We start from the raw sequence: 51,290 nt of genomic DNA on the forward strand, positions 1-51,290 counted from the left end.
CTTTTGCGGCCTTTACCAACCCGTGAAATACTGGGGCTGGCCTCATGGGTCTCGACTTAAACTCTGGGTGGAACTGGGTTGCTATGAAGTATCTCTTGTCCGGCAACTCGAGTATCTCCATCCTCCTCTCATCATCCCCTGCTATTCCGCTGAACACTAATCCAGCCTTCTCAAAGGCCTCGATGTAGTCCGGATTAACCTCCCAGCGGTGCCTGTGCCTTTCGTAAACAAGCTCCTTCCTGTACAGGCTGTACGCTAGGGTTCCCTTCTTTATCTTCACAGGATAAGCCCCCAGCCTCATGGTTCCTCCAAGCTTATCTAGGTTTCTCTGTTCGGGCATTAGATCTACCACAGGATAGGGCGTTTGTGGATCTATCTCGGTTGAGTGTGCACCTTTCATCCCCAGGACGTTCCTTGCGAATTCAACAACGGTAAGCTGGAACCCAAAGCATATTCCCAGGAAGGGAATATCGTTCTCTCTTGCATACCTAATGGTCATTATCTTGCCCTCTGAGCCCCTCGCCCCAAATCCTCCTGGGACTATTATTCCATCAACACCTTCCAACAGCTTTGTTCCATGCTCCTCTATATCTTCAGCCTCAACCCACCTTATCTTTACCTTAACCTCATTGCTCACGCTTGCATGCTTTAGGGCTTCCTTTATGCTCAGGTAAGAATCGGTAAGCTTTACGTATTTGCCTACAACCGCTATTTCAACGGTGTCTTGAAGGGCCTTGTACTTAGCTACCATCTTTTCCCATTCCTTCAAATTGGGCTCCCTATCTTCGAGGCCGAGCCTTTTCGTTAAGTATTTCCCTAGTCCTTCCCTCTCGAGGAGCAGGGGAACTTCATAAGTATCTTCAACGTCGTAAGCACTTATCACGGCTTCCTCGGGAACGTTCGTGAATAGGCTTATCTTCTTCCTTGCAGATTCCTCGAGGGGATCTTCGCTCCTTGCCACTATTGCGTCTGGCTGGATTCCTAGGCTCCTGAGCTCTTTCACGCTGTGCTGAGTTGGCTTAGTCTTCTGCTCCCCAACCACCTTCAGCTTTGGAACGTACGTAACGTGAACAAATGCAACGTTTTCTCTTCCCTCTTCAAGTTGCATCTGTCTCGCTGCTTCGAGAAACGGCATGCTCTCTATATCCCCAACTGTTCCTCCAATTTCAACTACAACAATGTCGTAATCCTTGGCTATTTCCCTTATTCTCCTCTTAATTTCGTCCGTTATGTGGGGAATAACTTGAACCGTAGCTCCTAGATACTCCCCTTTCCTTTCCTTCTCTATGACCGTTGAATAGACCTTTCCAGTTGTTATGTTGTGGTCGAACGTTAAATTAGTGTCAAGAAACCTCTCATAATTCCCTAAGTCTAAGTCAACTTCTCCTCCATCGTCAAGAACAAAAACTTCCCCATGCTGATAGGGGTTCATTGTACCGGCGTCATAGTTGAGATAGGGATCTATCTTGATGTTCGTCGTTGTGTACCCTCTCGCTTTCATTAGAAGTCCTATTGAAGCGCTAGTAATTCCTTTCCCAAGACCGCTCACTACTCCACCCGTTACGAAGATGAACTTCGTCATAGTTGAGGGCTGGTAGGGTTGATTTAAAATCTTTCGTTCCTTTGATAATTTTATCTTCATAAAACTTTTAAGTGAAAATCACCAAATATTAGCGGGAATTCCAAGAGAAAAGCGATTTTAAGGGTGATAATGATGAATGAAGGGGATATTAGGGAGCAGTTAAGACCATTTTTTGAGCCGAGAGCTGTTGCAATAATTGGAGCAACTAACAAGAGGGGAAAGGTCGGAAATGTCATCTTCGAGAACTTTAAGAGGAACAAAGAGAAGGGGATCTTCAAGGGTAATATCTATCCCGTTAATCCAAAACTTGACGAGATTGAGGGTTACAAAGTTTATCATGACGTTTCTGAGTTGCCCGATGATACCGATCTAGCTGTAATTGCAATCCCGGCTCCTGCCGTCCCAGAGACTATGAAGAAGATAGCTGAAAAGGGAATTAAGGCAGTGATTATCATTACTGGGGGATTTGGTGAGCTTGGCGAGGAAGGAAAGAGGATGGAGAGGGAAATACTTGAGATAGCTAGGGCCCATGGAATAAGGATCATCGGGCCTAACTGCGTTGGAGTTTACGCCCCGGATACCGGCGTTGATACAGTATTCCTCCCAGAGGAGAAGATGGATAGACCGCAGAGTGGGCCGATAGCATTCATAAGCCAGAGTGGAGCTTTTGCCGCCGCAATGCTCGACTGGGCCGCAATGGCTGGAATTGGTATTGGTAAGATGGTTAGTTATGGAAACAAGATAGATGTTGATGACGCTGATTTGATGGAGTATTTCGCCCACGATGATCAGATCAAGGTAATGACGTTCTACATTGAGGGCGTTAAGGATGGAAGGAAGTTCATGGAAGTCGCCAAGAAAGTTACAAAGATAAAGCCGATAATAGCCCTGAAGAGCGGAAGGACTGAGTATGGGGCTAAAGCCGCATCCTCTCATACGGGCTCGCTTGCAGGTCAGGACGTAATTTATGATGCAGTGTTCAAGCAGACTGGAATCATTAGGGCTGAGGACTTTGAGCACATGTTCGACTTAGCTAAGGCCTTCGCAAAGTGCAAGCTTCCCAAGGGCGACAGGATAGGGATAATAACTGATGGTGGTGGGGCTGGAGTCATGGCGAGTGATGCCGTAGCTAAGTTCGGTCTTAAGCTTGCCGAACTAAGCGAAGAGACTATAAAGTTCCTGAGGGAAAGGTTCCCGCCCCATGCAGTCGTTGGCAATCCAACGGACGTTGTGGGGGATACAGACGCAGAGAGGTACAGGCTTGCCCTTGAAGCTTTCACCAAGGATCCAAACGTTGATGCAATCCTTGTAATTGTTCTATTCCAAGTTCCACTGTTAGATGAAGAGGAAGTCATAAATATTATAGCTGATTACGCAAAGAAGAGTGAGAAGCCGATAGTTGCCGTCGCAATGGGGGGTTATAAGACGGACAAATATGCTAGAATGTTAGAGGAGAAAGGTGTTCCGGTTTATCCGACCCCTGAGAGGGGTGTTAGGGCTTTAGCTGGCTTGGTTAGATATGCCAAATATCTTAGGGGGAATGAGAAATGAAGGAGGAAGCCGTTAAGGTTATTGAAGAGGTGTTGAAGCAGGGCAGGACGGCTATGGTTGAATACGAAGCAAAGCAGGTTTTAAAGGCTTATGGTTTGCCCGTGCCAGAAGAGAAGCTTGCAAAGACCCTTGATGAGGCCATTAAGTACGCGAAGGAAATTGGCTATCCTGTGGCGATGAAACTCATGTCACCCCAGATACTCCACAAGAGCGATGCTAAAGTTGTGATGCTTAACATAAAGAACGAGGAAGAACTCAAGAAGAAATGGGAGGAGATACACGAGAATGCGAAGAAGTACAACCCTAACGCTGAAATCCTTGGTGTTCTAATTGCCCCAATGCTCAAGCCAGGAAGGGAGGTAATCATTGGAGTCACAGAAGATCCTCAGTTTGGCCATGCAATAATGTTCGGTCTCGGTGGAATATTCGTTGAGATTCTGAAAGACGTTACGTTTAGGCTCGTCCCAATTACTGAGAAGGATGCAAGGAAGATGATAACGGAGATAAAAGCCTACCCAATTCTAGCTGGGGCAAGAGGAGAGGAGCCAGCTGACATAGATGCTATAGTGGACATGCTCCTCAAAGTCTCTCAGTTGGTTGATGATCTCAAGGACTACATAAAGGAAATGGATCTAAACCCAGTCTTCGTGTACAATAAGGGAGAAGGGGCAGTAATAGTTGATGCGAGGATAATCCTGAAGGCCAAGGAAGAGAAGAAGCCTGAGCCTGAGTATAAGGAGGAGAGGTGTGCTTAACTTTTCCCATATTTTTCTTGCACATAGGTAAGTATATCGTGGATTATTAGGAGGTTTATTCCGGCGTCTATTGCCGAAAGTAGGTTGCCGACCATTAAATAGAGGAGGGCAAAGAAGAACTCGGCCCCTGCGTATATAAGCGCAGTTTTTATTGCTATCTTAACTTCACTTCTTACTCCAACGGCCAATAAAAGGCTGAGGAGTCCAAACGCTTGGTACAGACCAGATCCCTGATACATAACGAATATCAAAACGGCGTTCAGTGCTAGGAGGTAGCTCGCTAATTGGAGGGGTTTCATAGGACATCCCTGGGGAGCTTATCTTTTACCTCTTCAAGTATCTTCTTAAACTGTCCAAGACCTGCCCTAACTACTGGAAACTTCGGAACGAAGGGGCAAGAGGGTTCCTCTTCTATGCTAATCTCAAATGTCCCTATCTCCTTTGCAATCCTAACTATTTCCTCCTTATCCAATGCTATAAGGGGTCTGAGGACTGGCATATCGGTTGCGGTGCTTATAACCATTAGATTGTCAAGAGTTTGGGATGCAACTTGTCCGAGAGAGTCCCCTGTTATAATGGCATCTGCCCCAATTTTCTTTGCGTACTCAGTTGCTACTATGTACATAGTGTACTTGCAGAATACGCACGTCCATTTTGCCTTTCCAATCTCTTTTAGCTTTTCAAAAACTGGAGCCTGAACTTCGAAGGCGTCCACTATTAGGGGCTCTTTTACGAGATCTCCGTGTATCTCTCTCAATTTCTTTACAAGCCTTCTCACTTTGTCCTCCTTTATCTCATCCTGCCTAAAGTGGAGAGGATAAACTTCAACACCCTTGCTCGCCATTAGGTGGATCGCAACAGGTGAATCTATCCCTGAGCTTAATAGTGCAACGACCTTCATTCTCTCCACCCCAGGTATATCATGTAAGTGATGATTGCCATCGCCCCAATAACTTCTGGGATCGCTAATCCAATCCCTATCTTTATAAGGGCTATCATTAAGATAAAAGTTCCTGGGCCGATAATTCTCCACATCCCTCCGTAAAGCACCATGTCTAAGAAAGATAGTAGGTAAGTTAGAACGGCTGATGGAGTGTGTAATGGTTTTTCCTCCGGAAACACTCCTACAAGGATAAGAGCAAGCATCGCTATTTTAAGCACATCTCTTTTTAGGGCTTTGGCCGTTATTAACCCCAAAGTTCCAAGGCCTATTATGTACAGGTTAAATATCCAGCCCTTTGGATTTTTGAGGGATCCCATGTCACTTAGTGCATTTTCTGTAAAAGAGAACCACGGATTTTGGTTGACTACAAACGCTAGTCCAATTGTGAAGTATATAAGAACCACTAGGGGCAGCGCCTTTCGGGTATCCATGTTTTCATCTTCAAAAATAACTTTTATATGTCCTTTCCGGTAAGTTGGCCTGATGGCCGATTTAGTTGCCTTCGTTTACATGGGGGGAGAGGAGTATAAGTGGGTGTTCTTTGAGGTCTACGATAGGGTTAAGTCCTACCTTCGGGATATTGATCTGCCTGTTATTCCAGTCTATGGGGGCCACATAAAGTTGCCCCCAGGAACTTTAGTTCAGGTGAGAACCGAGAATGGAATAGTTAAGATGTATTCTTTCGAGGCCGTAGTTGAGGCCCTCTACGGCAGGTTAGTTGAGATGAGAAATGATGTAAATGACGAAAGTATAACCAAGATATTCGGTCTGACGACGTATCCAATAGGGTCTAGGAAGGAGTACTTTGACATTTACAAGAAATACTTGGGCCTTCAAGTTTCAATAGCCAACTATCACGTCCTTGCACTCTCAATAAAGCCATTTCATACTGAAAATAGAGAGCTCTTCGTGGAGAGGGTGTTTAAGGGTGTCCTTCATGAACTAGGCCACTTATATGGCCTTTCCCACTGCAAAAATGACTGCGTGATGAACCCTCCCAGTGACTTGAAGGATTGGGATTTAAGGGCACCAACATTCTGTTCGAACTGTTTAAGAGAACTAAAGGAGAGGTTTAAGCCCAAGCTTCAGCTATAACGTCGTGCTTGTGGATGCTCTCATTGCTAATTACCCTCACGTGGATTCTGCCTTTGAACCTTTCCTTAGCTTTGGCGAGTATCTCCCTTGCAACATCTTCAACGAACTTTGGATTCTCGTACATTCTCCTGACGACGGCATTTTCATCCGAGGTTTTGAGCAGGGTGTACGTTGGAGAGCTGAACGAGCTCTCAACTACCTCTATCATGTCCTCTAGTGCTATGTTCTCTTCGAAGTCCGTTCTTATCTCCAGCTCTCCTATTGCCCTCTGGATGTGTGTTCTTCCTTGGTTGTTGGCCATTGCGTGGGGACAGGCGGTATTTCCTATAACCCTAACCTTGAGAACCTTCTCAATATTGCTCTCCTTGATAACTCCGACCTCGACGTCATATGGCTCATAGCTGATTTTTCTGCTTGTAGGTGTCTCCTTTTCAAGTATTAGGGTTGTCTTTATCCAAACTTCCGCCCTTCTATGAGGATGCTTTTCTTCGATTCTCTTTATTATCGCAAGGGCGAGTTCTTCAAGGGATGTATGTATTCTCTTTACCTCCTCTTCAATGGCCTCGCTCATTGCGTCCGTTATGCTCTCAATAAGCCTGCTCATGTGAATGCCCTTTTTCTCCTCTGTGAGGTCTATTGTAACTTCAAACGTTGGAATGAATGTATAGACTCTCCCCTTCCAGTTTATTTTCGCGACGGTTCTCAGGTTTGTAATCCCGACCCTGGGAAGTGGAAGCTTTATTTCGGGCTCTTCTTCTTGTGTTTCTATGTACAACTCTCTCACCAGATTGCAGAAAAGAAACCGTGTTTTAAAATGTAATGGTCAAAAGTAAAGAAGTCAAGAAAAGGCTTCAGCTCTTGATAGCGAGCTTGATGTCCTCGGCCTTGACGGTCTTTCTTCCGGCGTGCCTTGCAAACTCGACAGCCTTCTTTGAAACTTCAATTGCGTACTCCTCGAGGTACTCAGCGAGGATCTTTGCTGCCTCCTCGCTGACCCTCTCGGCACCTGCCTTCCTTATAAGCCTGTCAACTGGGGCAATTGGTAACTCTCCCATCATCCACACCTCCTAATTTAGTCATTTATGGGGGATCTGCATTTTGTTTTTTGAAAATGGGGATATATAAACTTTTCGGATTTGGGGCGCTCTCAGAATTTATCCGCCATGTTTGCTATGTATGATTAATGAACTAATGCAAAGACGTTGCCTCATCTGCTTTATTCAGCATATTGTCACTCCCAAAAGTTACAATAGTGGGCAATTATATCATGACCTCTTTCTAACGTAATCATTCTTCTCGATTATTTTCCCTCTATCTAGCTTTGCGACTGTTAATCTCTCAAAACCTACAGTTTCCATCTTGTATGCTAGTAAATACCTTGCCTCTTTTCCGAGTTTGGATTTGAGTGCCTGGGTGAACATGTACATGTTCTCGTAGTCAATGACGACAGCCCTGTCTTTGTTATCTAGGACTTTCTTAAGAATGTCAGCTCTTTTCCCTTCAATTACGCTGAAGATGACTTTATATCTTGTGTCCATTGAGAATACTTCTCCTGTAATAACCCTTTCGGGAAACTTTGGATGTATTGTCAGTGTTTCCATGCTTACCATGCCCTTCTCGCTGAGCCTATCTATGAAGTACTTGAGTAACCACCTAGGATTTCCAGTTATTATAATTATCCCATTTTCTGTATCTAAAACCTCTCTTAGACCAACCATCGAGAAAAAGGTTAATATTTCTCCTGTTAAGCTTTTCTACGGGGTTGCATTTGGACGGAAAAATAATCCATGATCCAGTTCACGGGAGCATGAAGATTCCAGAGGAGGTCATGAAACTCGTTGAAACTCCTGAATTTCAGAGGTTAAGGTGTATAAAGCAACTTGGGCTTGCAAATCTAGTGTATCCTGGGGCAAACCATACCCGATTTGAGCATTCTCTAGGGACTTGGTACCTTGCACGAAGGTTGTCCCTTGAACTTGAGCTTCAAGAGGAGGAGGCAATGCTAATTCAGCTTGCTGCTTTGTTGCATGATATTGGGCACGGACCCTTTAGTCATACCCTTGAGAGGATATATCGCGAAAGGCTTGAATTTAGTGACCATATGGAGGTAAGTAGGAGTGTCGTTGAGGGGAAAATAGAAATCTGTGAGGTACCAAATGAATTGCCTGACATTCTTAATAACTTGGGCTTTGACCCCAAGGAAATTGGTGAGCTAATCGCTGGAACGCACGGGAAAAAATACCTTAGAATGGTAATTCATGGAGATATAGATGTTGATCAGCTTGACTACCTTAGTAGGGACGCCCACTATACGGGGGTTGCCCATGGCATAATAGACTTGGAGAGGTTATTAACGGTAATGAAAGTCATTGATGGAGAGCTTGTAATAGATGAGAAGGGAATTGAAGCGGTAGAGGGAATGCTCGTTGCGAGGTCTTTAATGTACTCTAGGGTTTACTTTCACAGAACGGTCAAAATAGCAGAAGGTATGTTGATAAGGGCTGTAGAATACGCCTTAGATGAGGGTGAGCTTGAGGATTTCTGGAAGATGACTGATGACAGGCTTGTTGTGGAGCTCGAAGACTTGGGTGGCTATCCTGGGGACATAATAAGGAGAATAAGGCAGAGGAGACTATTCAAAGCTGCTGTGGTTGTTAGTCCTGAAGATTTGACATCTGAAGAGAAGAGAGCACTGACATCTCTTTATCGTAGCTCGAAGAAGAGGAGAGAGAAAGAGCTTGAATTAGCTGATAGGATAGGAGCAAAGGAGGGGGAAGTTATTCTTGAGTTATCAATCCCCGAATTAATATTAAGCGAACCGAGGCTAAAGCAGGTGGAGGTTAATGTTGTTCTTAAAGATGGAACCGTTGAGCCGATAGCTAAAGTTACCCCCCTAGCTTCTGCGATAAAGCGTAGGCAGACCCCCAGGTGGATACTGATAATTGCTACCCCGAAAGAACACATCATGAAGGTAAGAGAGATCTGGAGAAACGTTATATTTGACTGAATTCGGAAAATGTTATAAGGAGTGTTGAAGAAAAAAGCTTGGTAATTCATCACGAGCATAGAGGTGATGAAAGTGGGCCTCTTTGATAAACTTAAGAAGCCGGACGTTCAGAAAAAGACTAAGCCTATCACTTCAATTAAGGGAAAAGTAACAGAGGAAAAGTCTGAAGTTGAGCTTGTACCAGTTGAGGAGGATAAGATAGTAAAGGAGATAATAAAGCCAAAGGTTATTTATGTCAAAAGGGTAAAGATATCTACTTATAATGACCTGAAGATAGTTTCCGATGAAGTCAGTGCCGGCAATATTGTAATAGTTGATCTCTCACCTCTCATATCAAAGCCTGAGATCCTTAGTAAAGTTGCTGAGCAAGTCAAAATGAGTGCGACAACTTTTGGCTGGGACATCGCCATGGTATGTAAAGACCCTCCAAAGATCCTCGTTACACCCCAGGATATAAAGATAGCTAGGGAGTAATATCCTTTCTCTTCTCCATCTTCATAAGGTTTAAATAATAGCAAAAGGGCCTAATGCTATTTGGTGGTGTTGTTATGAAAGTGAAAACAATAATGACAAAGAACCCAGTGACGATAACTTTACCCGCCACGAGAAACTATGCTATTGAGCTTTTTAAGAAGTACAAAGTCAGGAGCTTTCCAGTGGTTAACAAGGAAGGTAAGCTCGTAGGAATAATCAGCATAAAGCGCGTACTGACTAATCCTGATGAAGAGCAGTTAGCAATGCTTGTTAAGAGGGATGTTCCCACTGTAAAGGAGAACGATGATCTAAAAAAGGCCGCAAAGCTAATGTTGGAGTACGACTACAGGAGGGTAATAGTTGTTGATGAGGAGGGGAAACCCGTTGGCATACTCACGGTTGGAGACATAATAAGGAGGTACTTAGCAAAGACTGAGAAGTATAAGGAGATCGAAATCGAGCCTTATTATCAGAGGCACGTAAGCATAGTATGGAAGGGGACTCCCCTTAAGGCTGCTTTAAAAGCCTTGCTATTGTCTAATGCAATGGCACTTCCAGTTGTTGATGATAATGGTGAGCTCATTGGAATCGTGGATGAAACAGATCTCCTCAAAGATAGTGAGATTGTGAGGATAATGAAGTCTACTGAACTCGCTGCATCAAGTGAGGAGGAGTGGATTTTGGAAAGCCACCCAACATTACTGTTTGAGAAGTTTGAGTTGCAACTGCCAAATAAACCAGTTGAAGAAATAATGACCAAAGAGGTCATAATCGCTACGCCTCACATGACGGTGTACGATGTGGCTAGGAAAATGGCTAAACACCATATAGAACAGCTTCCTGTGATAAGGGGAGAGGGTGAATTAGTCGGACTTATAAGAGATTTCGACCTGATAAAGGTTCTCGTCAAGTCAAAATGTTGATTCTCCTTTCTTCTACTGTTTGCAAAAATTTTTCATAAAATTTTATTCCGTGAGGGTGGAAACCTTCGAAAGTCTTTTAAATTAAATACTGAAACACCACCACAGCTTTCAGAATAAGAGAAAGCCTTGGAGGGCAGAAATGGCGTGGCACGTATTCATTCCAGATTCGCTCTTGGAAGAAACTAATGACCCGAAACTCAAGGCCTACAAGGTAGGACAAGTAGCTAGGGCGTGCGCAATATTTGGCGTTGAACACATATGGATATACAGGGCCGGAGGAAAGGATGGCAAGTTCATCAAGCTCCTGCTAGAGTACGCTGAAACTCCCCAGTACCTCAGGAAAAAACTGTTCCCATTAATGCCCGAACTCAAGTATGCTGGTGTAATGCCTCCCCTCCAGATCCCAAGCCACAAACCAAAAGCCAGTCCAAGGATAGGGGAAATCAGGGAAGGCTTTGCATTTAGGCGCGGAAAAAAGCTCTTCGCCGACATAGGACTTGACAGACCAGCACTTGTAAAGGGAATTACAAAGGAAGGCAGGTGGACATTCAAAATAGTTTCAGTAAAACCTCTCCGCGTAGTTCCTGCTGAACCTCCGGATTACTGGGGTTATAAGGTTCACCTGAGTAGGAAAACTTTAGCGAAAACACTTAAAAATGCTGACCTTGACGTGGTCATCGCGACATCCCGTAGGGGTGTCGACGTGAGAGATGCCGAAGTGCCCCTTGAGGGCGAGGTCGGTATAGTCTTCGGCTCTCCCCGAAAGGGGGTCATGGAGATATTGAAGGAATATAATGAGGATTTCGAGTTCGATCTAATCGTGAACACAATTCCAGGTCAAAAAACGAAGACTGTAAGAACGGAGGAAGCGTTGTTAGCGACTCTCGCGATATTTAATGTCATTAGGAGGGATTGAGAATGGGTAAGGTTCACAGACCAAGGAAGGGTTCACTTGGATTCAGCCCAAGAAAGAGGGCTAAAAGCATAGTCCCAAGAATTAGGAGTTGGCCTAAGGAGACAGAGGTTAGGATGCTTGGCTTTGCAGGGTACAAGGCTGGAATGACGCACATATTAATGATTGACGACGAACCGGGGCTCACAAACGGAAAGGAGATCTTCGTGCCAGTAACAATAATTGAAACTCCACCCCTAAGGATCTTTGGAATTAGAGCCTACAGGCAGGGCTATCTTGGCTTTGAAACTGCAACCGAGGTAATAATCCCAGACTTCCCACTCGACAACTACCCAAGCAAGAAGGCTAAGGACATTACATTCTACAAGCTCCTCGAGAGGAGAATTGCAACCCTACCAAAGAACTATACTCAAGAAGTCTTTGAGCAGAAGCTCGGCCAGCTTGAGGACATGATAAAGGAAGGGGAGATAGTTGAGGTTAGGGCCCTCGTAAGCACCCAACCATGGATAATTAAGCTCAAGAAGAAACCTGAAGTCATGGAGTACGCCATTGGTGGAACTAGCGTTGAGGAGAAGTTCAACTACATAAAGGAGAGGCTCGGAAAGGAGCTTAGGGTTAGTGAGGTTCTTAAAGAGGGAGAACTCCTCGATGTAATCGCAGTCACAAAGGGTAAGGGAACCCAAGGGCCAGTTAAGAGGTGGGGAATTAAGCTTAGAGCCCACAAGGACAGCAAGGGTAGGAGAAAGGTAGGTTCAATTGGTCCATGGCACCCGGCTAGGGTAATGTGGACAGTTCCAATGGCAGGTCAGACAGGATTCCACCACAGGACTGAACTCAATAAGAGGTTAATTGCGATAGGTGAGAACGGCAAGCTTAACTTGAATGGAAACGAGATCGAGATTACCCCGAAGGGTGGCTTCCCACACTATGGAATCGTGAGGAGCGACTTCATGATGATTGCTGGCAGTGTTCCTGGGCCCGTCAAGAGAATAATTAGGGTTAGGCCCGCTATAAGACCTCCAAAGAAGAAGCCTCCTGTTCAGAGGCCACAAATCACTTATGTTAGTGTTGAGTCAAAGCAGTGAGGTGAGATAAATGAAGGTTAAGGTTTTCGACCTTAACGGTCAACCCGTTGATGAGATCGAGTTACCTAGGGTGTTCTTCACTCCATTTAGGCCCGACCTTATAAGGAGGGCTGTCATAGCTTCATGGACCCACAGAATACAGCCCCAGGGTAGAGATCCAATGGCAGGTAAGAGAAGGGTCACCGAGAACATAGGAAAGGGCCACGGAATGGCGAGGGTTGAGAGGCTCAAGACACCACCGAGGTATGCTGCATTCGTTCCATTCGCTAGGGGTGGAAGGAGGACCCACCCACCGAAGGTCGAGAAGATAATCTGGGAGGACATCAACAAGAAGGAGAGAAGGTTGGCAATAATGAGTGCCATAGCTGCAACCGCTAACTATGACATCGTTAAGGCGAGAGGACACGTTGTTGATAACGTTCCTCAGCTCCCACTTATAGTGGTTGATGACCTTCAGAAGATCCAGAAGACAAGGGAGACAAGAGAGATATTCAAGAAGCTCGGCATCTGGGACGACATCGAGAGGGCTAAGGAGAAGAGCGGAGTTAGGGCTGGGAAGGGTAAGATGAGGGGTAGGAGGTACAAGAAGGCTAAGGGCCCACTCATCGTCGTTGGGAAGAATGAAGGAATAGTCCTTGGAGCAAGAAATCACCCGGGAGTTGATGTTGTTGTCGTTGACAACTTGGGTGTGGAGCACCTGGCCCCTGGAACTCACCCCGGAAGGTTAACAGTTTGGACCGTTAGTGCTATAGAGAGGCTTAGGGAGATATACGGGTGATGAGGTATGGATCCGTACAAGGTTATAATTAGGCCCGTAGTCACGGAAAAGGCGATTTCACTAATAGAGAAGGAGAACAAGCTCACCTTCATAGTGGACAGAAGGGCTACAAAGCAGGATATCAAAAGAGCCGTTGAGGAGATATTCAATGTGAAAGTTGAGAAGGTGAACACCCTTATAACGCCTAAGGGTGAGAAGAAGGCGTATGTTAAGCTCAAGCCCGAGTACAGCGCGAGTGAAGTTGCCGCAAGGTTAGGATTATTCTGAGGTGGTGAGTTATGGGTAAGAGTCTAATCCAGCAAAGGAGAGGTAAAGGAAGTCCCACTTTCAAGTCACCTTCCCACAGGTTTAGGGGTGCTGTAAAGTACATCCCCCTGAACTACACCCAGGAGAAAACCCTTAGGGGAGTAGTTGAGGAGATAATGCACGATCCAGGTAGGACTGCACCAGTTGCAAGGGTTAAGTTCGAAAATGGAATGGAGAAGCTTATCATTGCCCCTGAAGGGCTGCTCGTTGGTCAGGAGGTATACATTGGGCCGGAGGCTCCGGTTGCAATCGGCAACACCCTACCACTCTCAAAGATACCTGAGGGAACTTACGTCTACAACATTGAGGGTGTTCCTGGGGACGGAGGAAAGTACGTGAGAGCTGGAGGGACTTATGCTTTAGTTGTTTCAAGGGAAAAGGACAAGGTTATAGTTCAGCTACCTAGCGGTGAGCTCAAGGCGTTTGATCCAAACTGTAGGGCAACAATTGGTGTCGTTGCCGGTGGAGGTAGGCTTGAGAAGCCCTTAGTTAAGGCTGGTAAGGCCTACTACAAGTACAAGGCAAGAAACAAGTTCTGGCCAACGCCAAGAGGTGTTAAGATGAACGCGGTCAACCACCCATTCGGTGGTAAGGAGCACCACCCAGGTAAGCCAACCACGACCTCAAGGAGGGCTCCTCCAGGAAGGAAGGTTGGTCATATCGCTGCGAGGAGAACTGGTAGGAGGAAGTGAGGTGGTGTAAATGGCGAGGAAGGAGTTTAGGTATCGCGGTTATACTCTCGAACAGTTGTTGAACATGTCCCTTGAGGAGTTAGCTAAGCTACTCCCCGCAAGGCAGAGAAGAAGTCTAAAGAGAGGCCTTACCCCAGAGCAGAAGAAGCTCCTCAGAAAGATAAGACTTGCTAAGAAGGGCAAGTACAACAAGCCCATAAGGACTCACTGCAGGGACATGATAATCCTTCCAGAAATGGTCGGAATGACGATCTACGTCCACAACGGTAAGGAGTTTGTTCCAGTGGAAATTAAGCCGGAGATGATAGGGCACTATCTTGGGGAGTTCGCTCCAACTAGGAAGAGGGTACAGCACGGAGCACCTGGTATCGGTGCTACGAGGTCATCAATGTTCGTTGCCGTCAAGTGAGGTGGTTTAAATGGCAAAGCGCTTTGGCTACTCTTTCCAAAATTATGATCCCGAGAGAATGGCAAGGGCAAGCGGTAGAGACCTTAGGATATCACCAAAGCTTGCCGTTGAAGTCTGCAGGGAGCTTAGGGGAATGATGCTCAATGATGCCCTGAGGTACCTTGATGATGTAATTGCCCTAAAGAGGCCCGTTCCGCTGAGGAGGTATAATGACAGCCAGGGCCACAAGCCAGGAAAGGGCTTCGGCCCAGGAAGGTACCCAGTTAAGGTTGCCAAGGCAATAAAGAAGATTCTCCTCAACGCGAGGAACAACGCAGAGCAGAAGGGTCTTGACCCTGACAAGCTGAGAATAATACACATAGTAGCTCACAAGGGACCCGTACTCAGGGGATGGTATCCGAGGGCTTTTGGAAGGGCCACACCGTTTAACGAGCAGACAACTCACATAGAGGTAGTTGTTGAGGAGATTAGGAGGTGAGCTCATGGCAATTGAGAGGTACTTCATTCGCGAGGCCGTTAAGGAAATGCTCATCGATGAATTCCTTGAGAAGGAACTCAGAAGGGCAGGTTACGGAGGGCTTGACATTAAGAAGACCCCCCTTGGAACCAAGGTGATAATATTCGCTGCAAACCCTGGTTACGTCATTGGAAGGGGTGGAAGGAGAATAAGGCAGCTCACTAGGATACTTGAGACTCAGTTTGGCCTCGAGAACCCGCAAATAGAGGTCGAGGAGATCAAGAATCCATACCTCAACGCTAAGGTTCAGGCAGTAAGGCTTGCTCAGGCCCTTGAGAGGGGTATCCACTTCAGGAGAGCCGCTTACGCTGCTATGAGAGCTATAATGAACAATGGAGCTAGGGGAGTTGAGATAAGACTTAGTGGAAAGCTTACTGGTGAGAGAGCTAAGAGCGTTAGATTCTACCAGGGCTACCTCGCAAAGGTTGGAAACCCAGCTGAAACTCTCGTAAGCAAGGGCTATGCACAGGCCTTACTTAAGCTCGGTGTAATTGGTGTTAAGGTCGCAATAATGCCTCCAGATGCTAGGCTTCCGGATGAAATTGAGATCCTCGAGAAGCCTGTAGAGGAGGAGGTGACCGAAAGTGAAGCCCAGTGAAATCAGGGAGATGAGCATAGAGGAGATAGATGCTAAAATTAGAGAGCTGAGGCTCCAGCTCGCTAAGGAGAGGGGAATGCTCACTATGGGTACTTCCCTTGAAAATCCGATGGTTATTAGGAATTTGAGAAGGGATATTGCCCGCCTCCTTACCATAAAGAGGGAGAAGCTTAGGGAAATGCGCAAAAAGTGAAGGTGGTGTTTGGTGCCGAGGATAGTAAACCCACTGGATGAGATGCTCTTTAAGGAGGTCCTTAAGGAGCAGCAGAGAATTCGAGTTTACACGGAGAGAGCAAGGTACGGAAAAATCAAGACCATCATAGAGGGCATAGATGAGAAGGAGTTTGACCTTGAGGAGATCGCAAAGAAGCTGAAGGCGAAGCTGGCATGCGGAGGAACGGCAAAGAACGGAAGGATAGAGCTTCAGGGGGATCACAGGGACCGTATCAAGAAATTATTGGCAGAACTTGGATTTTCCGAGGATCTCATAGAGGTCGAGTAAACAGAAAGAACATAATCTGGCACGAGCTCATAGGCCTCAGGGTTAGGGTAGTGGGCTCTACGCATCCTGGGTTCGTGGGGATTGAAGGTTACGTCGTCGATGAGACAAGGAACACCCTCGTGATAGTGGGGGAGAAAGTTTGGAGAGTTCCCAAGGATATTTGCATCTTTGAATTTGAGACTGAAGATGGGACAAAAATTAAAATACCTGGGGAAAGATTGGTGGGCAGACCTGAGATGAGATTAAAGAAGAGGTGGAGAAAATGATGAGAGACATAGGCTTGAGGGTTCAACCTCCCGCTGAGAAGTGTGACGATCCCAAGTGTCCCTGGCATGGACACCTCAAGATCCACGGTAGAGTATTCGAGGGCATCGTGGTTAGTGACAAGCCAAGGAAAACCGTCACCGTTGAGAGACAGTACTACCACTACCTGAAAAAGTACGAGAGATATGAGCTAAGGAGAAGCAGAATTCACGCTCACAACCCACCGTGCATCAACGCAAAGGTTGGGGATAGAGTATTGATTGCTGAGACGAGGCCCCTAAGCAAGACGAAGCACTTCGTAGTCGTGGCAGTTCTCGAGAGGGCGGAGAAGAGGAGGTGACGTAGATGGCAAAGAAGGGTGCTGGTGCAACTAGAGGTGTGAGCCCCGTCAGACCAACTAGGGCCCTTCCAATTGGCGCTTACCTTACGGTTGCTGACAACAGTGGTGCTAAGGTTATCCAGATAATTGGTGTCGTTGAGTACCACGGAACTAGGAGGAGGCTTGCCTCAGCTGGAGTCGGTGACATGGTTGTTGCAACGGTGAAGAAGGGAAGGCCCGACATGAGGCACCAGGTAGTTAGGGCCGTGATAATTAGGCAGAGAAAGGAGTATAGAAGGCTTGACGGCATGAGGGTCAAGTTCGAGGACAACGCCGCTGTAATTGTAACCCCCGAAGGGGTTCCAAGGGGAACCGAGATTAGAGGTCCAGTAGCTAGGGAAGCTGCCGAGAGATGGGTTAGAATTGGTAGCATTGCGAGCATAATTGTGTGAGGTGAGCATGATGAGGTTAAATTCAAAGCAACCCAGGAAGCAGAGGAAGTTTCTATATAACGCTCCTCTCCATCTTAGGCAGAAGATAATGTCTGCCCTCCTTAGCAGGGAGCTTAGAGAGAAGTACAAGGTTAGGAATCTCCCTGTTAGGGTGGGCGATAAGGTCAGGATAATGAGAGGGGACTTCAAGGGACACGAGGGGAAGGTTGTTGAAGTCGATCTAAAGAGGTACAGGATCTACGTTGAGGGTGCAACCCTAAGGAAGACTAACGGAACCGAGGTATTCTACCCAATTCACCCCTCGAACGTTATGATTATCGAGCTCAATCTTGACGATGAGAAGAGGAAGAAAATAATTGAGAGGAGGGCTGGATAATGGCGAGAAAAGGACCTAAGAGGCACCTTAAGAGACTTGCTGCTCCTCCATCATGGTATATAGAGAGGAAAGCCTACAAGTGGGCAGTTAGACCAAGGCCAGGACCACACAACATGAGGACTTCAATTCCACTGTTGTACATAGTTAGGGACTACCTTGGTTATGCTAAGACCGCGAGAGAGGCCAGGAAGATACTCAACGAGGGCAAGTTCCTTGTTGATGGTAGGGTCAGGAAGGACTACAAGTTTCCAGTTGGAATTATGGATGTAGTCTCAATCCCAGAGACCGGTGAGCACTACAGGGTTCTTCCAAACAGGATTGGAAAGCTAATTCTCCACCCAATAAGCGAGGAAGAGGCAAACATCAAGCCACTGAGAATTAGGAACAAGAGGATGGTTAAGGGGGCTAAGGTACAGCTGAACTTCCACGATGGAACCAACCATCTCATTCCGCTCAGCGAGAAGGACAATTACTTCACCTCATACACGGTCCTCATGAAAGTTCCGGAGAGGGAAATCGTTGAAGTCCTCCCATTCGAAAAGGGTGCCTATGTCTTCGTTACCCAGGGTAAGAACGTCGCAAGGAAGGGTAAGATAGTCGACATAAAGAGGTTCCCAATGGGCTGGCCAGATGTAGTTACGATTGAAGATGAAGAGGGAGAGCTCTTCGACACCCTAAAGGAGTACGCATTCGTCGTTGGCAGGGACAAGCCGAAGATCTCCCTTCCGTGAGGTGGTATAAATGGCAATCACTATTCCAAACAGGGAAGAGATACTTGCCGATTGGGAAGCTCACCCAATGAGGAGGCCAAAGATTGCGAAAGTCACAATTAACATAGGCGTTGGAGAGAGCGGTGAGAGGCTTACAAAGGCCGAGAAGATGCTTGAGCAATTGGTTGGTCAGAAGCCAATAAGGAGGAAGGCCAAGAAGACAAACAGGGACTTCGGAATTAGAAGGGGAGAACCAATCGCCGTCAAAGTAACCCTGAGAGGCCCAAAGGCCTATGAGATGCTCAAGAGGCTCCTTGCGGCCGTTGACAACAAGCTTAAAGCTTCAAGCTTTGATGAGCACGGTAACGTCTGCTTTGGTATAGAGGAGCACATCAACATCCCTGGGGTTGAGTACGATCCTGAGATCGGTATCTTCGGTATGGACGTTTGCGTTACCCTAGAGAGGCCCGGCTTTAGGGTCGCAAGGAGGAAGAGGAAGAGGGCTAAGATACCCACAAGGCACAAGCTCACGAAGGAAGAGGGTATGGTTTACATGATGGAAGAGTTTGGAGTTGAGATTGTGGAGGGATGATGCATGGCGAAGGCTGACTATAATAAGAGGAAGCCGAGAAAGTTTGGAAAGGGAGCGAGAAGATGTATTAGGTGTGGCCAGTACGGCCCGATAATTAGGATTCATGGTTTAATGCTCTGTAGGCACTGCTTTAGAGAGGTAGCTCCAAAGCTTGGCTTCAGGAAGTATGAGTGAGGTGAGAAAAGATGACGCTACTTGACCCCTTGGCAAACGCTCTCTCTCATATAACCAACAGCGAGAGGGTCGGAAAGAGAGAGGTCTACATAAAGCCAGCCTCAAAGCTTATCGGCGAGGTACTTAGGGTCATGCAGAAGTACGGCTACATTGGCGAGTTCGAGTTCATTGACGATGGAAGGGCTGGAGTTTACAGGGTTCAGCTCCTTGGCAGGATAAACAAGGCTGGTGCAATAAAGCCAAGGTTTCCAGTGAAGGTTTCGGAGTTCGAGAAGTGGGAGAAGAGATTCCTTCCAGCATTCGAGTTTGGAATACTCATCGTTTCCACATCCCAAGGAGTTATGAGCCACAAAGAGGCTATAGAGAAGGGAATTGGCGGGAGATTGATAGCTTACGTCTACTGAGGTGAGAGGAATGCCAGTCGATGCATGGGTTAGGGAAGAGGTTGAAATACCAGAGGGTGTCGAGGTCACGGTTCAAGATAACGTTGTAAAGGTTAAAGGACCCAAGGGAGAGCTTGAGAGGAAGTTCTTCTGGCCAGGGGTGCAGATATTCACCGAGGACGGTAAGGTGGTAATCTACAAAGACTTCCCAAGGAGAAAGGATATAGCCATAGTGAGAACGTTCAAGGCTCACATAAACAACATGATCAAGGGTGTCACAGAGGGCTTCACGTACAAGCTTAAGGTAGTTTACAGCCACTTCCCGATCACCGTCAAGGTTCAGGGTGACGAAGTTATAATCGAGAACTTCCTCGGTGAGAAGGCTCCCAGGAAGGCTAAGATACTTCCTGGGGTCACTGTTAAGGTTAAGGGTCAGGAGATCATCGTCGAGGGCATTGACAAAGAAGCAGTTGGTCAGACCGCGGCAAACATTGAGCAGGCGACTAGGATTACCAAGTGGGATAGGAGAGTATTCCAGGACGGTATATACATCGTTGAGAAGGCTGGAAAGCCCATAACATTCTGAGGTGAGAATAAATGGACGAGAAGGAGTTTAAGAGGCTCCTCCGTGTGAGGGCGAGGCTCAAGAGGAAGAAGCCCAAGTTCCTCAGGCAGGAGTGGTGGAGGTACCCCAAGTTCAAGAACGATCCCAAGTGGAGGAGGCCCAAGGGCATAGACAGCAAGATGAGGCTCAAGCTCAAGGGCAAGCCAAGATCACCAAGCATTGGATGGAGCTCCCCAAGGCTCGTTAGGGGACTGCACCCAAGTGGCTACGAGGAAGTCCTCGTCCACAACGTTAAGGAACTCGAAAAGCTTGATCCAAAGAGGCAGGCTGCAAGGATAGCCCACACCGTTGGAAGGAAGAAGAGGATTGAGATACTTAAGAGGGCCGAGGAGCTTGGAATTAAGGTGCTAAACCCAAGATTGTGAGGTGGTAACATGAACACCCTCAAGATGCAGAGGAGAATTGCGGCTGAGCTGTTAAAATGTGGCGAGAACAGGATATGGATTGATCCCGAGAGAGTTGATGATGTAGCCTCAGCTATAACTAGGGAAGACATAAGGAGGCTCATTAAGGAGGGAGTAATTAGGAAGAAGCCCGTCAAAGGGCAGAGCAGATACAGGGCAAGAATAAGGCATGAGCAGAAGAAGAAAGGAAGGCACAGGGGCCCAGGAAGCAGGAAGGGTAAGAAGACGGCAAGGATGGGTAAGAAGGAGCTCTGGATCAAGACTATAAGGGCCCTCAGAAAGGAGCTCAGGACGCTCAAGGAGCAGAAGAAGATAGACAGGAAGACTTACAGGATGCTCTACATCAGGGCCAAGGGTGGACAGTTCAAGAGCAAGCACCAGTTGTACCTGTTCCTTGAAGAGCGCGGTCTTTTGAAGAAGTGAGGTGAGAGAAATGGCTCACGGTCCTAGGTATAGGGTTCCATTCAGGAGGAGGAGAGAGGGTAAGACAAACTACAGGAAGAGGCTCAAGCTACTTAAATCTGGAAAGCCAAGGCTCGTCGTTAGGAAGAGTCTCAACCACCACATAGCTCAGATAATAGTTTACGACCCCAAGGGAGATAGAACACTAGTTTCAGCTCACACTAGGGAACTAATAAGGGACTTTGGCTGGAAGGGCCACTGCGGTAATACCCCTTCGGCCTACCTCTTGGGCCTGCTTATAGGTTACAAGGCAAAGAAGGCCGGAATTGAGGAAGCAATACTTGACATAGGCCTCCACCCACCTATTAGGGGTAGTTCAATATTTGCCGTACTCAAGGGAGCCGTTGATGCTGGTTTAAACGTTCCTCACAGCCCAGAAATATTCCCTGAGGACTACAGGATAAGGGGAGAGCACATTGCCAACTATGCTAAGATGCTTAAGGAGCAGGATGAGGAGAGGTTTAGGAGGCAGTTTGGGGGTTACCTTGAGAAGGGTTTGGATCCTGAGAAGCTCCCCGAGCACTTTGAAGAGGTAAAGGCGAGAATTATTGGGAAGTTTGAAGGTGAGGGGGCGAGAGAATGAGCCAGGAGTGGAAGGAGTACGCAAAGAGGGTTTTGGATGAGTGGGAGCCAAAGACCAAGCTTGGAATGCTCGTTAAAGAGGGTCAGATAACTGACATTCATGAGATATTCAGAAAGGGTTACCAGATAAAGGAGCCCGAGATAATTGATGTGCTACTTCCAGAGGTAAACGCAAGGGAGAACCAGGAGATACTCGACATAGCTCTAACGGTTAGAATGACCGACAGCGGTAGGAGGGTCAGGTTCAGGGTTCTTGCTGCAGTAGGAAACAGGGACGGTTACGTTGGCCTTGGAATTGGTCACGGTAGGGAAGTTGGAATTGCAATAAGGAAGGCTATAAACTACGCAAAGCTCAACATAATTGAGATCAAGAGGGGCTGTGGCTCTTGGGAGTGCAGGTGCAGGAGGCCCCACTCGGTGCCATTTACCGTTGAGGGTAAGGAAGGTAGCGTTAGGGTTAAGCTCATCCCAGGACCAAGAGGTCTCGGTCTCGTCATAGGTGACGTCGGTAAGAAGATCCTGAGGCTCGCAGGCATTCAAGACGTGTGGTCCCAGACCCTTGGTGAGACCAGAACGACAGTCAACTTCGCTAAGGCGGTATTCAATGCCCTTTACAACACGAACAGGGTCGTCATAACCCCTGAGATGATAGAGAGGTACGGAATAGTCGTTGGAAGGGCAATGCCCGCAAGCTTTACCCTGGAGTGAGGTGAGCAGGGATGGCAAAGCTCGCAGTAATAAGGATCAGGGGTAGGGTTAACGTTAAGAGGCCAGTTAGGGATACCCTCGCAATGCTTCGCCTTCACAGGGTTAACCACTGTGTCATCGTCGATGACACTCCAAGCTATCTAGGCATGCTACAGAAGGCCAAGGACTACATCACGTGGGGCGAGATAAATGCTGAAACCCTTGCAAAGCTGATCAGAAAGAGGGGCAGGCTAATTGGAAACAAGCCGGTAACAGATGAATACGTCAAGGAGAAGCTTGGTATGACGATAGAGGAGTTTGCACAGAAGGTTGTAAATGGTGAGATGAGCCTCAAGGATCTCCCTAACCTTAAGCCAGTCTTCAGACTGCACCCGCCAAGAGGCGGCTTCAGGGGAAGCAAGAAGCGCTCCTTTAAGGAAGGAGGGGCCCTTGGCTACAGAGGCGAGAAGATAAACGACCTCATTGAGAGAATGCTCTGAGGTGGGTGAGATGATTAGGAGGAGAAAGAAGGTTAGGAAGCTTAGAGGCAGTCACACTCACGGATGGGGATGTAAGAAGAAGCACAGGGGCGGCGGAAGCAAGGGCGGTAGAGGAATGGCCGGTACTGGTAAGAGAAACAAGAGCAAGTGGACTTGGACGATTAAGTACGCTCCAGACCACCTAGGCAAGAGGGGCTTTTCAAGACCTCCAGAGGTTCAGAGGGAAGTAAGGATTGTGAACCTCAAGTTCATTGACGAGCACTTGGATGAGCTTATGCAGATGGGCATAGCCTATGAGGAGGAGGGTAAAATAGTCGTTGATACCACTCAGTTTGCCGATAAAGTCTTGGGTACTGGTAAGCTTACTAGGCCTCTCATTATAAAGGCAAAGGCCTTCTCCCCCAAGGCTGAGGAGAAAATTAAGGCTGCAGGGGGAGAGGCCGTTCTCGTTTGAATTCCTTTATTTTTTGCACAATTTTCATAAAAGGGCAATGGTGTTGGACCATGGGGGCTAGGGACATAGTTTATGCCTTGGAGAAATGGTTTCCAGAAGTTGAAAGGCCAAAGAGACACGTTCCATTAAAGGAGAAGTTCATGTGGACGGGACTTGCACTAATACTGTACTACGTTTTAGCTGAAATCCCTGTTTATGGAATTCCAAAGCAGATACAGGATTACTTCCAGTTCCTTAGAGTGGTCCTCGCTGGTAGAAATGGTTCTCTCCTGACCCTGGGAATAGGGCCTATAGTCACGGCAGGTATAATCCTTCAGCTGTTAGTTGGTTCTGAAATAATAAAGCTCGACCTTGCAGATCCAGAAGATAGAAGGTTTTACCAAGCGCTTCAGAGGGTATTCTCGGTGTTCATGTGCTTCTTTGAGGCGGCAATCTGGGTGCTTGGTGGGGCCTTCGGTAGAGTCGGAATAGATGTCACTCATGCTATAGCTGTCCTCATGATTCTCCAGCTCGCAATGGGTGGTGTTGTGTTAATAATCCTGGATGAGCTTGTGAGTAAGTGGGGTATTGGAAGCGGTATAAGCCTATTTATAGCGGCTGGAGTTTCTCAGAGGATACTTACGAGGAGTCTTAATCCTCTGACCGATCCAAACATAGTTGATCCGCTGACGGGCAAGCCTGCTATTGTTGGTGCTATTCCATACTTCATTCAGCACATCCTAAAGGGAGATCTGTGGGGGGCCATTTACAGAGGTGGAACAGCACCGGACATGCTTGCAGTTATAGCAACGATAATAGTCTTCCTTGTAGTCGTGTACTTTGAGAGCATGCGCGTTGAGATCCCCTTGGGGTATAGGGGAGTGACGATTAGAGGAAGGTATCCGATAAGGTTCCTGTACGTCAGCAACATACCAATAATCTTGACATTCGCGCTCTATGCAAACATTCAGCTCTGGGCTAGGTTGTTGTATAGGTACGGACATCCTTGGCTTGGGACATTTGATCCTAACACGGGTAATCCAATAAGTGGTTTCGTTCTATATGTAATACCCCCAAGGAGTATATTTACTGTGATAGACAATCCAGTAAGGGCACTGGTGTACCTGTTAATGACAGTAGCTTTTAGCCTGCTATTTGGGTTCCTGTGGGTTGAACTTACAGGTCTTGACGCGAAATCAATTGCAAGACAGCTACAGAGGGCAGGTCTTCAGATCCCAGGGTTCAGGAGAGATCCAAGGACCCTTGAGAGAGTATTGCAGAAGTATATACCTTACGTCACTTTTTGGGGCTCACTAACTGTGGCACTAATAGCCGTGCTCGCGGACTTCCTGGGGGCTTTGGGAACTGGAACCGGAATACTCCTAACAGTCGGTATTATCTATAGGTTCTACGAGGAGATAGCCAGAGAGCAGATCAGCGAGATGTTCCCAGCACTAAGAAAGTTCTTTACTTCCTAACTTCTCCTTTCTTCCAAAATAATTTTAAACACCCTTCTACTTTCTACCTTGGGGGTGTTGAATGCCATTCGTTGTAATCATTACTGGAATACCTGGGGTAGGTAAGAGCACGATCACTAGGCTTGCACTTCAAAGGACGAGAGCAAAGTTTAGGCTTGTTAATTTTGGTGACTTAATGTTTGAGGAGGCCGTTAGAGCTGGTCTTGTAAAGCACAGGGATGAAATGAGAAAACTCCCCCTCCCCGTTCAGAGGGAACTTCAAAAGAAAGTAGCAGAAACGATAGTTGAAATGGCTAAAAAGGAGCCTATATTGATAGATACTCATGCAACGATAAAAACTCCTCATGGGTACCTTTTAGGTCTTCCCTATGATGTAATAAGAACTCTTAATCCAAATTTTATCGTGATAATAGAAGCAACTCCGGCGGAGATACTAGGAAGGAGACTTAGAGATCTAAAGAGGGATAGAGATGTGGAAACTGAGGAACAAATACAAAGGCATCAAGATTTAAATAGGGCTGCAGCAATAGCCTATGCAATGCATTCAAATGCCTTGATAAAGATAATAGAGAACCATGAGGATAAGGGTCTTGAGGAAGCTGTTAATGAGCTTGTAAAAATACTGGACCTGGCGGTGGAGGAGTATGCTTGAGGGTATATACCTTGCATTAGACGAGTTATTTGGCCCCCTTTTGAGGTCTGCCCATCCTATGTGGGTTGTTACGGTTTCAGGTGCAATACTAGGTGCATTCTTCGTGTTCCTAAACTACATCTTCGTTGATCAGGAAAAGATGAAAAAGTTGCAGAAGATGGCGAAGGAAATTCAAGAGGAGTTCAAGAAGGCAAGAGAATCTGGGGATGAGAAAAAGCTAAGGAAGGTTCAGCAGAAACAACTAGAACTTCTAAAGCTCCAAAACGAGCTCATGAAAGATGCTTTCTTCAAGCCAATGCTTATCAGTTGGCCTTTAATGATAATCTTCTGGGGCTGGCTGAGGAGATGGTACATGGAGGTTGCGATAGTTAAGTATCCGTTTAACTTCTTCCTATTTGACATCTTCCATAAGATGTATCACTCCGCACTAAAGCCTGATGAACTTGGCTACTTCGGCTGGTATTTCCTCACCAGCTATGTTGTTGGTTCGGTGCTGAGAAAAATATTGGATATGGCTTAACCAATCTGGAAGGCTGAGCTCCTCAGCTCTCCCCGCTCAAATCTCCATGGATCGAACCAATCCCAGTCTAGTGGCACTTTTGTTCTTCCCTTTACTATCTTCTCAGCCAATGCTTGAGCAACCGCTGGGGCCATCATGAATCCGTGTCCTGAGAATCCTATAGCCACGTAGAAATTCTCGGTTAATTTTCCAATAGCGGGATTGTTGTCGAGGGTTCTTGCGTAGTGCCCCGCCCACTGTCTCACAATGTGAACATGCCTCAAGGCTGGAACTATCTTAACTGCCCACCTTAAAACCTCCTTAGCGAATTCGTAGGTTGGCGTTACATCGTCTGGTGAAGATTCGTACTCAAGGGCCGTTCCGCATATAACTCCTCCATCTTCTCCATCTTGAATTACATAACTATCGTTCCATGCCGGAGGGCAGACGAGGGGTTCTATTTGACCCCTCTCTATTGGCTCTGTCTTCACAAGCTGATGCTTAAAGGGCTTTATTGGAACAACGTCCTTCCCTATCATGGCATTAATTTCCCTTGCCCATGCGTTTGTTGCATTTACTATAATATCCACCTTGAACTCTCCCCTCGTGGTCTTTATTTTCCATCCTTCCTCTATGCCAATAACCTTTGTATACTCGTAGAACTTAACTCCAAGCCTCTCTCCAGCCTTTCTGTATGCATAAAGAGTGTGAAATGGGCTTGCCTTACCATCCTCAGGATTCCACGCCCCTGCAAGGAAGGCATCTGCATTTAAGGGCGGAACTATCTCCTTAGCTTCTTCAGGGGTTATCAGCTTAGTGGGCACTCCGAACTTGTTCTGGAGCTTTATGTTGTTCTTAAATGCCTCGACTTCCTCCTCGCTGGTTGCTAAGAATAGATAACCGGTCTGCTGGAACATCACGTCATGACCCAGCTCATCACTCAGCTCATTCCACCTGTCTATTGAATACTTCATCAGCTTTATATTAGCCTCATCCGTGAACTGGGCCCTAATTCCGCTTGCACACCTGAATGTTGAGCCCGAGCCGAGATACTTCTTCTCAAACACAACAACTTCCTCGCCAAGCTTTGCAAGCTCGTAAGCTGTAGCAACTCCTATTATTCCTCCTCCGATTATTCCAATCATTTCTCTCCCTCCACGAGGGCCTCAATCTTTACAGGCCTAACCGGAAACCTCGCGTTAGGTAATGGTATCTCTTCTGGCCTTCTTCCGGTTTTTCTAGCTAGAATCGAGATAACTATTGGAATACATGTTCTGCCTTGGCAGGGCCCCATACCTATTCTCAGGAGTCTCCTGAGCTCTTCAAGGTCGGTAACTCCCTCATCTATCAGCTTTTCAATTTCTTCAACTGTTACATCATTGCACCTGCAGACTATTCTCATTCTCTCACCACCTTAACTGCCCTTACATCCCAGGCAAGCTCTATCGGCACCTCAACCGTTATTATTGGAGTATCTCCTCTTGCCTTCTCCCTGGGGACTACCGAAACTACTTTCCCTTTTCCAACTTTCTCTCCAACCCTATCCAGAAGAACTACTTCTTCGCCGGGCTTTGGAAGTGGGAGAAGCTCGTGTGGCATGGTTATCCTTGCCCTGTCTCCTACGTAGTGGATCATGAAGAATGCCAGCCCAGGGCAGACCTGAACGCAGAGTGAGCAACCTATGCACTTTTCATAGTCTACTTTGGGGATGTCGTTCGGATGCTCCATTATTACGGCGTTGGTTGGGCATATCTCCTTGCATGGGGTGCATGGTATCTGTTGAGGGCACTCTGGAACGGCAACGGGCCTTTTCCTAAGCCTATCTTCGCTCGGTTTTGGAATTATTGAGAATAGCTCTTCGGGAGTTATATACCCGAACCTTAAATAATTTGGAATCTCGCTCATTGCAAAGCCTCCAGAAGCTTTTTAATACCTTCAACAACGTGCTTTCCAAATGGACCGGAGCGGAATTCCTCGAGGTCTCTCTGGGCCTTCTCTATCTCTCCAATCCAGTTCTCGTCGGCAATTCCAAGCCTTAATGCTGCTGCAATTCCTGCTATCTTGCCTTCAAGCATTGCTGTAGTGGCTTCTTCTATTCCAGCCGTATCGCCCGCGACGAATATCCCTCTGACCGTCGTTTCCATCCACTCATCTCTAATAGCAATATGTCCTCCAAGCTCTCTAACATACTTTATCTGGCATCCAGCCTGTTGTAGCAGTTCTACGCTGGGTCTCAGGCCGACTGCAATTGCGATTAGATCCACTTCAAACTCTTTCTTCGTTCCGGGAATTGGTTGCCACTTTTCATCGATCTCAGCTATAACTGCCCTCTCAACCCTCTCTTTCCCTTCAGCCTTGAGAATTGTGTGCCTGGTTAAAATTGGAACTCCTAGCCTTCTAACCTTTGCAGCATGAACGAAGTATCCTCCAATCCTGGGCATCGCTTCAACTATCGCCTTAACCTCCACTCCTGCCTGTATGAGCTGGTAGGCCAAAATAAGACCGACGTTTCCAGCACCAACTATTAGGGCCCTCCCTCCTGGTTTTATCCCATAAGTATTCATAAGCGTTTGAATGGCTCCAGCTCCATATATTCCTGGGAGATCATTGTTCTCAAAGGGAACGGTTTTCTCCATGGCTCCAGTGGCCACTATTACCGCTCTTCCGTGGAATTCTATGAGTTCCTTTTCCTTTCTAACCCCAACCACGAGCTTTTCGTTGCCATTCTGGAATATGCCCACGGCAGAGGTCTCCAAGTACACATTAATATCCCTCTTTCTTACCTCTTCCTCAAGAATCTCTGCGATCTTTATTCCTCTAATCCCTGCAAACTGCTCTCTCTTTCCAAAGAACTTGTGGGTCTGCTTTACAAGCTGTCCTCCCAGCATTGGATTCTCATCTATGAGAACGACCTTAGCTCCCGCATCGTGAGCGTTTATCGCTGCCATTAGGCCCGCGGGCCCTCCACCTATTACAATTATATCTGCCTGAACTTTCTCTGCCTTCCTATTTTCTTTGTACCCAATATCTTTGGGCAATACTGGCTTGTTTTCCTCTATTTTCATACCATCTTCAGCGAGGGTTATACATGTTCTCACGTTTGGAATCCCGTTTACTGTCATTAGGCATGATGAGCACTTACCTATTGCACAGAACAGACCTCTTGGCCTTTTCCTAACTCTCGAGTAGTTTAGAACCTTTATACCTGCAGCGTGAAGTGCTGCGGCTATTGTTTCCCCTTCATAGGCCTTTATTGGTCGCCCCTTGTAATATATTGTAATCTCTCTTCCGCGTTTGAAGCTAAGAATAGGATGCTCATTTATTCTCACAATGTTTCACCTACTCAGAATATTTTACCAAAAACTTATGAAAATTTTTTGATAGAAAGGTTGTGCACCTAAGGTTAGCCCAGCCTGAATATATCAGACCGTGTAATGATCCCTATTGGCTTTCCATTCCTTCCTTGTACTATTACTGCAGGATGCTCCTCTAAGAGGTATTTAATAACCTCAAGATCCTCATCTTCTGAGACTAGAGGGAAGGGCCCCTCCATTATCTCTTCAACACTTCTTGAGTATATATCTTCATCTTCAAGGCTCTTCCTAACTAGGGCCCTTTCCGTAACTGACCCTATGACTTTGTCTCCCTCCATAACAGGGACTTGGGAAATGTTGTGCTTCTTCATTAGCCTTACGACCTTCTCTACCTTGTCCTTTGGCGTCACGTAAATTATTGGGGATGACATTATGCTCTTTGCTGTTACTTTTGCTTTCTGGCATTCAATTAAAGCCCTGAGTATCTTGTTAAACGTGGAGAGTCTTGGGTCAACCTTTCCTGCTTCAAGCTTTGCTATGTATGCTTGAGTTACCCCGGCCTTTCTCGCTAGCTCCTCTTGGGTTATGCCAAGTTCCTTTCTAATCTTCTTGATATCCCTGGGATCTATTGGCCTGGGTATTATCACCATGCAATAACCTCCAGTTATTATTCGAAAAAATGATATTAAATTTTTGCTGTAGGCCGGCAACAGAGACCCAGCGGTCATTGATCCCGCGGGCGGATGCACCGGCCCTGTGGGCTCGGCGTGAGCACACCCCGCTCATCGAACCCGAGACCTTGCGGGGGCGGGTGGACCGAGCCCTTGCGAGGGAATTGTACCCTCGCTGTCGGCAGTTGGTTATTCAATAAAGTTCTTAAAAACCCTTACGGTAGTGATCCTTGGCGGATGACGAGCCTTGCCCAGCCTGAGCTGTGATGATGTCGGTATTAGCTGACGCCTCTTTGGAGGGAGCCCAATGATAGAATTCTACGCTAGTGAAGCCCTAATATGTCCTCGAAGGGTTTGGTTTAGATTAAAGGGATTTCCAGAAAGGTGGCCCGAGATAGCTAAACCCAGGCTCGAGAAAGGAGTTAAAACTCACGAAGTCCTGGGGAAGGTACTTGAAGAAAAATTCGGATTCGAACTTGAGAAGGAGATAATCTTGAGATTTCCAAGGCTTGGGTTCGAAATTCACGGCAGAATGGACGCCTATAAGGAATTTCCAATTGAGATAAAGGGTAAATCATCCCTACCTAGGTTTCCCCTTGAATACCATCTCGCCCAGTTGAACGTATACCTCAGGTGGAGCGAGGCTGAATACGGCTACCTTTACTACCTTAAGCTCCACGACGATCCAACTAAAATCGTGAACGGGCTTAACTTTGACAATTTTCCCAGGGTAAATGGGAAGAACTTTAAGATGTTCGAGGTTCCCTACGATCCCATACTGTTCAAGGAGACGGTAAAATTCTTCTATGATATCAAGCTCTACCTAGATGAGGATGAGATGCCCTCGGGAGCGAAAGGCCCTCACTGCAAGTTCTGTCCCTATAGCTACATATGCCTCTCTCATCAGTTGGACGGATTCTTATAGCATCCAAACATTGTAAAATTTCACGTCTACATCTTCTCTGCTGAGGTTGAGAATTGCAAAACTCGGCTCGCTGAGCCTTGGCAAGGTTGGAGATCCTGGGTTGATGAGGATTACTCTCTTTCCCATGTAGGAAACTTCGTTGTAGTACGGCCTGTGAGTGTGCCCAAATACTAGAATATCCGCCCCCTCCTCAAGTGCTTTGTAGACTAAGTTCTGAGAGCTCAGTGAGAGGAATTGATGCCCGTGGATAATCAGGATGTTCCAGTCAAACACCCTCAGGACTTCCTCTTCGGGTAGTTTAAAAGAATCTGCATTTCCTTTCACGGCTATTACTGGAGCTACTTCTTCAAGAATTTCAATCAGAGCCTTGTCCTGTACATCTCCAGCGTGCACTATGTACTTGACACCTTTCTTCTTAAAGAAGTCCTTAACCTTGTCGGGAAAATATGCCTTGGGGAAGTGAGTATCGCTAATAACCCCTATCAACATCGGCGAGGTCCCCTCTCATCACACTTCAGAATTTCTTCTTTCTCCTCATCTGTTTCTTTTCTTTCTTCTTTTTCCTGGTATCGATATAGAGCACCTCACCAACGTATTTCTCGGGATCTTTAACCTTTGGCTTGATAGCTACGTACGGGGCTTTAACTGGCCCGAAAACATCCTTAACTATCCCAACGAACCTTAGGTTCTTGTCAATGACTTTATCATTAAGCGAGGGCACCCAGGTTGTTCTCACGATCAAGAACCCCTGCTTGGCGTAGTGGGAAACTTTTCCGAGCCTCTTCATCTCAACCCCAACCTATGACTTTGACATTTAAAGGTTTTCCATGAACTTTTCCTTGATCCTCTGAGCGTACGCTGGGGGCAATACCCTCTCTATCTCTTTAAATATTTCTTCCATCATGGCTTTGTTCTCTTCTGAGATCCTCTTCATGACGTTCTCAATGTACGTTTCCACTAACATTTTTACCTCTTCGAGTTCCCTCTTCTCTTCTATTATTTCCTTGATCCTTTCATCGAGTTCGTGCAGGAATTCTGCGAGTTCTTTCATCTTAACATCAATGGGCTCTTGGGATTTTATTAACTCTCTTGCCTGTTCGTACTCTGGGCTTTTTCTTATGTCCTTAGGCTCGTACATCTCTGAACCGAAGAGCGTTGGGGTCAATAAGATCTCTAATCTTAGCCCCTTCTTTATCATGTAGTACTTTCTGGGTCTCCCCCTGGGAATTTTTTCTATCCTGCTCTCAACTAACCCGGCCTCTTCTAGTATTCTCAGGTGTTCGAGTACGGCCTTTTGTCCAACCCCAAGCTCTTGACTAAGTTCGCTAACGAAGTAGGGTCTCTTGGTTAGCAGGAACAGTATCCTCCTCCTGGTTTCGTTCCCCAGGACATCGAGTAATTTTCCCAACTCCTCGCTCATAAGCACCACCTCTCGCCCGCTCCATTTTATCTAACAGAATGTTAGGAAAAACTATTTTAAATATTTTCCCAAAATTAGCAATTATGAAGGTTAGAGAAGTGCTTGAGTTGCTTGATCAGGCTGAAGCCAACGTTAAGATGGCAATAGTCGCTTATCAGGCTAGAATCTTTGAGAGCCCCTACACATCTTGGGAGTTCACACAAAAGTCCCTTGAGTTGCAGGATATACTTGATGAACTTAAAACCCTCCGGAAAAAGCTTGAAAGTATGAATCCTGAAGAAGAATTTAAAGATGAGGGAGTAATAAAAGCCCTAGTCAGGCTGAAGAACCTTAGGAGTCATGCTCTATGAGATCAAGGAGCTCATTAAGATTTGTTATGTAATAGTCGGCACCTTCAACTCTCCTGCCCCTTATTATCTGTACGACCTTTATCCCAGCATTTTTCCCGGCCTTAACGTCGAGTTCGCTGTCCCCTACAAGCAGGGTCTCTTTCTTCTTAACCCCCAGTATATTTATGGCCTTTTCAATGAGGTAAGGATTTGGTTTGACGCCGTCTAGGTACGAATAGTCCTTGCCAAGAACGACATCGAAGTAGTCGAGGAGATCAAAGGCCCTGAGAACGAGCTCTGTGTTGTCCTGAGATGCGTTGCTAACGGCAGCCAGCTTTATGCCCTTAGCCTTGAGCTTTTTTATGACGTCAACGTCGGGGTAGGCATGTATCTTTCCCTCCTTTAGCAGTTTCTCCCTGTATCGTCGGTTCGCTCTGTCCATAGCCTTCCAGAATTCTACGTGATCTATGCCAAAATTTTCAACGTAGCTCCTTGGTAGCTCCCCCTTCGCCATCTTTCTAAACGTCTCCCAGTCAATGAGAATCCCGAGCTCCTTCATTGCCGGAATTGCAATACTCTCATACCACTCCCTCAGTGAGTATCCCTCATAATAAACGAGCGTCTCATCCACGTCAAAAATTATGGCCTTTATCATTCTCTTCCCCGAAACCGTTTTATTTGAACTCCTTAAAATCCTTCTACATGAAAAATAAGCTCATCGTTGTTACTGGAGGAGCTGGTTTCATAGGCTCGCACATAGCAGAGACCTTGGCTAGAGACAATGATGTCGTCGTTATAGACAATCTATATTCTGGAAGAATTGAAAACGTGCCAGAAAACGTGAAGTTCATAAATGCGGATGTAAGGGACTTCGAAGCTATAGCCGATGTAATCAGGGAGGCTGACTACGTATTTCATGAGGCCGCTCAAATAAGTGTCGACGAGAGCGTTAGGAATCCAGTCTTTACTGAGGAAGTCAACGTAATTGGAACGGTAAATATTTTGATGGCTCTTGCTGAGGGTAATGGAAAGCTAATATTCGCTTCATCTGCCGCTGTTTATGGAGACAATCCGAACCTCCCCCTTAAAGAAAGTGAAACGCCGTCCCCGATATCTCCCTATGGTGTGACAAAGCTTGCGGGTGAACACTACTGTAGAGTATTTTATGAGATCTATGGCGTTCCTACAGTGGTTCTTAGGTATTTCAACGTTTATGGACCGAGACAGAGTTCTGCATATGCAGGTGTGATAAGTATATTCATGAGGAATGCAATAAAGAATAAACCCCTAACGATCTTTGGTGATGGAAAGCAGACTCGTGACTTTATCTATGTTAAGGACGTTGTCGAGGCAAACTTGCTAGTTGCCAAAAAGAAGAAGGCTGAGGGGGAGGTATTCAACGTTGCTACTGGTAAGGAGACAACGGTGCTTGAGCTGGCTCTAAAGATAATAGACCTTAGTGGGGCATCTTCTTCAATAGTCTTTGCACCCCCAAGGCCCGGGGATATAAGGAGGAGCGTTGCCGATATAAGCAAGCTGAGGAAGCTAGGATTCTCCCCTAAGTACACCTTAGAAGAGGGCCTAAAAGAGACGTTTGGCTGGTTCAAAAATGAATGGAAATACTTTTAACCACTAGAAAATATTGGTAAACGTCAAGATTACAGGGGTGATTTAAATGGACAGGATCGCGAAAGCTAGGGAAATTATTGAGAAAGCAAAGGCTGAGAACAGGCCACTTGTTGAGCCAGAAGCAAAGGAGATTCTTAAGCTTTATGGAATTCCCGTTCCTGAGTTTAAGGTTGCAAGGAATGAGGATGAAGCCGTTCAATTCGCAAGGGAGATAGGATACCCCGTTGTCATGAAGATCGTCTCACCACAGATAATCCACAAGAGCGACGCTGGCGGTGTTAAGATAAACATAAAGAACGATGAAGAGGCTAGAGAAGCCTTCAGGACGATAATGCAGAATGCAAAGAACTACAAGCCAGATGCTGACCTTTGGGGTGTCATAATTTACAGGATGCTTCCACTTGGAAAGGAAGTCATCGTTGGAATGATCAGGGATCCCCAGTTTGGACCTGCAGTCATGTTCGGCCTTGGTGGAATATTTGTCGAGATCCTTAAGGATGTAAGCTTCAGAGTTGCTCCAGTCAGCAAGGATGAGGCACTTGACATGATCAAGGAGATTAAGGCCTATCCAATCCTTGCTGGTGCAAGAGGTGAGAAGCCCGTCAATATTGAAGCATTGGCTGACATAATAGTCAAGGTTGGCGAGTTAGCTCTTGAGCTTCCTGAGATCAAGGAGATTGACATAAACCCAATCTTTGCATATGAGGATTCGGCAGTTGCCGTAGATGCTAGGATGATACTTTGACTTTTCTTATCATTTCTCTGCTTATCTCAGAGAAAAGCTTAAAAGAAAGGTTCTCATACGATTTATTGAAAACTTACAAGGAGGTATAGAGCGCCGATGGAGGAGGAAGAGTCGAGTAGTTTTTGGGCAAAATTGTTTAAGAAGGATCATGAGCAGGTTTTAGAGCAGGAGATAACGGAAGATGCATATGAGGAATTGAAATCTCTTCTCATGAGAGCAAAGCCCGAAATAAATGGGGACGATCTAATAGTTCACCTCCCCCGGGCAGATATAATCCTAAGACCTGGGAAGTTGCTCATTAAAGCGAAGACCAAGAAAGAGGCTGAAAAGGTATTGAGAAATATCCATCATTATTCACAACCTCCTGGTTTATGGCCTGCCTATGGCTTAACATACTCTATAAAAAAGGAGAGAAGTCGAATATCTTAGCTCATCCTCAATTCAATTTTTCTTGGGATTTTTCTCACAAATTGTTACGAAATATAATAGAAAAATATTAAAGCCTTGCATATTATCGAGCCACAAGGTGAAATGATAGTTAATTAGGTTACATCCAGATATGGAGGTGAATCGTTTGGATTTAACCTTGATATATTCGTTAGTAATAACTATCTCACTATTATATCTACTGGTATTCTTCATTCGGAGGATAAATAGGTATTCTGGAAAAGTTAGGAAGGCTATTGTTGGACTTACAGGTTTTTTAACTCTTGCTGTTATTGTAAGAGCTGTAGAAACGTTTGGAAAATTTACCGGAAAAAGTGAGGTCGGAGCTGTAACTTATGTCATATACTCCTTTACAATACTTGGCATGATGATAATGATCACATGGTATGTTAAGTTCTTGGAGGAGGAATATCCATTCATAATACAACCTCAGAAGAAAGTAGGTGAGAATGGAGGAGGGGAAAAGCTGATAGGGGCTTACATAATATCCGGAGCAAGATCAAGAATTGTGGATCTTATAAATATGATAAAAGAGCTCAATGCTCCAATTTTGATTTTTACTCGTTCTCCAGACTTTTATAAGGATCTTGGAGAGAATGTAAGAGTTGTGTGGATAACTCAAGCTTCTGACGAAGGCATTCCTCCTACAAAACTACACGTGATTCAGGAATACGCCATAAGATTCGCGAAAGAAAATAACTATGCTGTGATAATAATTGACTGCCTCGAGTATCTTTTGATATATAATGAATTCCCGAGCGTGTTCAAGTTCCTTGTAAACCTCAAGGATCACCTTTTGATGCTCAACTCGGCACTAGTCTTGGCTGTTGATGAGAAGGCTCTTGAGCCGAGGCAGTACACTCTGCTCCTTAACGAGTTCGAGCCACTCTGAGTATGAGGAAGAGGAGTGCCATAAGGACAAACATTACCAGACTTACGCCATAGGGCAAAGTTGGATGGGCGCTGGCTAATCCTCCGGCTACAAGTGGGGCAAATAGGGAGATAATCCTGTTGTAGCTTGAAATTGCAGCATGGAACTCGCTCACCCTGTCCTTTGGGATTAAAGAGAACTTCCATGCCCTATAGAACGGGAACCATATTGCGCTCCCCAAGGCCTCGAGCATGTAAGCAACGACAGCGAGCCAGAAAGGAGGGGAGAGGGCCATTATGAGTGCGTACAGGGCTGAGATAAACATGCCCAGTGACATTGCGATGAACCCCTTTTCCTTTGGGAACCTCTCGCTGAGATAAGTTCCCAGGATCATCGCTACGCTGTTCGCACACTCTATTAGGGTAACCTCAAAGATCGTCTTGTGTAACGTGAAGACAACGTAGTTTATCAAGACAAAGGTTGGGGCAAGGGCCCAGGATAGTGTGAATAGGGCTTCAAAAAGCAGCAGAAGCTTAAACTCCCCAACCCTGAACTTAAATCCTTCCGGCTGTATTCTTTCTTCTTTCCCCACTGAGGGCAGGAAGAAGTGGATGTAGAGTATCGTTGGGATTGATAGGAGACCGAAGATCATGAAGGCCATTCGATAGTGTTCGGGCTTAAAGAATACGTATCCAAAGATGTAGCCCAGGATGGGATAGAATATTAGTCTGCTGATTTCCGGTATCCTCAGGTGCCATGCGAATATTTCCTCATATTTGTCTTCCGGATATATTATCTGCTCGTATGCCCTGTAGAGGGGATATAAAATCGTTGACACTTTCTCTATTAGCCTACCAAGGAAGAGCATTATCGAAGCATAAACTCCCTGGGCCAAGCCGTAGAATATGTAGGCTACCCCATCGAGAGCATCTATCACCATTAACCCTTTCTTGATGTCCCACTTGTTGAATGCTCTGCCTATGATGTATGTCGCCGGAATTAGAGCTACATTAACAACCGTAAAGAGTATTCCAACGTCGAGAACGCTGTAGCCAGTGAGCATCATGTAGAGCGGCAGGAGTAGCCAGACGATAAGTTGGGGCTCTATGAGTGCGTGATATATCATGTACGCCTTGGCACCCTTAGGTATTTCGCTCCAGCGCATTGTGAAGGCTTTTCCATGTATTTTGATTTATAAAATTATCCGCGGCGAAGCCACTCTTTTAAGGCCTTGCTGACTATTGAGATGAACTCTTCTTTTGTCCCTCCCTCGGAGTAGAACTTCTCTAGCAAATCTAGGAATTCGAGTTCTTCCCTTGTGTACTTCTCTCTGTCCCACTTAAATATCTTAAACTCCTCTCCCAGGATCTCTATTGTCCTAAGGGGAACTTCTTCATCGCTAAGATCTTTCATTAGCTCTATCGTGTTCACTATTTTGTATCCCATCTTCTTCCAAACCCAATGGCATCTTTATCCTGGGGGAGGACGTAGAGGTAGAGCGCATTGTCATGCTTTTTAACTTCCTCCTCAGCTCTCCTTACTAACGCCTTTCCCATCCCTTGTCCTCGGAATTTTGGCTTTACGAAGAGCTCCTCAATCCAGTAGCAGCCTTCTCTGGAGGACAGCCTTATAAATCCGGCAGGTTCATCCTTGTATGCTATGAATATCAGGTCTCCCCTCTCGAAGTATTCTTTCGCCTCTCTCTTTAACTCCTCCTCGTTAAAGCCCCATCCTTGCTTTCCTCGGAGCTCGCGGAAGAATTCAACGTAGAGGCTTTGAAAGTCTGCAAGGTTTTCTCTGCTCACCGTGAGTACCTTCATGAACATCCCCTAATCTAATATGTCGAGATATTAAAAATCCTAATTACTCGATATATCCAGAGACCTGAAGCGATAGCTAAGGCTCCGAGGCTTAGTGATAGAACTTCCTGGGGAGCTCCCCCCTCTATAAGCCATGCCACCAAAATTTGGGAGATTGGGATTATTAAAGTTGCAACGACATCGAAAATCCCCCTAATTGTTCCGAGCCTTTCAAGCGGAACATACTTCTGCATTATGCTATCGAATGAAACGTTCAACAACTCTCCTCCCAGCCCCAGGATGAACACTGAAACCGAGAGAACAGCTAATACTGGAAAGCCAAGCATTGCCAAGGCTAGGCTTTGAAGCACGACCCCGAGCAGGAGAGACCTACTCACCCCTACACTCTTCCTATGAGTAATATAAGCTAACGCAGACACTCCAATTAGACTGCCGAAGGTTGTCACCGACTTTAGCACTCCATATAAGAGTTCTCCCTCTTTAATCCTCCTGAGGTTGGAGAATATGAATATTCTAGCTGACCCAAGCGCGAAGTTAAACACTAGAACTGCCGTGAGGATTCCAAAGACGAGCTTCCTATTAAACTTTACGGTTTCATGACTTTCAGCTCTCTTTTTGCCTACTTCAAGGTTGAGAAAAGGTACCAATGAGAGTGCACCGATTATGAGGAGCAGGGAGTCGATTGCCATGGCCTCTATCCCGAGCTTTAAGGAGAGGAAGCCCGCTATTGGAAAGGCTACTAGTGATGTTACATTTTCAACGGTAGCTAGTGTTGAGTTTAGCCTTTGAAGTTCCTCCTCTTTCAAGGTCATCGACGCTATTAAGGAAAGCCCGTAATAGCGGTGAAGGATATCTAAGGCGGAAATTCCAGAAATTATCAGATAGAAGGCAATTAGATTTGACGATAGTGGAATTATAACTAGGACGAGTACTCCTTGAAGGAGAAGTGCCAAGAATGCTACCCTAACCTTCTTTTTGGTTCTATCGAGAGTTCTTCCCAAGATTGGTGGAAGGATAACCCAGGGAAGGTGCGAGAACAGCGCAAACCCTCCTATGCTCAGGAGAGAACTCGTACTGTTTAGTAGACTCCAAGGTAGGGCAACGCTTTCTATGGCATCACCTATAATCCTGAGAGCTGATGTTAGGAGGTGCAACTGGTAGAGCTTTTTCATACAGAGGGGATGAATTAATGAGGGTTAAAAATTTTGGTAGCTTGTCTAAGTCCTCTTTTATGTGCTTGGCAAATATTCCGGAATAGATAAACATAGTTTCGGTTTCTTCAATTGATTATTATGCCCTCATAGGAGTCCAGCTCATTGAGCACGGAGTTAAGCTTTTGCAGGGCCTCATGAAGCTTGGTTGGGTTCGGTGTTGGCTTAAAAGTGTAGCTATTGAACTTCTCATAGCTTTCTAGTTTGATGCAGTACCACTCTTTCAACCTAGCTCTCTTCAAAGACCCAGTACTTTTCCAGCTTGCATTCGAGTTTATCGTGTCGAGTTTTTGGTTTCAGGAGGTCTTTCCCCTCTCTCATCATTAGGACTCCTGACAACCGTCAAAATTTTATTCCATTATTTCTCCGATGATCTCAGTCGGAATGATATTTTAGATCTTTCTCCTGAAATAAGTTTTTCACTGAACTGAGTGGGTAATTCTGTGCTAAAGTTACGAAAGTTGCTAACTAAGGAACAGCCCTTGAGCAACATATGAGATAAGTTCAAAGAAAACACAGCTTTGGATTTTTTCTATCCTCTAAGAGGGAGTACTAGTGTCCCATCCCTCTCACTATTTAAGCTTCCCACCTGCTCACCTCTGACCAGAAAGCCTAAAGAAGTGATCACTGAATATAAATTCATGCTAGATAGCGACTTAGCGAGGGAGCTTCAGGATCTCAGGAAGACTTTGGAAGACCTAAAAAAGAGCTTTCTCATAGTTTCCCAACTTGCTCAAGCTTACCTTAGGCTGATCAACATATACGCCGAGTATGGAGGAATAGGCATTGACGTTGCTATTCCTGAGATAAAGAATGATTCTATAGCTAGGGAGATAGTTAAGGTGCTGTTTGACTTGAGAAAGGCCAATATAAGCCAAATAACCCGCGAATTAAAGGGTAGAAGAGGTAAAGCTTCAAGAAACACTGTTAGAAGTAAGATTAAGTTGCTTAAGGATCTTGGGATTGTCGTTGAGGTTCCTGGGGAGAAGGGGAAGGTGTATGCGCTCTCTCGAGATGTGATCAAGAGGTGGCTTGAGATGATCGGAATACCAATTACCCTTGATCACAATAATGAATATTGAGGTGGTTGAGATGGCTGAGGAAAAGAAGAAGCTGGAGGAACTTATGGAAGAGCTCGTAGAGGAAATGAAGAAGGCAAAGACTCCAGAAGAGCTTGAAGTACTTAAAAGGAAGGCAGAGATACTTGAAGACATTATAGAGACCTACGAGGGAGACAAAGACCTCGAAAAAGTAGCATTTTTAGTTGAAAAGCTTGGTGACGCTATAGAGGAGGTCATTGGGCCTATTAAGGATCTCCTCGCAGAACTTTACAACCCAGAGAGAATGCAGGTCATGGGGAAGAGCGTGGCTGAGTTCTACAAGACGCTGGTTGAGTCTGGAATGGACAAGGAGTCTGCCCTTGAGCTTACCAAAGAGTACATGGAGAGCATAAACATAGGAAAGCAACTCCTTAAGGCATTCGCTTCGTTTGTCCCAATGATGGGGCCTCACGGCCAGCATGGGAGAAAGGAGGGTAGCGAAGATTGATTTCCTCCTTCTTTAGATTTTTATTTAAGTTGGTGAGGATTTCTTTTGGTGTTGCGGGGATAGTTAGGATCGTTAATAGGGGGGAGAGGGCCTTCAAAAAAGCATTGATAAAAGAGGGCCTTCCCCAGGAAGTCGTTGAGGAACTAATGGAAGAATTTTCCTTACGTAAGGCATTTAACTTCCAAATGTTCTTCAGGTAACATGCCGTTCACTCCATTTCATTTGGGGCCTGCACTTCTCTTTTCCTACTTAATCCCCTATCTTGACATGTGGACGTTCTTAATGGCAAACGTTATAGTTGACTTCGAGCCCTTCCTTGTCCTCTCCTTTAACTTGGATCTAAAGTACGGGTATCCTCTGCACGGTTTCTTCCACACATACGTTGGAGGGGGAATTGTAGACCTTGTTTTGGCCTATGGGATGGCTCTTATCTATAGAACTACAGGAAAAGAATATAACATGGAAAGGCTGGGAATAACGGCTCTCTCGGGAGTTTTCCTTCATTATAACACTCGACTCGATAATGCATCCCGACGTGAAGCCCTTCTTTCCCTTAAGCTTTAGCCCTCTCTATGGTGCTACTTACGAGTTCAACGTTTATATGTTCTGCATCCTTTCATTTTTAGCTTGGTTGTCCTTCAAGTTCTTTATCCGCTCCCCTATTGAGGGATGGGAATAGATAACATTGAACCATTTTGGTGTCTTTACCGGAATTTCATCGTGCTCGCTTATCTTCTTCAGGGCCCTTATCATGCATCGGCTCCAACCAGCTCGGCCGCGAATTCATCTGCCTCTAGCTCACACTTGAGGTTAAACCTCGCGAGCCTGTATAGGAGACCGGCTACAAGAATTACGAAGGAGAGCACGATATATATCGTTAGAACGGCCTCTGGAAGCCTGTCTCCAATCTTGAGGAGGATTGTCATTGGGACTATATGGAGAATCGAGAGAGCGTAGCCCTTGAGCATGTGTCTCTTCTTAACGTGGCCCAACTCGTGCGCTATAATCGCGAGTAACTCATCCCTCTCTAGATGCTCTATCGCACCTTTAGTCACGAATATTGTTTTCCCCTTAGCCCCGGTCACGAGCGCGTTTATCCCCTCGTCCTCGATGAGGTATATTCCGTCCACGTCAACACCGGTCCTCCTGCAGAGCTCCTCTACTTCCTTTCTAAGTTCTCCTCCAAGAGGCCTAGCTTTCTCGGCCTGTTTAATTATTCTGGAGAAAGCCTCCGCAACGGCAAGCATCAGGGCCAAGAAAATGATAATTCTGAACTCCACGGGGAACAGGGCTGGGATTACCACGAATGCCACCGCGATTAGGAAGACCGCCCCCGATGCGAGGAGGAATGCCTTTAGGAGGTTCGTTTTGGCAGAGCCCTCAACTTCCTCCCTTATGAGATCCGCGACCGCTATAGAGGCGAGTATTGATATTATGACGGGTAAGAATAGTATTATCTTGTCAAGAGGCTCTTTGAATCTGCTGACGAAATCAAAGAATCCTAAAACCCCCGTAACCATGAAAAGTGCTAGCGTTATAAAAATTCCGATGAAAACGGCTCTCTCAACTCTAATGAACCTCTCCTGCTTTTCTAGTTTTCTCGCCCTTCTACCCTCTATCACAACAAACAATAGGGATGTGATAATTGATATTAACAGTAATATCTCCCACACGAGATTGCATTAAAAAATTGGGAAATTAAAAAGGCTTTCCCAGGATGGTTTCGTCTATATATCAATCACGAGCCCAGAAACTTCCTCTACTATCGCCTTGAATCTGTGGAAGTCAATAATCGAGGAGTTTACAATCCCCCTGAGGATCTCATAAAAGTCTTCTCCAACCTTTTGATGGAGATCATGGAGGATTAGTGCGCCTTTCGTGTAGGAGAGCTCCCAGAATCCCAACTTTCCCCACTCTGAGGGTTTTAGCTTTTCTGCCTCTGGGAATCTCTTAAGTACTGCCTCATAATTCCTCCGAAGGTTTTCTATGAATGAGTTAAATGCTTCTTCTCCATGAATTTCCCTAATTGCCAAGGCTGTGAGGTAATTGGCAAAGGCTTCATCAAAGAACCTGCTTAGGTGGGTCTCTGGAGTCACCCTGGGATTCCAGAGGTGAGCGAGCTCGTGGTAGAGGTTCGCAGGAATCTTCCTCCTTAATGAGCTCCCTGAGACAAGGGCATAGCCCTTTCCTGCCTGACCACCATAATTTTCGGGAGTTTCAATAACCGTGTACTTCGCTGTTTTCTTGCCGAGAATTGATGAGTAGAATTCATATGCCCTCTTTAACAGATCAAGCGTCCTCTTGATTCCCTTTATGCTCAGGACGAAGAGACGGAATTGTTCATCCTCTATCACGTGGAACGGGGCTATCGCAATGTCGAGCCTGTTGGTTCCCTCAATTATCAGGTGATTACTCCTAATTTCGCCACCAAATGCTATCGTCAAATCCTCTGGAACTCCTCCTATCTCTATTTCCGCATTAAATTCAGAGCTTACAACAGACTTAACAAGGTTTTTCAAAGGTGGGCTCTGCTGGAATCGGATAAAACAGTGAATCAGTTCTGAGGAGTGTATATTCTCGGTTTATCGAGTCTTTGAGATATGGAAGAACACTTTCATAGCTCTTCAGTTTTCCGGAGTATATTAGCTCGAGATTATTCGCGGGCTCCTCGAGTTCAACAACACTCACCTTGAATTTCTCAAATCCTTGAATTCCCTTGAGTTCCTGGGATAATTCCCTGTTTGCCTTCTCCACTTTGAGGCCTTTATTAAGTATGAAGGTTTTTGCTCTTCCCTTTAGGTTCATTTCTATACTCCCTTCAAGACTTCCAGTGCGGAGGTTTAAGTTCAGGGCCAGCTTGAGATTCTCAATCATTTTTAGGCCTCCTGAATTTCTTATTATACGCTTATTTTTCAGGAAACTTCCTTCAAAAATTAGATCCTTCAATTCTTTCAATGCTTGTATATGCTTTTCCCTGAATAATTTCCCTCTTCTACCCCGTGTTTTCAGCTTGAATGGATCCCGACCCTGAACCATGGTTCACCTCTGAACCTAATTTTACTCTCTTAAGTTTAAATATTACCAACATCTAAGCTTAACTGGGAGTTTAGTCTCTGAATAAATCCTAGTCAGCTTATCCAAAACTCTTAAAAGTTATAGGGTGAGTATTATACTATGCCAATAACTTTCATAAACAGGGAAAGGGAGCTTAAGTTTCTCGAAGAATTATGGGAGAAAGACAACTCGTTTCTTCCGATTTATGGGAGAAGACGTGTTGGAAAAACAAGACTTATGAAGGAATTCATTCGTGACAAGCCAGCCGTTTACTATCTCGCTCGCATCAGCACTTATCAAGATAATCTCCGGGAATTTTCAAGGGCAGTCCTCGATAAGTTTCCTTCACGATACCTAAGTGAAGCGTCCTTTTCGAGGTTTTACGAAATTTTCCAGTATCTGGCAGAAAAAGGAAAGCTTGTGGTGGTTATAGATGAGTTTCCATATCTTATCCAGTCGGACAGGAAGGTTTTGAGTGAGTTTCAGTACATAGTGGATGAGATAGTTAGGACGTCGAACCTTCATCTATTCCTCGTTGGTTCCTCCATCGGCATGATGGAAGAGCACGTTCTTGGCCAGAAGAGTCTTCTTTACGGACGGAGAGATGGACAGATTAAACTTTCCCCGCTGAGCTTCTTTGACTCGTGGAAGCTACTGGGCGTGAGCATTGAGGAGGCGGTTAGGATATATGGGATAACTGGCGGGATTCCGGCTTATCTCGAACTTTTCAAAAAGTTTGAGGACGTTAAGAGGCTTGCTTTTGATAAAAGGGGCTTTCTCTATGCTGAAGGAGATTTCCTCCTCTCAAGTGAACTGAGGGAGCCGAGGGTCTATAAGCTGATACTCAAGGCAATTGCCGAGGGAAGGAGGCGGTTCAATGAGATAAGCAACTTCACTGGAATTCCACGCTCAAACCTCTTTAAGTACGTTGAGATCCTTGAGAGGCTTGGCTTTCTCCGCAGGGAAATTCCCATAACGGCCAAGCCAAAGACGAAGAACACACTTTACAGGATCAATGACAATTACCTCGCCTTTTACTTCCGCTTCATCGAGCGCTACAGGGAGGAGATAGAGCTTGAGGGTCTTGATTTCTGGGACGAGTTTCTTGAAGATTATAACTCCTATCTAGGCTGGATTTTTGAAGATGTCGCGAAGGAATTTCTCGTTAGGCTAAATAAAGCTGGGAAGCTACCCTTCAGATTCACTAAAATTGGGAGGTGGTGGCACAAAAACGAGGAGATTGACGTGGTAGCTTTAAACGAGCGGGAGAAGAAAGCTCTTTTCGTTGAAGTCAAATGGAAGGAGCTAGATGCAAGAGAGGTAAAGGGAATTTTCAAGGATTTAGAGAGAAAAGCCGAACTTTTGGGATTAGATGAATGGGAGAAGTTTTATGGAGTGGTCGCCAAGAAAATTAGTGGCAAGGGGAAGATGACGGGATTTACGTGGGATCTAAGGGACTTTGATAAAGCCAAAATTTGTGAAAATTAATGAGTTTAGGGCTTCCCCTTTCCCCCGGTCTCCATCGATGAGCTTATTATCTCCTCGTACTCCTCCTTTGATAGCACCTGGGGCTCGTACTTTACTCCCTTGCTCCCCAATAATTTGACGAATGACCTGAGGTGGTTCCTGCTTCCCTTCATTAAGTTCTCATAGACAGCGATGATGTCCACTTTGTTGGTCTGAGCAATTCTCTCTTGCAGGTCAACTATGTCGGTTTCCTCTATGAGCGCACCGACCTTGAGTGCATCTATCTCGCTCTTCATTCCCTCCTCTATGAGTTTGTTGTACAGCTCCTGCAACTTTGGATTCTTGAACTCCCCAATGCCCTCATCTTTCGTTGGGTCTGGAATGTTGTACTTCTCCAATAGCAACCTTACAGCGTTAACGTGGGTGCTTTCGCTGTTTGCAATGTTCTTGAATATCTCAAGGCCCCACTTCCCGTACAGCTTCGTGTATACGTCATGGGCCAACTTTTCTTCCTCAACCATGTATAACAATCCATCCTTCTCCTCTTGGGTCAACTCTCCCGCTGGTAGGGAATTTATGTACGACTCGAGATCTTGCGTGTTTATATTCCCGCTTTCATCTGTTGCCACTGGGAATTTCCTCTGCCTGCGTTTGAGTTTGAGTAGGAGTTGAGCTACTTATGCATCCCGCACTAAACAGAACTAGAACTCCAATCAGTAATACCAGGGCTTTCCTCATTTTTACCACCCAATATGTAATTCTACTGTTACATATGTTCTTTGATTATTTAAGCTTTTTCTCTCGTCAATGGTACTATTGACACACAATTTTGTACTTTGAAATTGACAATTTGTCATAAAAGCTTCAAATAGATTTATCAACTGCAGGTTTTACCAAGAAAGGATTGCCATGATGCCCTTAACTTATCGTCTTCATTGTCATCATTGACTGTTCTTCAGGGTTAGTGGGAGGTGTCGTTCTTGAGGAGGTTAATTGAGGAGTACATTAGACTAGCCGAAATAGGGAACAAGCTCAGGCTGATATTTGAGCTGTGGGGCTACAGGGAAGTAATATTCCCATCAATTGAGGAGTATTCTCCGGAAATAAGGAAGGGCACGAAGTTCGCGTATAATAATGAGTTTTATCTTATAAATCCCGATGTTACTTCGAGAATCATCAAGAACTTTGACGATGGAAAAGCAAAGCTGTTCTACGTTGCCGAAGTCTTAAACGGTGGGGTAAAGGGAGAGTGGCAGGCTGGAGTTGAGTATATCGGAGGCGATCCTGATGCCATGATTCTGGAGGTTCTCTCTGTAATTGTCACATCACTAGAATCCCTGGGTATCCAAGAGTTCTACATAGATCTTGGAAGTATAGAAGTCTGGAAGAATTCTTCAGGGGAACACTGGGAGAAAGTCAAGGAAGCCCTGATTAGGAGGAACTTCGAGAAGATAGAGTCCCTCCCCATACCTCAGGATAAGAAAGATGAGCTTTGGAGGCTGTTCAACTTCAGGGGAAGGGAAAGTGGCTATGAAAGGCTCGACCGCCTAATTAAAGCCCTGGGAGACGAGAGGATCTTTATAGACTTTGCAACCGTGAGGCCCCTCCCTTACTACACTGACGTGATATTTGAAGTGTACTCCCCGTCCTTGGGCAAGCCCATCGGGGGAGGGGGAGAGTATGAAGTGAAGGGAAAGACGGGAGTGGGCTTTGTATTTTATCTTGACAGGTTAGCAAAGCTCTACAGGCCAAAAGAGAGGTCTAGACAGGTTATCTCGTCTAAGGATTTAAGAAAGGCCTATGCCCTAGCTAGGGAAATGGTTAAGCTTGGAATTCCCGTGGAGGTGAGACTTTGAGGTTCGTCCTCCCGAAGGGCAGGCTCTTCAGGGATTCCATTGAAATCCTGGGTAAGGCTGGAATAGTAATTCCAGAAAGGCCTGAGAGAGTTTTAATATGGAGCAACGGTAGGGATGAGTTTTTACTTGCTAGAGCTTATGACGTTCCGGTTTACGTTGAGCATGGAATCGATGTTGGAATAGCTGGGAGCGATGTGGTGGAGGAGAGAGGTAGTGATGTTTTCATTCCCTTGGAGCTACCGTTCGGAAAGTGCAGGCTGAGCATAGCGATGCCCCGCGAGAGGGCTGTCCAGCCCGAAGATATGGACGGGTTCAGAATTGCCACCAAGTACGTCAACATAACTCAGAGGTTCTTTGAAAAATTGGGCGTTGAGGTTGAGATAATAAAGCTCCACGGGAGCGTTGAGCTTGCCCCAAGGATAGGAATAGCGGATGCGATAGTTGACATTGTGGAGACCGGAAACACCTTGAGGGCGAACGGCTTAGTTGAGGTTGCCAAAATAATGGACGTTTCTGCCCTCCTCCTCGTCAACCGGATAGCCCAGAAGGTCAAGTTTGAGGAGATAAACTCTCTTATTATGAGGCTTAGGAGGGTTATCAATGGAGCTTGAGGAGTATGTTAGGTCAATACTCGAGGATATAAGGAAGAGGGGTATTGAGGCTGTGAGGGAGTACTCCAAGAAGTTCGACAACTATGAGGGACCCTTCAAGGTAACCAGGGAGGAGTTCGAGGAAGCTGAGAGGTTGATACCTGAAGAGGATAAGGAAGTGATAAAGAAGACAATTGAAAGACTCAGGGAGTACCACGAGAAGCAAAAGCCAGCTGATATTGTGTACGTTAAGGAGGGCTCCCTTTACGGCATCGTATTCAAGCCAATAAGGAGGATCGGGATATACGTCCCTGGCGGGAAGTTTCCACTTGTGTCAACGCTGATGATGGTTGCAGTACCGGCCAAGATCGCTGGGGTGAGGGAGATAGTGGTGACAACTCCTCCAAGGGACGGAAGGGTTAATCCCTACATACTGTACACAGCGGAACTTCTGGGAATTGAGGAAGTTTACAAGCTTGGCGGAATTCAGGCTATAGCCGCGATGGCTTACGGGATCGGCATGGAGAAGGTGGATAAGATATTTGGCCCGGGAAACAGGTTCGTGAACGAGGCCAAGAGACAGGTTTTTGGAGTTGTAGGTATAGACAGCCTTGCTGGGCCCTCTGAAATAGCAGTAATAGCCGATGAAACTGCGGAAAAGGAGTACATTCTTGCGGACTTGATGAGTCAGCTTGAGCACGGGAAGGACAGCAAGGCATGGCTTCTAACAACCTCCAAGGAGCTTGCAGAGTACTGCGGGAGGGAGGGAATTGAAGTTGTGTTGTGTAGTAGTCTCGAAGAGTGTGTTGAGAAGGTCAATGAGATAGCCCCGGAGCACCTTGAAATCATGACCAAGGAGCCCTTGGAGTTGTTAGACAGGATTCAGAACGCTGGGGCGATATATCTAGGCCCTTACACACCTGTCCCCTCGGCGGACTACTTCCTTGGGGTTAACCACGTCCTCCCAACGGGAGGGGCCGCGAAGTTCATGGGGGTTCTCACGGTCTTGGATTTCATGAAGCCGGTGAGCGTTGCGATGGTCTCAAGGAAGGAATTCATAGAGAATAGATACTTGGGAATAAGGCTGGCCGAAATCGAGGGTATGGAGCTTCATAAGAGGAGTATGGAGGTTAGGAAATGAGGGTTAGGGCTAATCACTGCGTCCTTCACTGCATTCCGAAGGAAAGCCCGGTTTTGATGCTGTGGGGTGTTGGGCATGAGGAGGAAGACGAAGGAGACGGACATAATTGTGGAGATAGGAAAAGAAGGGACAATAAGGACAGGGGATAGAGTTCTAGATCACATGCTCACAGCTTTGTTTTTCTACATGGGAGTTAAGGCCAGCGTGAAAGCTGAGTATGACCTGAGGCACCACCTGTGGGAAGACGTTGGAATAACGTTAGGGGAGGAGATAAGGGCCAAGCTCCCGGAGAAGTTCGCGAGGTTTGGGAATGCAGTGATGCCAATGGATGACGCTTTGGTTTTGGTTGCGGTGGATATCTCGGGGAGGCCCTACCTCAGCCTTGAGCTGGATCCCAGGGAAGGGGAGGAGGGGTTCGAAGTTTCCTTGGTTAGAGAATTCCTGTGGGGGCTGGTTAGGTCTTTAAGGGCGACAATCCACGTTAAGCAGTTCTCGGGAATTAATGCCCATCACATCATTGAGGCGACATTTAAAGGGCTGGGTAAGGCCCTGGGTGAGGCGATAAAAGAGGTGGAAAGGTTGGAGAGCACGAAAGGGGTCATATAGTCAGCACTTAAAATCCTCATCACGCCTCAGCGCTGCGCGGGCTCATCATGTCGCCTGTTTCTTTGTATACACCTCTTTAATAGTTTTTAGCAATATACCTATTAAGAACACCCTCCAAGACCATACACATCATAACTCAACACCGTTGTTGTACAGCTTTTGTTGGTAATTTTAGGCCTTCCACGATAATGTCTGTCCCGATGGAAATAGTTAGAATTCTTCTATCGCCATTTTACTCTAGTTTACTCTAGTTGCTCATATTTGAATTTTAAACTTATAATGATCCCAAATTTTTTATACTATTCAGAGGAAATGTTGGTGGGTGATCATATGGAAAAGACAAAAGTTGAGGGGATAAGAACTCTACTCGTGATTGGAACACTTACGATGCTCCTCTCGTTCCTGCCGGTGGTCGGCCTTGCTTTGGCCGTAGTCGGTGGTCTCCTGTACCTTTACGCTCTCTACAGGTGGGGAGAGGAAGTTGACGGCAGGCCCTTCAAGCTGGCAATAATAAACCTGATATTGGGGATAGTTGGTGCCGGTGTTGCCATAGTTGGGCTGATAAAGATCAGTTCTGCAACGAGTGAGCTCTACGTCCTTGATATTCTCCAACCAACGATTTTCTCAGTTTTAGGGCTTCTCTACATATATCTTCTTCTCATGTATCCCTTCTTAGTTGCCATGGCCCTCATCCATAGGGAAGTCCTTAAGTGCTTCTACGAGGCGACGAAAATTGGGGAGTTTACATTCGCCGGGAAGCTGACACTTTACGGTGCCCTTCTGGCTCCGGCTTTAATTGGATTAATAATCGGCTTCATTGCAAGGATCATTGAAGTGATAGCATACAATAAGATACCCACGGAAGTTGAAATTCTAAAGGGCGGGGAAATTGAGTTGGATAAGAGGAAAGTAGTTGCTCTATCTTCGGTTGCTCTCATAATAACCCTGCTCGTCCTTAATTTCACGATTCCTTCGTACGATGTAAAGGTAGTGCAGGGAGATGTTAAGTTCATAGGGAAAGTTGAAGGAGAGTACATCAAGGGGGCCGTTATATACGACTTTCCATGTGTTAGGGGGGATGGATGCATAAAGGAAGTCAAGGTTGATGGAAAACTCGTGTATTCTGGGGGAAGCTATGAATTCGTTAATGGAAAGCAGGTTGTTCGCTTAACGATCCCAAGGAACTCCAAGGAGGTAGAAGTAATGTTCTGGACAGGAGAGGTTGTTGTACTCCACATAGGTGAGGTAACATGACCAGTGTAAAGAATGCAAAATCTTTTCTCTACTGGGGAGCGATACTTTCTCTCCTCTCGTTTATTCCGTTTATTGGAGGATTGTTGGGCTTTCTAGGTGTCGTTCTGTATTTTGTTGGCCTGTATGAGTGGAGAGACATTGACGACAGACCGTTTACGGTTGGGATAGCTCAGATAATCCTGGGGCTGTTCTTCGTGGTGTTTTTGGTAATTGGAATGGAGCATGGCTTCTTTGCCACCCTAAGCTTTCTGAAGGCCTTCTACGTTGCAATGCTTTACACTTATCCCGTCACGGCAATAATGGTGATGCTTGAGAGGTACCTAGTCCAGTACTTCTACGAGGCAACTGGTGAGGAAAGTTTCCTGAAGGCTAAGAAGATGTACTTCATTGGCTTTCTAACGACTCCCTTCCTAGTTGGTATCCTCATAAACCTCATTGGGAGGGTGTACGAGATCATGGGTTATGGTAGCATGACGGACAATCCGAAGGTACTCAAGGGGAGTGAGCTGGACATTAGCGGTAGGCAGATAGGAGGAGCTGTGTTGTATTCTATTGCTCTCTCGGCGTTAATCATTTACTTGGTGACTCCGCACTACGATGTTAAGCTGGAGAAGGGGAAGGTGGAGGTTCTCCTTCGAAAAGTTGACGGAAAATATGAGGCTAAAGTTGT

78 protein-coding genes (2 of these 78 running past the window's edge) are annotated in these 51,290 nt (G+C 45.9%); 51 read left to right on the forward strand and 27 right to left on the reverse strand.

Going from position 1 to position 51,290, the window contains the following annotated elements; all coding sequences use genetic code 11:
- A protein-coding gene (pyrG, locus tag A3L04_RS03345; RefSeq protein ID WP_068579672.1) for a glutamine hydrolyzing CTP synthase crosses the window boundary here: on the reverse strand, positions 1-1,582 show its 5' portion. 20 nt of this gene lie to the left of the window's left edge; 1,582 of the gene's 1,602 nt are visible here — the first part of the coding sequence; the start codon lies at positions 1,580-1,582; the stop codon falls past the left edge of the window.
- A gap of 132 nt (positions 1,583-1,714) precedes the next feature.
- Here pyrG and A3L04_RS03350 point away from each other — a divergent pair, with 132 nt between their 5' ends.
- Positions 1,715-3,133 carry an acetate--CoA ligase family protein gene (locus tag A3L04_RS03350; RefSeq protein ID WP_068579192.1) on the forward strand — a complete coding sequence of 473 codons (1,419 nt, stop codon included), beginning with the start codon at positions 1,715-1,717 and terminating at the stop codon, positions 3,131-3,133.
- Positions 3,130-3,888 carry an acetate--CoA ligase family protein gene (locus A3L04_RS03355; RefSeq protein WP_068579190.1) on the forward strand — a complete coding sequence of 253 codons (759 nt, stop codon included), beginning with the start codon at positions 3,130-3,132 and terminating at the stop codon, positions 3,886-3,888. The genes A3L04_RS03350 and A3L04_RS03355 overlap by 4 nt, the downstream gene beginning before the upstream one ends.
- Here A3L04_RS03355 and A3L04_RS03360 read toward each other — a convergent pair.
- Genes A3L04_RS03360 through A3L04_RS03370 form a run of 3 tightly spaced genes read right to left on the reverse strand, consistent with a single transcriptional unit; the run spans position 3,885 to position 5,262 of the window.
- Positions 3,885-4,187, reverse strand: a complete 303-nt coding sequence (locus tag A3L04_RS03360) for a hypothetical protein (protein WP_068579188.1) — start codon at positions 4,185-4,187, stop codon at positions 3,885-3,887. The genes A3L04_RS03355 and A3L04_RS03360 overlap by 4 nt on opposite strands.
- Entirely contained in the window at positions 4,184-4,789 is a 606-nt protein-coding gene (locus A3L04_RS03365) for a 7-cyano-7-deazaguanine synthase (protein ID WP_068579187.1), read from the reverse strand. The genes A3L04_RS03360 and A3L04_RS03365 overlap by 4 nt, the downstream gene beginning before the upstream one ends.
- Positions 4,786-5,262, reverse strand: a complete 477-nt coding sequence (locus A3L04_RS03370) for a DUF998 domain-containing protein (RefSeq protein WP_068579185.1) — start codon at positions 5,260-5,262, stop codon at positions 4,786-4,788. The genes A3L04_RS03365 and A3L04_RS03370 overlap by 4 nt, the downstream gene beginning before the upstream one ends.
- 52 nt (positions 5,263-5,314) lie before the next feature.
- Here A3L04_RS03370 and A3L04_RS03375 point away from each other — a divergent pair, with 52 nt between their 5' ends.
- Positions 5,315-5,926, forward strand: coding sequence for a zinc metalloprotease (locus tag A3L04_RS03375; RefSeq protein ID WP_068579183.1), 612 nt, complete (start codon positions 5,315-5,317; stop codon positions 5,924-5,926).
- On the opposite strand, the gene A3L04_RS03380 is transcribed toward A3L04_RS03375, so the two are convergent.
- The 3 genes from A3L04_RS03380 to A3L04_RS03390 all read right to left on the reverse strand — a co-directional run bounded on the left by A3L04_RS03380 (position 5,904) and on the right by A3L04_RS03390 (position 7,644).
- Complete coding sequence (locus A3L04_RS03380; protein WP_172799803.1) at positions 5,904-6,701, reverse strand: GTP cyclohydrolase IV; 798 nt, start codon at positions 6,699-6,701, stop codon at positions 5,904-5,906. The two genes, A3L04_RS03375 and A3L04_RS03380, sit on opposite strands and share 23 nt — an antisense overlap.
- Before the next feature lie 76 nt (positions 6,702-6,777).
- Positions 6,778-6,981 carry an archaeal histone HpkA gene (gene hpkA, locus A3L04_RS03385; protein WP_048056246.1) on the reverse strand — a complete coding sequence of 68 codons (204 nt, stop codon included), beginning with the start codon at positions 6,979-6,981 and terminating at the stop codon, positions 6,778-6,780.
- A gap of 210 nt (positions 6,982-7,191) precedes the next feature.
- Positions 7,192-7,644, reverse strand: coding sequence for a hypothetical protein (locus A3L04_RS03390; RefSeq protein ID WP_068579178.1), 453 nt, complete (start codon positions 7,642-7,644; stop codon positions 7,192-7,194).
- Positions 7,645-7,733: 89 nt separating this feature from the next.
- On the opposite strand from A3L04_RS03390, the gene A3L04_RS03395 reads away from it, so the two are divergent.
- The 31 genes from A3L04_RS03395 to A3L04_RS03545 all read left to right on the forward strand — a co-directional run bounded on the left by A3L04_RS03395 (position 7,734) and on the right by A3L04_RS03545 (position 25,743).
- The gene (locus tag A3L04_RS03395) at positions 7,734-8,933 is read left to right on the forward strand and encodes an HD domain-containing protein (RefSeq protein ID WP_068579669.1); all 1,200 of its coding nucleotides are present in this window, start codon (positions 7,734-7,736) and stop codon (positions 8,931-8,933) included.
- Positions 8,934-8,999: 66 nt separating this feature from the next.
- Complete coding sequence (gene sepF / locus A3L04_RS03400) at positions 9,000-9,407, forward strand: cell division protein SepF (protein ID WP_331711191.1); 408 nt, start codon at positions 9,000-9,002, stop codon at positions 9,405-9,407.
- Between the two features lie 74 nt (positions 9,408-9,481).
- Positions 9,482-10,330, forward strand: a complete 849-nt coding sequence (locus A3L04_RS03405) for a CBS domain-containing protein (protein ID WP_068579174.1) — start codon at positions 9,482-9,484, stop codon at positions 10,328-10,330.
- Positions 10,331-10,469: 139 nt separating this feature from the next.
- Positions 10,470-11,246, forward strand: coding sequence for a putative RNA uridine N3 methyltransferase (locus A3L04_RS03410; RefSeq protein ID WP_068579173.1), 777 nt, complete (start codon positions 10,470-10,472; stop codon positions 11,244-11,246).
- A gap of 2 nt (positions 11,247-11,248) precedes the next feature.
- Entirely contained in the window at positions 11,249-12,328 is a 1,080-nt protein-coding gene (locus A3L04_RS03415) for a 50S ribosomal protein L3 (RefSeq protein WP_088859104.1), read from the forward strand.
- A 10-nt stretch (positions 12,329-12,338) separates the two neighbouring features.
- Positions 12,339-13,106 (forward strand): 50S ribosomal protein L4, encoded by a 768-nt coding sequence (rpl4p, locus tag A3L04_RS03420; RefSeq protein WP_068579168.1) that lies wholly within the window; start codon positions 12,339-12,341, stop codon positions 13,104-13,106.
- 6 nt (positions 13,107-13,112) lie between these two features.
- Positions 13,113-13,373: a 50S ribosomal protein L23 gene (locus A3L04_RS03425; protein ID WP_014734794.1), complete on the forward strand. Its 261-nt coding sequence runs from the start codon at positions 13,113-13,115 to the stop codon at positions 13,371-13,373.
- Between the two features lie 11 nt (positions 13,374-13,384).
- Positions 13,385-14,104, forward strand: a complete 720-nt coding sequence (locus tag A3L04_RS03430) for a 50S ribosomal protein L2 (protein WP_068579167.1) — start codon at positions 13,385-13,387, stop codon at positions 14,102-14,104.
- Between the two features lie 10 nt (positions 14,105-14,114).
- Entirely contained in the window at positions 14,115-14,513 is a 399-nt protein-coding gene (gene rpsS / locus A3L04_RS03435; RefSeq protein ID WP_068323233.1) for a 30S ribosomal protein S19, read from the forward strand.
- Between the two features lie 10 nt (positions 14,514-14,523).
- Positions 14,524-14,991 carry a 50S ribosomal protein L22 gene (gene rplV / locus A3L04_RS03440; protein ID WP_068579165.1) on the forward strand — a complete coding sequence of 156 codons (468 nt, stop codon included), beginning with the start codon at positions 14,524-14,526 and terminating at the stop codon, positions 14,989-14,991.
- 4 nt (positions 14,992-14,995) lie between these two features.
- Positions 14,996-15,628 carry a 30S ribosomal protein S3 gene (locus tag A3L04_RS03445; RefSeq protein ID WP_068579163.1) on the forward strand — a complete coding sequence of 211 codons (633 nt, stop codon included), beginning with the start codon at positions 14,996-14,998 and terminating at the stop codon, positions 15,626-15,628.
- The gene (rpmC, locus tag A3L04_RS03450) at positions 15,615-15,821 is read left to right on the forward strand and encodes a 50S ribosomal protein L29 (RefSeq protein WP_010867457.1); all 207 of its coding nucleotides are present in this window, start codon (positions 15,615-15,617) and stop codon (positions 15,819-15,821) included. The genes A3L04_RS03445 and rpmC overlap by 14 nt, the downstream gene beginning before the upstream one ends.
- Before the next feature lie 9 nt (positions 15,822-15,830).
- On the forward strand, positions 15,831-16,130 hold the full coding sequence (gene yciH / locus A3L04_RS03455; protein WP_010867456.1) for a stress response translation initiation inhibitor YciH: 300 nt from the start codon (positions 15,831-15,833) through the stop codon (positions 16,128-16,130).
- Positions 16,016-16,396 carry a ribonuclease P protein component 1 gene (rnp1, locus tag A3L04_RS03460; protein WP_157092450.1) on the forward strand — a complete coding sequence of 127 codons (381 nt, stop codon included), beginning with the start codon at positions 16,016-16,018 and terminating at the stop codon, positions 16,394-16,396. The genes yciH and rnp1 overlap by 115 nt, the downstream gene beginning before the upstream one ends.
- Entirely contained in the window at positions 16,393-16,734 is a 342-nt protein-coding gene (locus A3L04_RS03465) for a 30S ribosomal protein S17 (RefSeq protein ID WP_068579162.1), read from the forward strand. Before rnp1 ends, A3L04_RS03465 begins: the two co-directional genes overlap by 4 nt.
- A 5-nt stretch (positions 16,735-16,739) precedes the next feature.
- Entirely contained in the window at positions 16,740-17,165 is a 426-nt protein-coding gene (locus A3L04_RS03470; protein WP_014734786.1) for a 50S ribosomal protein L14, read from the forward strand.
- Positions 17,166-17,175: 10 nt separating this feature from the next.
- Positions 17,176-17,541, forward strand: coding sequence for a 50S ribosomal protein L24 (rplX, locus tag A3L04_RS03475; RefSeq protein ID WP_068579160.1), 366 nt, complete (start codon positions 17,176-17,178; stop codon positions 17,539-17,541).
- Positions 17,541-18,272 (forward strand): 30S ribosomal protein S4e, encoded by a 732-nt coding sequence (locus tag A3L04_RS03480; RefSeq protein ID WP_068579156.1) that lies wholly within the window; start codon positions 17,541-17,543, stop codon positions 18,270-18,272. The genes rplX and A3L04_RS03480 overlap by 1 nt, the downstream gene beginning before the upstream one ends.
- A gap of 10 nt (positions 18,273-18,282) precedes the next feature.
- On the forward strand, positions 18,283-18,843 hold the full coding sequence (locus A3L04_RS03485; protein WP_068579154.1) for a 50S ribosomal protein L5: 561 nt from the start codon (positions 18,283-18,285) through the stop codon (positions 18,841-18,843).
- A 3-nt stretch (positions 18,844-18,846) separates the two neighbouring features.
- Positions 18,847-19,017: a 30S ribosomal protein S14 gene (locus A3L04_RS03490; RefSeq protein ID WP_010867449.1), complete on the forward strand. Its 171-nt coding sequence runs from the start codon at positions 18,847-18,849 to the stop codon at positions 19,015-19,017.
- Between the two features lie 11 nt (positions 19,018-19,028).
- On the forward strand, positions 19,029-19,421 hold the full coding sequence (locus A3L04_RS03495; protein WP_011012950.1) for a 30S ribosomal protein S8: 393 nt from the start codon (positions 19,029-19,031) through the stop codon (positions 19,419-19,421).
- Positions 19,422-19,431: 10 nt separating this feature from the next.
- Positions 19,432-19,986 carry a 50S ribosomal protein L6 gene (locus A3L04_RS03500; RefSeq protein ID WP_068579152.1) on the forward strand — a complete coding sequence of 185 codons (555 nt, stop codon included), beginning with the start codon at positions 19,432-19,434 and terminating at the stop codon, positions 19,984-19,986.
- A gap of 11 nt (positions 19,987-19,997) precedes the next feature.
- Positions 19,998-20,390: a 50S ribosomal protein L32e gene (locus A3L04_RS03505; RefSeq protein ID WP_068323251.1), complete on the forward strand. Its 393-nt coding sequence runs from the start codon at positions 19,998-20,000 to the stop codon at positions 20,388-20,390.
- A gap of 9 nt (positions 20,391-20,399) precedes the next feature.
- Positions 20,400-20,852, forward strand: a complete 453-nt coding sequence (locus tag A3L04_RS03510) for a 50S ribosomal protein L19e (protein WP_068579150.1) — start codon at positions 20,400-20,402, stop codon at positions 20,850-20,852.
- Positions 20,853-20,862: 10 nt separating this feature from the next.
- The gene (locus A3L04_RS03515) at positions 20,863-21,474 is read left to right on the forward strand and encodes a 50S ribosomal protein L18 (protein WP_068579148.1); all 612 of its coding nucleotides are present in this window, start codon (positions 20,863-20,865) and stop codon (positions 21,472-21,474) included.
- The gene (rpsE, locus tag A3L04_RS03520) at positions 21,471-22,181 is read left to right on the forward strand and encodes a 30S ribosomal protein S5 (RefSeq protein ID WP_068323259.1); all 711 of its coding nucleotides are present in this window, start codon (positions 21,471-21,473) and stop codon (positions 22,179-22,181) included. The genes A3L04_RS03515 and rpsE overlap by 4 nt, the downstream gene beginning before the upstream one ends.
- A gap of 11 nt (positions 22,182-22,192) precedes the next feature.
- On the forward strand, positions 22,193-22,660 hold the full coding sequence (locus A3L04_RS03525) for a 50S ribosomal protein L30 (RefSeq protein ID WP_068323262.1): 468 nt from the start codon (positions 22,193-22,195) through the stop codon (positions 22,658-22,660).
- 10 nt (positions 22,661-22,670) lie between these two features.
- Positions 22,671-23,114, forward strand: a complete 444-nt coding sequence (locus A3L04_RS03530) for an uL15m family ribosomal protein (protein ID WP_068323265.1) — start codon at positions 22,671-22,673, stop codon at positions 23,112-23,114.
- Positions 23,115-23,164: 50 nt separating this feature from the next.
- Complete coding sequence (gene secY / locus A3L04_RS03535; RefSeq protein WP_068579146.1) at positions 23,165-24,571, forward strand: preprotein translocase subunit SecY; 1,407 nt, start codon at positions 23,165-23,167, stop codon at positions 24,569-24,571.
- 61 nt (positions 24,572-24,632) lie between these two features.
- Positions 24,633-25,223 (forward strand): adenylate kinase, encoded by a 591-nt coding sequence (locus A3L04_RS03540; protein WP_068579144.1) that lies wholly within the window; start codon positions 24,633-24,635, stop codon positions 25,221-25,223.
- Entirely contained in the window at positions 25,216-25,743 is a 528-nt protein-coding gene (locus tag A3L04_RS03545) for an EMC3/TMCO1 family protein (protein WP_068579142.1), read from the forward strand. Before A3L04_RS03540 ends, A3L04_RS03545 begins: the two co-directional genes overlap by 8 nt.
- On the opposite strand, the gene A3L04_RS03550 is transcribed toward A3L04_RS03545, so the two are convergent.
- The 5 genes from A3L04_RS03550 to A3L04_RS03570 all read right to left on the reverse strand — a co-directional run bounded on the left by A3L04_RS03550 (position 25,740) and on the right by A3L04_RS03570 (position 29,686).
- Positions 25,740-26,867 carry an NAD(P)/FAD-dependent oxidoreductase gene (locus A3L04_RS03550; protein WP_068579140.1) on the reverse strand — a complete coding sequence of 376 codons (1,128 nt, stop codon included), beginning with the start codon at positions 26,865-26,867 and terminating at the stop codon, positions 25,740-25,742. The two genes, A3L04_RS03545 and A3L04_RS03550, sit on opposite strands and share 4 nt — an antisense overlap.
- Positions 26,864-27,124, reverse strand: coding sequence for a (2Fe-2S)-binding protein (locus A3L04_RS03555; RefSeq protein ID WP_068579138.1), 261 nt, complete (start codon positions 27,122-27,124; stop codon positions 26,864-26,866). The genes A3L04_RS03550 and A3L04_RS03555 overlap by 4 nt, the downstream gene beginning before the upstream one ends.
- A complete protein-coding gene (locus tag A3L04_RS03560) occupies positions 27,121-27,627 on the reverse strand; it encodes a 4Fe-4S dicluster domain-containing protein (protein WP_068579136.1) in 507 nt (168 codons plus the stop codon). Before A3L04_RS03560 ends, A3L04_RS03555 begins: the two co-directional genes overlap by 4 nt.
- On the reverse strand, positions 27,624-29,051 hold the full coding sequence (locus A3L04_RS03565) for an FAD-dependent oxidoreductase (RefSeq protein WP_068579134.1): 1,428 nt from the start codon (positions 29,049-29,051) through the stop codon (positions 27,624-27,626). Before A3L04_RS03565 ends, A3L04_RS03560 begins: the two co-directional genes overlap by 4 nt.
- Before the next feature lie 74 nt (positions 29,052-29,125).
- The gene (locus A3L04_RS03570) at positions 29,126-29,686 is read right to left on the reverse strand and encodes a CBS domain-containing protein (RefSeq protein ID WP_068579132.1); all 561 of its coding nucleotides are present in this window, start codon (positions 29,684-29,686) and stop codon (positions 29,126-29,128) included.
- Positions 29,687-30,014: 328 nt separating this feature from the next.
- On the opposite strand from A3L04_RS03570, the gene cas4 reads away from it, so the two are divergent.
- Positions 30,015-30,632 carry a CRISPR-associated protein Cas4 gene (gene cas4 / locus A3L04_RS03575; RefSeq protein ID WP_068579130.1) on the forward strand — a complete coding sequence of 206 codons (618 nt, stop codon included), beginning with the start codon at positions 30,015-30,017 and terminating at the stop codon, positions 30,630-30,632.
- Here cas4 and A3L04_RS03580 read toward each other — a convergent pair.
- Genes A3L04_RS03580 through A3L04_RS03590 form a run of 3 tightly spaced genes read right to left on the reverse strand, consistent with a single transcriptional unit; the run spans position 30,627 to position 32,052 of the window.
- Entirely contained in the window at positions 30,627-31,121 is a 495-nt protein-coding gene (locus A3L04_RS03580) for a metallophosphoesterase (protein WP_068579128.1), read from the reverse strand. The genes cas4 and A3L04_RS03580 overlap by 6 nt on opposite strands.
- Before the next feature lie 25 nt (positions 31,122-31,146).
- A complete protein-coding gene (locus A3L04_RS03585) occupies positions 31,147-31,419 on the reverse strand; it encodes a Gar1/Naf1 family protein (protein WP_068323295.1) in 273 nt (90 codons plus the stop codon).
- A gap of 27 nt (positions 31,420-31,446) precedes the next feature.
- Positions 31,447-32,052, reverse strand: a complete 606-nt coding sequence (locus tag A3L04_RS03590) for an ArsR/SmtB family transcription factor (RefSeq protein ID WP_068579126.1) — start codon at positions 32,050-32,052, stop codon at positions 31,447-31,449.
- Positions 32,053-32,135: 83 nt separating this feature from the next.
- Here A3L04_RS03590 and A3L04_RS03595 point away from each other — a divergent pair, with 83 nt between their 5' ends.
- Positions 32,136-32,402: a hypothetical protein gene (locus A3L04_RS03595; RefSeq protein ID WP_068579124.1), complete on the forward strand. Its 267-nt coding sequence runs from the start codon at positions 32,136-32,138 to the stop codon at positions 32,400-32,402.
- Here A3L04_RS03595 and A3L04_RS03600 read toward each other — a convergent pair.
- Positions 32,383-33,036 carry an HAD family hydrolase gene (locus A3L04_RS03600; RefSeq protein ID WP_068579122.1) on the reverse strand — a complete coding sequence of 218 codons (654 nt, stop codon included), beginning with the start codon at positions 33,034-33,036 and terminating at the stop codon, positions 32,383-32,385. The genes A3L04_RS03595 and A3L04_RS03600 overlap by 20 nt on opposite strands.
- A gap of 47 nt (positions 33,037-33,083) precedes the next feature.
- Here A3L04_RS03600 and A3L04_RS03605 point away from each other — a divergent pair, with 47 nt between their 5' ends.
- From A3L04_RS03605 to A3L04_RS03620, 4 genes are all read left to right on the forward strand, one after another.
- A complete protein-coding gene (locus A3L04_RS03605; protein WP_068579120.1) occupies positions 33,084-34,010 on the forward strand; it encodes an SDR family oxidoreductase in 927 nt (308 codons plus the stop codon).
- 46 nt (positions 34,011-34,056) lie between these two features.
- The gene (locus A3L04_RS03610) at positions 34,057-34,755 is read left to right on the forward strand and encodes an acetate--CoA ligase family protein (protein WP_068579117.1); all 699 of its coding nucleotides are present in this window, start codon (positions 34,057-34,059) and stop codon (positions 34,753-34,755) included.
- A gap of 96 nt (positions 34,756-34,851) precedes the next feature.
- A complete protein-coding gene (locus tag A3L04_RS03615; protein WP_068579115.1) occupies positions 34,852-35,184 on the forward strand; it encodes a hypothetical protein in 333 nt (110 codons plus the stop codon).
- Between the two features lie 145 nt (positions 35,185-35,329).
- Complete coding sequence (locus tag A3L04_RS03620; RefSeq protein WP_231963797.1) at positions 35,330-36,094, forward strand: DUF835 domain-containing protein; 765 nt, start codon at positions 35,330-35,332, stop codon at positions 36,092-36,094.
- Here A3L04_RS03620 and A3L04_RS03625 read toward each other — a convergent pair.
- From A3L04_RS03625 to A3L04_RS10955, 5 genes are all read right to left on the reverse strand, one after another.
- Positions 36,072-37,238 carry an MFS transporter gene (locus A3L04_RS03625; protein ID WP_068579111.1) on the reverse strand — a complete coding sequence of 389 codons (1,167 nt, stop codon included), beginning with the start codon at positions 37,236-37,238 and terminating at the stop codon, positions 36,072-36,074. The genes A3L04_RS03620 and A3L04_RS03625 overlap by 23 nt on opposite strands.
- A 35-nt stretch (positions 37,239-37,273) precedes the next feature.
- On the reverse strand, positions 37,274-37,519 hold the full coding sequence (locus A3L04_RS11225) for a hypothetical protein (protein ID WP_231963796.1): 246 nt from the start codon (positions 37,517-37,519) through the stop codon (positions 37,274-37,276).
- Positions 37,504-37,899, reverse strand: a complete 396-nt coding sequence (locus A3L04_RS11230) for a GNAT family N-acetyltransferase (RefSeq protein ID WP_231963795.1) — start codon at positions 37,897-37,899, stop codon at positions 37,504-37,506. The genes A3L04_RS11225 and A3L04_RS11230 overlap by 16 nt, the downstream gene beginning before the upstream one ends.
- An 8-nt stretch (positions 37,900-37,907) precedes the next feature.
- The gene (locus tag A3L04_RS03635) at positions 37,908-39,065 is read right to left on the reverse strand and encodes an MFS transporter (RefSeq protein ID WP_068579109.1); all 1,158 of its coding nucleotides are present in this window, start codon (positions 39,063-39,065) and stop codon (positions 37,908-37,910) included.
- A gap of 107 nt (positions 39,066-39,172) precedes the next feature.
- Complete coding sequence (locus tag A3L04_RS10955; protein ID WP_157092449.1) at positions 39,173-39,331, reverse strand: hypothetical protein; 159 nt, start codon at positions 39,329-39,331, stop codon at positions 39,173-39,175.
- A gap of 414 nt (positions 39,332-39,745) precedes the next feature.
- Between A3L04_RS10955 and A3L04_RS03640 the strand changes: the two genes are divergently transcribed.
- From A3L04_RS03640 to A3L04_RS03655, 4 genes are read left to right on the forward strand one after another with little or no spacing between them, the layout of a single operon-like run.
- Positions 39,746-40,186 carry a helix-turn-helix domain-containing protein gene (locus A3L04_RS03640; protein WP_068579107.1) on the forward strand — a complete coding sequence of 147 codons (441 nt, stop codon included), beginning with the start codon at positions 39,746-39,748 and terminating at the stop codon, positions 40,184-40,186.
- Between the two features lie 10 nt (positions 40,187-40,196).
- Entirely contained in the window at positions 40,197-40,652 is a 456-nt protein-coding gene (locus A3L04_RS03645) for a GAT domain-containing protein (RefSeq protein ID WP_068579105.1), read from the forward strand.
- A gap of 32 nt (positions 40,653-40,684) precedes the next feature.
- Complete coding sequence (locus A3L04_RS03650) at positions 40,685-40,852, forward strand: hypothetical protein (protein ID WP_239233774.1); 168 nt, start codon at positions 40,685-40,687, stop codon at positions 40,850-40,852.
- Between the two features lies 1 nt (position 40,853).
- Complete coding sequence (locus A3L04_RS03655) at positions 40,854-41,216, forward strand: hypothetical protein (RefSeq protein WP_231963794.1); 363 nt, start codon at positions 40,854-40,856, stop codon at positions 41,214-41,216.
- A 33-nt stretch (positions 41,217-41,249) separates the two neighbouring features.
- Here the strand turns inward: A3L04_RS03655 and A3L04_RS11235 are convergent, their stop codons facing one another.
- The 4 genes from A3L04_RS11235 to A3L04_RS11240 are packed head-to-tail and all read right to left on the reverse strand — an operon-like array spanning position 41,250 to position 43,526.
- Positions 41,250-41,405, reverse strand: coding sequence for a M48 family metalloprotease (locus A3L04_RS11235; protein ID WP_231963793.1), 156 nt, complete (start codon positions 41,403-41,405; stop codon positions 41,250-41,252).
- Positions 41,402-42,325, reverse strand: a complete 924-nt coding sequence (locus tag A3L04_RS03660; protein WP_157092448.1) for a M48 family metallopeptidase — start codon at positions 42,323-42,325, stop codon at positions 41,402-41,404. The genes A3L04_RS11235 and A3L04_RS03660 overlap by 4 nt, the downstream gene beginning before the upstream one ends.
- A 54-nt stretch (positions 42,326-42,379) precedes the next feature.
- Positions 42,380-43,171 carry a M1 family aminopeptidase gene (locus tag A3L04_RS03665; RefSeq protein ID WP_231963792.1) on the reverse strand — a complete coding sequence of 264 codons (792 nt, stop codon included), beginning with the start codon at positions 43,169-43,171 and terminating at the stop codon, positions 42,380-42,382.
- Entirely contained in the window at positions 43,155-43,526 is a 372-nt protein-coding gene (locus A3L04_RS11240) for a hypothetical protein (RefSeq protein ID WP_231963791.1), read from the reverse strand. The genes A3L04_RS03665 and A3L04_RS11240 overlap by 17 nt, the downstream gene beginning before the upstream one ends.
- 300 nt (positions 43,527-43,826) lie before the next feature.
- Here A3L04_RS11240 and A3L04_RS03670 point away from each other — a divergent pair, with 300 nt between their 5' ends.
- The gene (locus A3L04_RS03670) at positions 43,827-45,194 is read left to right on the forward strand and encodes an ATP-binding protein (RefSeq protein WP_068579099.1); all 1,368 of its coding nucleotides are present in this window, start codon (positions 43,827-43,829) and stop codon (positions 45,192-45,194) included.
- Between the two features lie 5 nt (positions 45,195-45,199).
- On the opposite strand, the gene A3L04_RS03675 is transcribed toward A3L04_RS03670, so the two are convergent.
- Complete coding sequence (locus A3L04_RS03675; protein ID WP_331711190.1) at positions 45,200-45,802, reverse strand: DUF2202 domain-containing protein; 603 nt, start codon at positions 45,800-45,802, stop codon at positions 45,200-45,202.
- Positions 45,789-45,911, reverse strand: coding sequence for a hypothetical protein (locus A3L04_RS11425; protein ID WP_331711189.1), 123 nt, complete (start codon positions 45,909-45,911; stop codon positions 45,789-45,791). The genes A3L04_RS03675 and A3L04_RS11425 overlap by 14 nt, the downstream gene beginning before the upstream one ends.
- Before the next feature lie 233 nt (positions 45,912-46,144).
- Here A3L04_RS11425 and A3L04_RS03680 point away from each other — a divergent pair, with 233 nt between their 5' ends.
- The 6 genes from A3L04_RS03680 to A3L04_RS03705 form a co-directional block, all read left to right on the forward strand.
- Entirely contained in the window at positions 46,145-47,029 is an 885-nt protein-coding gene (locus A3L04_RS03680; RefSeq protein WP_068579097.1) for an ATP phosphoribosyltransferase regulatory subunit, read from the forward strand.
- Positions 47,026-47,640 (forward strand): ATP phosphoribosyltransferase, encoded by a 615-nt coding sequence (hisG, locus tag A3L04_RS03685; RefSeq protein WP_068579095.1) that lies wholly within the window; start codon positions 47,026-47,028, stop codon positions 47,638-47,640. Before A3L04_RS03680 ends, hisG begins: the two co-directional genes overlap by 4 nt.
- Positions 47,630-48,760, forward strand: coding sequence for a histidinol dehydrogenase (gene hisD, locus A3L04_RS03690; RefSeq protein WP_068579094.1), 1,131 nt, complete (start codon positions 47,630-47,632; stop codon positions 48,758-48,760). Before hisG ends, hisD begins: the two co-directional genes overlap by 11 nt.
- Before the next feature lie 75 nt (positions 48,761-48,835).
- The gene (hisB, locus tag A3L04_RS03695; RefSeq protein ID WP_068579092.1) at positions 48,836-49,366 is read left to right on the forward strand and encodes an imidazoleglycerol-phosphate dehydratase HisB; all 531 of its coding nucleotides are present in this window, start codon (positions 48,836-48,838) and stop codon (positions 49,364-49,366) included.
- Positions 49,367-49,696: 330 nt separating this feature from the next.
- On the forward strand, positions 49,697-50,620 hold the full coding sequence (locus A3L04_RS03700; RefSeq protein WP_068579090.1) for a DUF996 domain-containing protein: 924 nt from the start codon (positions 49,697-49,699) through the stop codon (positions 50,618-50,620).
- A protein-coding gene (locus A3L04_RS03705) for a DUF996 domain-containing protein (protein ID WP_068579087.1) crosses the window boundary here: on the forward strand, positions 50,617-51,290 show its 5' portion. Its footprint extends 184 nt past the window's final position; the window shows 674 of its 858 coding nt (coding positions 1-674); it begins with the start codon at positions 50,617-50,619; its stop codon lies beyond the right edge, outside the window. Before A3L04_RS03700 ends, A3L04_RS03705 begins: the two co-directional genes overlap by 4 nt.

Origin of the sequence: Thermococcus chitonophagus (genome assembly GCF_002214605.1) — an archaeon.
Classification (GTDB): Archaea; Methanobacteriota_B; Thermococci; order Thermococcales; family Thermococcaceae; genus Pyrococcus; species Pyrococcus chitonophagus.

Bases quoted from the DNA above. Each gene is read 5' to 3' on its own strand.
- A3L04_RS03395 (WP_068579669.1), top strand. From the start codon at position 7,734: ATGAAGATTCCAGAGGAGGTCATGAAACTCGTTGAAACTCCTGAATTT.
- A3L04_RS11225 (WP_231963796.1), bottom strand. From the start codon at position 37,519: ATGGGATACAAAATAGTGAACACGATAGAGCTAATGAAAGATCTTAGC.
- hpkA (WP_048056246.1), bottom strand. From the start codon at position 6,981: ATGGGAGAGTTACCAATTGCCCCAGTTGACAGGCTTATAAGGAAGGCA.
- A3L04_RS03585 (WP_068323295.1), bottom strand. From the start codon at position 31,419: ATGAAGAGGCTCGGAAAAGTTTCCCACTACGCCAAGCAGGGGTTCTTG.
- A3L04_RS03645 (WP_068579105.1), top strand. From the start codon at position 40,197: ATGGCTGAGGAAAAGAAGAAGCTGGAGGAACTTATGGAAGAGCTCGTA.
- A3L04_RS03500 (WP_068579152.1), top strand. From the start codon at position 19,432: ATGCCAGTCGATGCATGGGTTAGGGAAGAGGTTGAAATACCAGAGGGT.
- A3L04_RS03430 (WP_068579167.1), top strand. From the start codon at position 13,385: ATGGGTAAGAGTCTAATCCAGCAAAGGAGAGGTAAAGGAAGTCCCACT.
- A3L04_RS03390 (WP_068579178.1), bottom strand. From the start codon at position 7,644: ATGGTTGGTCTAAGAGAGGTTTTAGATACAGAAAATGGGATAATTATA.
- A3L04_RS03350 (WP_068579192.1), top strand. From the start codon at position 1,715: ATGAATGAAGGGGATATTAGGGAGCAGTTAAGACCATTTTTTGAGCCG.
- A3L04_RS03530 (WP_068323265.1), top strand. From the start codon at position 22,671: ATGATTAGGAGGAGAAAGAAGGTTAGGAAGCTTAGAGGCAGTCACACT.
- A3L04_RS03405 (WP_068579174.1), top strand. From the start codon at position 9,482: ATGAAAGTGAAAACAATAATGACAAAGAACCCAGTGACGATAACTTTA.
- hisD (WP_068579094.1), top strand. From the start codon at position 47,630: ATGGAGCTTGAGGAGTATGTTAGGTCAATACTCGAGGATATAAGGAAG.
- A3L04_RS03515 (WP_068579148.1), top strand. From the start codon at position 20,863: ATGGCTCACGGTCCTAGGTATAGGGTTCCATTCAGGAGGAGGAGAGAG.
- A3L04_RS03495 (WP_011012950.1), top strand. From the start codon at position 19,029: ATGACGCTACTTGACCCCTTGGCAAACGCTCTCTCTCATATAACCAAC.
- A3L04_RS03555 (WP_068579138.1), bottom strand. From the start codon at position 27,124: ATGAGAATAGTCTGCAGGTGCAATGATGTAACAGTTGAAGAAATTGAA.
- cas4 (WP_068579130.1), top strand. From the start codon at position 30,015: ATGATAGAATTCTACGCTAGTGAAGCCCTAATATGTCCTCGAAGGGTT.
- A3L04_RS03365 (WP_068579187.1), bottom strand. From the start codon at position 4,789: ATGAAGGTCGTTGCACTATTAAGCTCAGGGATAGATTCACCTGTTGCG.
- A3L04_RS03485 (WP_068579154.1), top strand. From the start codon at position 18,283: ATGGCAATCACTATTCCAAACAGGGAAGAGATACTTGCCGATTGGGAA.
- A3L04_RS03600 (WP_068579122.1), bottom strand. From the start codon at position 33,036: ATGATAAAGGCCATAATTTTTGACGTGGATGAGACGCTCGTTTATTAT.
- A3L04_RS03635 (WP_068579109.1), bottom strand. From the start codon at position 39,065: ATGAAAAAGCTCTACCAGTTGCACCTCCTAACATCAGCTCTCAGGATT.
- rnp1 (WP_157092450.1), top strand. From the start codon at position 16,016: ATGCGGAGGAACGGCAAAGAACGGAAGGATAGAGCTTCAGGGGGATCA.
- A3L04_RS11425 (WP_331711189.1), bottom strand. From the start codon at position 45,911: ATGAGGAAAGCCCTGGTATTACTGATTGGAGTTCTAGTTCTGTTTAGT.
- A3L04_RS11235 (WP_231963793.1), bottom strand. From the start codon at position 41,405: ATGATAAGGGCCCTGAAGAAGATAAGCGAGCACGATGAAATTCCGGTA.
- A3L04_RS03590 (WP_068579126.1), bottom strand. From the start codon at position 32,052: ATGAGCGAGGAGTTGGGAAAATTACTCGATGTCCTGGGGAACGAAACC.
- A3L04_RS03615 (WP_068579115.1), top strand. From the start codon at position 34,852: ATGGAGGAGGAAGAGTCGAGTAGTTTTTGGGCAAAATTGTTTAAGAAG.
- A3L04_RS03700 (WP_068579090.1), top strand. From the start codon at position 49,697: ATGGAAAAGACAAAAGTTGAGGGGATAAGAACTCTACTCGTGATTGGA.
- rpsE (WP_068323259.1), top strand. From the start codon at position 21,471: ATGAGCCAGGAGTGGAAGGAGTACGCAAAGAGGGTTTTGGATGAGTGG.
- A3L04_RS03570 (WP_068579132.1), bottom strand. From the start codon at position 29,686: ATGGTGATAATACCCAGGCCAATAGATCCCAGGGATATCAAGAAGATT.
- rplX (WP_068579160.1), top strand. From the start codon at position 17,176: ATGAGGTTAAATTCAAAGCAACCCAGGAAGCAGAGGAAGTTTCTATAT.
- A3L04_RS11240 (WP_231963791.1), bottom strand. From the start codon at position 43,526: ATGATTGAGAATCTCAAGCTGGCCCTGAACTTAAACCTCCGCACTGGA.
- A3L04_RS03605 (WP_068579120.1), top strand. From the start codon at position 33,084: ATGAAAAATAAGCTCATCGTTGTTACTGGAGGAGCTGGTTTCATAGGC.
- A3L04_RS03375 (WP_068579183.1), top strand. From the start codon at position 5,315: ATGGCCGATTTAGTTGCCTTCGTTTACATGGGGGGAGAGGAGTATAAG.
- A3L04_RS03445 (WP_068579163.1), top strand. From the start codon at position 14,996: ATGGCAATTGAGAGGTACTTCATTCGCGAGGCCGTTAAGGAAATGCTC.
- A3L04_RS03510 (WP_068579150.1), top strand. From the start codon at position 20,400: ATGAACACCCTCAAGATGCAGAGGAGAATTGCGGCTGAGCTGTTAAAA.
- A3L04_RS03465 (WP_068579162.1), top strand. From the start codon at position 16,393: ATGATGAGAGACATAGGCTTGAGGGTTCAACCTCCCGCTGAGAAGTGT.
- A3L04_RS03410 (WP_068579173.1), top strand. From the start codon at position 10,470: ATGGCGTGGCACGTATTCATTCCAGATTCGCTCTTGGAAGAAACTAAT.
- rpsS (WP_068323233.1), top strand. From the start codon at position 14,115: ATGGCGAGGAAGGAGTTTAGGTATCGCGGTTATACTCTCGAACAGTTG.
- A3L04_RS03505 (WP_068323251.1), top strand. From the start codon at position 19,998: ATGGACGAGAAGGAGTTTAAGAGGCTCCTCCGTGTGAGGGCGAGGCTC.
- A3L04_RS03610 (WP_068579117.1), top strand. From the start codon at position 34,057: ATGGACAGGATCGCGAAAGCTAGGGAAATTATTGAGAAAGCAAAGGCT.
- A3L04_RS03640 (WP_068579107.1), top strand. From the start codon at position 39,746: ATGCTAGATAGCGACTTAGCGAGGGAGCTTCAGGATCTCAGGAAGACT.
- rpl4p (WP_068579168.1), top strand. From the start codon at position 12,339: ATGAAGGTTAAGGTTTTCGACCTTAACGGTCAACCCGTTGATGAGATC.
- A3L04_RS03580 (WP_068579128.1), bottom strand. From the start codon at position 31,121: ATGTTGATAGGGGTTATTAGCGATACTCACTTCCCCAAGGCATATTTT.
- A3L04_RS11230 (WP_231963795.1), bottom strand. From the start codon at position 37,899: ATGTTCATGAAGGTACTCACGGTGAGCAGAGAAAACCTTGCAGACTTT.
- A3L04_RS03425 (WP_014734794.1), top strand. From the start codon at position 13,113: ATGGATCCGTACAAGGTTATAATTAGGCCCGTAGTCACGGAAAAGGCG.
- A3L04_RS03670 (WP_068579099.1), top strand. From the start codon at position 43,827: ATGCCAATAACTTTCATAAACAGGGAAAGGGAGCTTAAGTTTCTCGAA.
- A3L04_RS03415 (WP_088859104.1), top strand. From the start codon at position 11,249: ATGGGTAAGGTTCACAGACCAAGGAAGGGTTCACTTGGATTCAGCCCA.
- sepF (WP_331711191.1), top strand. From the start codon at position 9,000: ATGAAAGTGGGCCTCTTTGATAAACTTAAGAAGCCGGACGTTCAGAAA.
- A3L04_RS03545 (WP_068579142.1), top strand. From the start codon at position 25,216: ATGCTTGAGGGTATATACCTTGCATTAGACGAGTTATTTGGCCCCCTT.
- A3L04_RS03490 (WP_010867449.1), top strand. From the start codon at position 18,847: ATGGCGAAGGCTGACTATAATAAGAGGAAGCCGAGAAAGTTTGGAAAG.
- A3L04_RS03595 (WP_068579124.1), top strand. From the start codon at position 32,136: ATGAAGGTTAGAGAAGTGCTTGAGTTGCTTGATCAGGCTGAAGCCAAC.
- A3L04_RS03480 (WP_068579156.1), top strand. From the start codon at position 17,541: ATGGCGAGAAAAGGACCTAAGAGGCACCTTAAGAGACTTGCTGCTCCT.
- rplV (WP_068579165.1), top strand. From the start codon at position 14,524: ATGGCAAAGCGCTTTGGCTACTCTTTCCAAAATTATGATCCCGAGAGA.
- A3L04_RS03360 (WP_068579188.1), bottom strand. From the start codon at position 4,187: ATGAAACCCCTCCAATTAGCGAGCTACCTCCTAGCACTGAACGCCGTT.
- A3L04_RS03470 (WP_014734786.1), top strand. From the start codon at position 16,740: ATGGCAAAGAAGGGTGCTGGTGCAACTAGAGGTGTGAGCCCCGTCAGA.
- A3L04_RS03525 (WP_068323262.1), top strand. From the start codon at position 22,193: ATGGCAAAGCTCGCAGTAATAAGGATCAGGGGTAGGGTTAACGTTAAG.
- A3L04_RS03560 (WP_068579136.1), bottom strand. From the start codon at position 27,627: ATGAGCGAGATTCCAAATTATTTAAGGTTCGGGTATATAACTCCCGAA.
- A3L04_RS03655 (WP_231963794.1), top strand. From the start codon at position 40,854: ATGCCGTTCACTCCATTTCATTTGGGGCCTGCACTTCTCTTTTCCTAC.
- A3L04_RS03550 (WP_068579140.1), bottom strand. From the start codon at position 26,867: ATGATTGGAATAATCGGAGGAGGAATAATAGGAGTTGCTACAGCTTAC.
- A3L04_RS03355 (WP_068579190.1), top strand. From the start codon at position 3,130: ATGAAGGAGGAAGCCGTTAAGGTTATTGAAGAGGTGTTGAAGCAGGGC.
- A3L04_RS03540 (WP_068579144.1), top strand. From the start codon at position 24,633: ATGCCATTCGTTGTAATCATTACTGGAATACCTGGGGTAGGTAAGAGC.
- A3L04_RS03370 (WP_068579185.1), bottom strand. From the start codon at position 5,262: ATGGATACCCGAAAGGCGCTGCCCCTAGTGGTTCTTATATACTTCACA.
- secY (WP_068579146.1), top strand. From the start codon at position 23,165: ATGGGGGCTAGGGACATAGTTTATGCCTTGGAGAAATGGTTTCCAGAA.
- hisB (WP_068579092.1), top strand. From the start codon at position 48,836: ATGAGGAGGAAGACGAAGGAGACGGACATAATTGTGGAGATAGGAAAA.
- A3L04_RS03625 (WP_068579111.1), bottom strand. From the start codon at position 37,238: ATGCGCTGGAGCGAAATACCTAAGGGTGCCAAGGCGTACATGATATAT.